Source organism: Microvirga sp. 2MCAF35 (assembly GCF_052115545.1).
Classification (GTDB): domain Bacteria; phylum Pseudomonadota; class Alphaproteobacteria; order Rhizobiales; family Beijerinckiaceae; genus Microvirga.
The window spans coordinates 1-57,671 of the sequence record NZ_JBFRGW010000025.1; the positions used below are offsets into that span (position 1 = coordinate 1).

Consider the following 57,671-nt stretch of genomic DNA (forward strand, 5'->3'; position numbering starts at 1 on the left):
GAGACCTGCGGCGGGACCGCCTCCCGCCCCACACTGGCTGACGCCTCGCGAGCGCGCCCCTCGGTGGGCGGGAGTACCCAACGATATAGCCGAGCTTAACAGCCCTGTCAAGAACAAAGACAGAACATAACGTTGCTCTCACCGCCTCCTCCACATCACCCTCGACGTCATCACCGGCCTTGTGCCGGCCATCCCTGTTGTTTGGAGCGCCGCGTCCTTCCGATCGGGATGGCCGGGACAAGCCCGGCCATGACGGAGAGGGGATGAGGGTGATGTTTGCAGAAACGAGGATGGCTTGGAAAACTACTCCGCATCCGGCTGAACGGACGGATGCGCCTTCCTGAAGGCCTCGTGCTCGCCGGCAAGTTTCTCCACGCGCAGAATGCGCGGATAGGCTTCCAGCGGCACGTTGAACCGGCGCGCTGCATAGAGCTGCGGCACCAGATAGATGTCGGCCATGCCGGGCTCGGATCCGAAGCAGAAGCCTTCGTCACCGATCAAGGCCTCAACGGCGGCAAGTCCCTGCCCTACCCATGTGGCGATCCAGGCTGCAACGTCCTGCTCCGAGCTGTCGAAGGTCTTTCTCAGATGATTGAGCGGGCCGACATTGTGCAGGGGATGAATGTCGCAGCCGATGATCGAGGCGACGGCGCGCACCTTCGCACGCTGGACGTGATCGGTAGGGAGCAGAGCGGGGTTCGGATAAGCCTCCTCCAGATATTCCAGAATGGCCGGGGATTGGGTGACGACGTTCTGTGCATCGAGCGCCAGAGCCGGCACGCGGCCTTGCGGATTGATGGCGCGAAAGGCGGGTGCGTTCTGCTCGCCTCCGTTGCGGACGAGATGAACGAAGGCCTGCTCGGCCTCGATGTTCTTCAAGGCCAAGGCAATGCGCACGCGATAGGAGGAGGTGGACCTCCAATAGGTATAAAGCTTCATGAGGGAGACCTTAGAGAGCAGGCAAAATCACGGCGCGGCATTCGCCGAAACCGATGGGAGCGTAACCCTCGCGGCGGCCGCGGGCGCGCAGGATCACCTCGTCCCTATCCTCCAGGAAACGCCGCTCCTCGCCGGAGGCGAGCACAACGGGATTCTTGCCGCCGAGCGTCGTCTCCATGATGCTGCCGCAACTCTCCCGGTCAGGCCCCGAGATCGTTCCCGTGCCGATGAGATCGCCCGGCTGAAGATTGCAGCCGTTGCTGGTGTGGTGCGTGATCATCTGCGCCACGGTCCAGTACATATGACGCGCATTGGACAAGGCGAGACGATGCGGCGGCAGGCCCTTCTCCCGCATGCCCGGCGTGAGGAGCAGAACTTCGAGTTCCAGGTCGAACGCGCCCTCGCGCTGATCTGTCTCATCGAGCAGGTAATGCAATGGCGCGGGGTCGCCCTCCGGTCGGCTCGGCTGAGCGATTCGGAACGGCGCCATCGCCTCCGGCGTGACGATCCAGGCCGAGATCGTGCTGGCGAAGTTCTTCGCCAGGAAAGGCCCGAGCGGCTGGTACTCCCAAGCCTGGATGTCCCGGGCCGACCAGTCGTTCAGCAGGCAGTATCCGCCGACATAGCCGGATGCCTCATCGATACGGATCGGCGCGCCGAGATCGTTGCCGCGACCGACCCAGACACCGAGCTCCAATTCGTAATCGAGCCGCTGAACTGGCCCGAAGCTGGGCTCTGTTGCATCCGGCGGCTTCGCCTGACCGCGCGGGCGGCGCACTGGCACTCCGGACGGGCGAATGGACGACGCTCGCCCGTGATAGCCGATGGGCACGTATTTGTAGTTCGGCAGCAGGGGATTGTCGGGACGGAACTGCTTGCCGACATTGGTGGCGTGGTGAATGCCGACGTAGAAGTCGGTGTAGTCGCCTATGCGTGCCGGCAGGTGCATCGCGCACTCGGACGCGGCATGCAGGCAGGCCTCGACCTTGTGCTGTTCGGGGCTGTCCTGTGCGAGAAGCTCCGACAGGCGGGCCCGCAGCGCCTGACGGGGGGGCGCTCCCAATGCCAGAAACGCGTTGAGCGCTGAGCCGGATGCGGCTTCCGCAGCCTTGGCGGCCTCTCCGGTGAAGAGGCCGGCCGCCAGAGCCGCCGGCAGATCGAGAATGCAGTCGCCGATGGCCGCGCCTCCCCGCGGAGCCTCGCCGCCGGGACTGAAGACCCCGAGCGGCAGGTTCTGGATCGGGAAGTCCGGGTGGCCGTTGGCCGAGAGCACGAAGCTTTGGCGCTTCGGGTCATGCGTATGATCGAGCACTATCCCTGTCCTCATCAACGCTGGTTCGGATTGAAGTGCTTCTTCAGCTTGTGGCCGTAGGCACCATAGTCTTTCTGCAGCGACTCGGTGCCTGCCGCGAATGCCGTCACCTTCTGCGGGAAGCGCGTCTCGAACATGAAGGCGAGCGTGCCTTCGAGCCGGTGGGGCTTCAGCTCCACGTTGCTCGCCTTCTCGAACGCGTCCACATCGGGCCCATGCGGCAGCATGGTGTTGTGCAGCGACATGCCGCCCGGCACGAAGCCGCCGCCGGTCTTGGCGTCGTAGACGCCGTAGATCAGCCCCATGAATTCGCTCATCACGTTCATGTGGTACCACGGCGGCCGGAAGGTGTTCTCCGCCACGAGCCAGCGGTCCGGGAAGATCACGAAGTCGATGTTGGCGGTGCCGGGCGTCTCCGACGGCGAGGTCAGCACGGTGAAGATCGACGGGTCGGCATGATCGTAGAGGATCGGCCCGACGGGCGAGTAGCGCCGCAGATCGTACTTGTAGGGTGCGTAATTGCCGTGCCACGCCACCACGTCCAGCGGCGAGTGATCCATGTCGGCGACCCACAGGGACCCGCCCCACTTCACGTACATCTTCGAGGGCGCGTCCTTGTCCTCGTAGGCCGCCACGGGCGTGAGGAAGTCACGCGGATTGGCCAGGCAATTGGCCCCGATGGGTCCGCGCTCGGGCACCGTGAAGGCACCGCCGTAATTCTCGCAGAAATACCCGCGTGCCGGTCCGTTCGGGAGCTCGACCCGGATCTTCACGCCGCGCGGAATGACGGCGATCTCGCCCGGCTCGATGTCGATGATGCCGAACTCCGTCCATAGGCGGACATTGCCCTGCTGCGGCACGAACAGCATCTCGCCGTCGGCATTGTAGAAGTACTCGTCCACCATCGACCGGGTGATGAGATACACATGGGCGCCCATGCCGGCCTGGCTGCCGGCATCGCCCGCGGTGGTGATGGTGCGCACGCCTTCGAGGAACGAGACGCTCTCTTCGGGCAGTGGGATCGGGCTCCAGCGCATGGGTGCGATCGGCACCTCCACCTCGGCGGCAGGCGCCGTGCGCCAGAGGCCGATATCGGCCTTCTGGAACTCGCCCCAATGGGTCACGGTCGGACGGATGCGGTAGAGCCAGGAGCGCTCGTTGGTGGTGCGCGGCGCCGTGAAGGGCGAGCCCGACAGCTGCTCGGCGTAGAGCCCGTAAGAGCATTTCTGGGGCGAGTTGCGGCCGATGGGAAGCGCACCGGGCAGAGCCTCGGTCTCGAAGCCGTTGCCGAAACCGGACATGTAGCCGGGCTGGATGGCGCTCTCCAGCCGCTCGGCGGCTTGGCCTTTCAGGGATGGATTCTGGACATTCATGGTCGTGACCTCCACAATTGGTCACAACTGTAACTGTCTATTTTGTAACCAACAACGTCATGGCCAAACTCCAGCTCGAACAGTTCCTGCCCTACCGGCTCAACCGGATCGCCTCGGCGGTCTCGCAGGATTTCCGCTCCGTCTACGGCCCTCACCACGACCTGACGATCCCGGAATGGCGGGTCTTGGCCACGCTGGGCCAGTTCGAGGAAATGAGCGCCAAGGCCATCGGCGGGCACTCGGCCATGCACAAGACCAAGGTGAGCCGGGCCGTGCGGGCCCTGGAGGAGAGGCGCTGGCTCAAGCGCCGCGAGAGCGAGGAGGACAGGCGGGAGGAAATCCTCACCCTCACGGCGCTTGGCCGAAAGGTCTATCTCGATATCATCCCGAAAGCGGTGGCGTTCGAGCGTCGCATCCTGGACGAACTCGGCCCTGAGGCCAAGCCGCTCCTGAAGGTGCTGGAGCGGCTCGAGACCATTTTCAGCGCACGCTGATTCGAACCGGCGCCGGCATCGCTTAAGGACGCCGGCACCAGGGTCTCGGAAAGGCCTCAGCGAGGCGTGACGTCGAAGCCGAAATACTTCATCGAGAGCTTCTCGATCGTCCCGTCGGCCTTCGCTTCCGTGATAGCCTTGTCGAACAGGGCCTTCAGCTCCGGATCGCTCTTCCGCAGGCCGACCGAGCTCCCGCGTCCGAGCATGCCGCCCTGGAACCGCGGCCCGACCAGCATCATCTCCTCGTTACCGGCCTTTGCGGCGGCGCCGGACAGGTAGGCCGTCGAGGCCATGATCGCGTCGACGCGTCCGGCCGTGAGATCGAGGTCGTGCTGCTCCGTGGTCTTGTATTCCCGGATCTCGGCCGTCCCTTTCAGATACTTGTCGAGGAAGTTGGCGGCGATCGACGAGCCCTGCACGCCGATGGTCTTGCCCTTCAGGATCGGCTTCAGCTCCTCGATCGCGGCAGCGGCACCTGCCTCGTTGGTGGTCAGGGAGAAGATCTTGCCGTTCAGGGGCATGGTTGCGAGAGGGCTCGACTTCAGGATCGCGAAGGTCTGGCCGGTCGTGCCGTAGGGCTGGGTGAAGGCCATCACTTCTTCACGCTTGGCGGTCGCCGACATGCCGGCCATGATGGCATCGAACTTGCCGGCATTGAGCGCCGGGATGATGCCGTCGAAGGATTGCGCCTCCATGGTGCACTCGACCTTCATGCGCTTGCACAGATCCTTGTAGAGATCGATCTCGAAGCCATCGAGGGTCCCGTCCGGCTTGGTGAAATTCCACGGCGCGAAGGCGCCTTCCGTCGCGATGCGGACCTTCGTCCAGGTCTTCTCCTGCGCCATCGCGCCCGTCCCGAGCGCGAGCGCCGCGCCCGTGAGCGCGAATGCCAGAATTCTGCCGATGGTCTTCATGATGATTCCTTCTGTCGATGATGGGCGAGCGTGACACGCCCGGTTTATCCTGGTTGGAAGAATGGTTGATGGTCCGTCACGCCTGGCTCGTGGTCTCCTGCGCCATGACGGGCGGATCGACGTCGTCCGGTATCGGATTGACGAAAGGCGTGCCGTCGAGCCGTTCGCGAAAATCGGCCTTGGCCGCGTCGATCAATGCGAGATCGAGAAGGAGATCGATCGCCGTACCGGCCATCACCTTCGCGGCATGTTCCATGCCCTTGTGAGCGGCAGGCGCCTTGCCCTGCGCGACGAGCTGCCAGGAATGGCCGGGCGTGCCCACGGCATAGGTGGCGCCGCGCATCTGAACGGTCGGGACCACCCAGCTGACTGTACCGACATCGGTGGATCCCACGAGCGTTCCGTCGCCGCTTTCAGGTGGGAAGATCACGTCGCCTAGGGGGACGCCCATGCGCGGCTTCAGCCCGAAGCGCGCAAAGGACGACTTGATGTCCTCCGCTGTGAGCGTCTTCTGGATCTCGGCCGCGAAGGCCTTGTCCTGCTCGTCGAAGACCGGCGGGCCGAGCCGCTCTAGGTTCTGGTGCATCAGCTGCTCCAGAGGCGTGTTGCCGACCAGGTTCGCATCGCCGCTGACGATCTCGCTGCGAACCGACGTCTCCGTCATGAGCGCCGCTCCCTCGGCGATCTTCTTCACCCGATGGAGCAATCCCTGCATTTCGGGCAGGTCGCGCGCGCGGATCAGATAGCGCACCGTCGCCTTGGCCTGCACCACGTTCGGTGCAATGCCGCCGGTATCGGTGACGGCATAATGAATGCGTGCGGTGCTCGGCATATGCTCGCGCATGTAATTGACGCCGACATTCATGAGCTCGACCGCATCCAGCGCGCTTCGGCCCAGATGGGGCGAGGCCGCCGCATGGGAGGCCCGTCCGCTGAAATGGAAGTTGATCTCGTTGCAGGCCAGCGAGATCGGATTGTTGACGCCGGCGAAAGGGGCGGGATGCCAGGAGATGGCGATGTCGACGTCGTCGAAGACGCCGGCCCGCACCATGAACCCCTTGGCGGAGCCCCCCTCCTCAGCCGGGCAGCCGTAATAGCGGACGCGCCCCTTGATGCCATGAGCTTCGAGATAATCCTTCACGGCCGTCGCGGCCATGAGCGAACCGCTACCGAGCAGATTATGGCCGCAGCCGTGACCGTTGCCGCCTGCGATAAGCGGCTTCTGCTCTGCAACACCTGCGGCCTGACTGAGGCCCGGCAAAGCGTCGTACTCGCCCAGGATGGCAATGACCGGCCCATCTTCGCCCGCCTCGCCCATGACGGCCGTGGATATTCCGGCAACGTTACGGGTGATCCGAAAGCCCTGCTGCTCGAGAACCGCGACATGCTCGGCGCAGGAGCGGTGTTCCTCGAAATTGAGTTCGGGCATGTCCCAGATGCGATCGCTGAGGGCATAGAAGACCTCGCGCTTGGCCTCGATCAGATCCCAGATTTCCGAGGCATTTTTTCCCGACACGCTCCGCCCTTCCCTTGCATCATTCGACAGCCCCTCTGAGAGGGGCTCACCGTCAGAGGCATTGAATATTCACCAAAATTGGTACCAATATGATGCACGCCTTTGGATGTGACGCAAGAGGAAGCTTGGCGAATGATTTTGCGGTCCCGTTGCTTTCTGCCTAAAGGAAGAACAGCGCCATCCCGCCGGAGGTGACGACATTACATGACCGTGACGGATGCCCCCTTGAAGGCCTGGATGAATGTCGCCGATCTGATCGCGCGGGATGTCCGATCCGGCACCTTCTCCCCAGGCAGTTGGCTGAAGCAGATCGATCTCGAACAGCGTTATGGGTTCGGCCGCTCTGACGTCCGCCGCGCGCTCGACTATCTCGTCCAGAAGCGCCTGGTGCAGCATGTGCCCAATCGCGGCTATCATGTCGTTCTGCCGGACGGCGACCAGACAGCCCACATTCTCGAGCTCCGGGTCATTCTCGAAACGGCCGCCGTCGACAGCATCGTGGCCAATGCGACGCCCACCGCCATCGCGCGGATCGATGCTCTTGCGCGCAAGTTCGACGAGATGATCCTCCATGGTACGGTCTTGGAGCAATACGAGGCGAACCTCGCCTTTCACCGGGAACTTCTCGGCCTGTGCCCCAACCCGGAGCTATCCTCTCTCGTGACGGATCTGCGGAGCAGGACGTCCTCCGCATTGGCCGGCCAGTGGAGCACACGGGCGCGCGTCGAGCAGTCGAGCCGCGAACATCATGCCATGGTCCAGGCGCTTGAAGCCCGGGATGCGCAACAGCTCAAGGACATCATCGCACTGCATATCCGCCAGCCGAAGGGTTAGAGCATCGGACGTGAGTTCGGACGCACGTCCGATGCTCAAGGTTTTGGCTTTTCGTATCTTTTCACGCAAAGCCGCTTCCCACTTTTGCGTTCGATACTCGAGACCATCGGCGCCGGATCACATACCGGCAATAATCCCCCGAATGTCCCGGCCTTCGACAAAGGCTTCGAGGGTTGCCCCGAGTTTTTCGACGTCCTTCAAGTACGGAAACGTGTTGTGCCCCGTTTCCAACTCGATCACATCGGTATGTGGGAACGCGCCCAGTCGGCTTGCAACCTCCAGGTCGAAGGCATTCTGCCGGCCGACCAGGATGGAGATGGAACTTCCGGCATTGGCGGACAGAACGGGCGTCAGGTCTGCGCATTCCATACGCGTCTGCTTCAGATGCCGGACGCTCAGGCTGTTCGGCAGGTTCAGGACATATTCCGGGGCAGAAGCCAGGATGCGGTCGGCCCCGATCGCGACACCAATGCCCAGGGCTGGGAAACCTCCCATCGAATGCCCCAGGCACAGGATCTCGTGGTCGGCGAAGTCCAACCGCACATCCCGAAGGAAGGCGAGAAGACCGGTATAGGACGAGGCAACTCCCGGTACCCCGGTCTGGTACCACTCGTTCCGGCCGGGGTTCAGAAAAAGCTTCTTGCAGTCCACATGACGCAGGAAGCTCGAATGCGACCGCGTTCCGAGTTTCTGGTCGATATACGCGAAAACGATCAGAAGCGTCTTACGTTCGGATTCCGGTTCGAAAATGACATGGTCCGAATTTCGGATGGAAATAGATTCAGTTCCAATCATCTCTTGCAACATGACAGGGTCGATCCTCTGCAATACGTATCGCCTGTTGGCCGCACCCGTTTCATACCTGTGACCGGAACGCCCGGATCGAGCGGGATGAGAGCCCGCTTGATGCAGGGGACGTAGATGGTATCCGCTTCGGTTCAGGAGGAAGCATGGATGCGGTGAGGTCGGACTAATCGTCCGAGCCCATGTCGCGATAGCGGACTGCGTTGCTCCATGTCTGCTCGATGCGCTTCAAAGTCCGGAATGTCGTTTCCAGATCGCGCCTCTCCGCATCATTGCGTGCCATGAGCTGCTGATAGGTCTTGTCGTTTCGCCTGATCATGTCGCACAGAGCGCGCCCCTTCTCCGACAAGCGGATACGGGCGGATCGGCGATCCCGTTCCGAGGCCGTACGAACGACATACTCGGCCTCGACGAGGCGCTTGAGACTGTAGGATGCGTTCGATCCGAGATAGTAGCCGCGTTCGATCAAATCACGGACCGACAACTCGCTCGACCCGATGGTGAACAGCATCATCACCTGGGATGGACTCAAATCGTCAATCCCGGCTTCGATCAGATCCGCCCGCACGAGATCGAGCGAACGCCGATGCAGTCGCTCGATCACGCGAACGATCTCGATGTGACTGATGCCTGCCGGCTCCGCCTGAGACACCTCGGGACCTTCTGCGCGGCTCACGGGTGCATCGCTCCTTCGGTACAGGGCCTGCAGAGCTGCGGGCAATTGAGGCTCGAGTTCGTCCTGCGCGACGATCCAAGGCAAGGAGTTTGATATATTTTGCACATTATACCCCATTATCGACTAATTAAATTAGTTCGAAATTCGAACTAATTTAATATTTCTCTTGGCGTCGGCGACTTACCCAAGAAATAAACTAAACAAACTTGGACAGCCCTTACTGTTGTTTCCTCTGCCAGAGCCTTTTATTGTTATGCGAATCATACTTTATGGGTAGACGTTCTACCATCAGTGATTCATAAATCTCTTCGAATAACTTTTAGGCAAAATTTAGATCTGCCGCATCATTGCCTCTTTTGGAGCCACTCCTGCATGAGCAAAACGGCCAATTCGGAAGCCGCCGATATCCTCCACCAGGGGCGCAAGGCATTTGCGACCGGAGTGGCCTATGCGGCCGCCCTCAGCGCCGTCATCAACGTGCTTCAGTTGATCGTTCCTCTCTTTATGCTGCAGGTCCATGACCGTGTCGTGAACAGCCAGAGCACGGATACCCTGATCATGCTGATCATCGTCTCCGCTATCGGCCTCGCCATCTATTGCATCCTCGATTACGTGCGCGCCCTCACCTACCAAGTGATGGCGAGCAAGCTGGTCAGGAAACTGAACCTCCCGGTCCTGGAAGCCGCGATATCCGCCTCCGTGACCAAGGGCATTTCAAAGTCGGGGCAAGCGATCCGCGACCTCAACGACATTCGGTCTTTCATCGTCGGAAACGCGATCAGCGTGCCGCTGGAAGCCTTCTGGGCCCCCATCTTCCTCGGCGTCCTGTTCGCCCTCCATTGGCTCTACGGCCTCGTGGCCCTGGTCTCGGCCACCATCATCATCTCCTTGAGTCTGCTGTCCGATTTTCTGACGCGCAGGGCTATGAAACGCGCCAACGAGTCGTCATTGCAGAACATCAGCGACATCGGCGGCACCCTTCGGCATGCCGAAGCGATCGAAGCCATGGGAATGCTCCCGGCCCTCTCGGAGCGGTGGCGACATTCCCAATTGCACGCGCAGGATCTTCTGGACGTCGTGACGCGCCGGAGCCGCGCCATGGCGTCGTTCACGCGGACCTGCCGATATGCCATGCAGATTGCCGTTCTGTCGACCGGAGCCATTCTGGTCATTCGGCAGGAGGTCAGCCCGGGCTCCATGGTGGCGTCGAGCATCATCATGGGCCGCATGCTCCTGCCCTTCGACTCGATGGTCGACGGCTGGCGGCAATGGGTGCTGGCGCTTTCGGCCTGGAAGAATGTGACCGACCTCATCGAGCACCAGGCCCCCAAGCGCGAGACCAAGCCGACGCCGAGAACCCAGGGCGATCTCACAGTCGACCGGCTGGTCTACGCTCCTCCCGGAGCCGATGTTCCCGTGCTCAAGGGGATCTCGTTCAGCCTGTCGCCCGGCGAAGTGCTCGGCATCGCCGGCCCCTCGGCGGCCGGCAAGTCCACCCTCGCCCGCGCGCTGATCGGCGTGACGAAACCGACTTCCGGCGGGGTCTATCTCGACGGCAACAACGTCTATCTCTGGGAGCGCGGTTCGTTCGGCGACATGGTCGGCTACCTGCCGCAGAGCGTGTCGCTCCTCGATGGGACCATCCGAGACAACATCGCCCGCATGCGCGACAGCGACCCGCGACTGGTTCTGGAGGCTGCCCGCCTCGCCGATGTCCATGAAATGATCGGCCGCCTGCCGCTCGGATACGATACGCCCTTAGGCGACGGCGGCCTTGCCTTGTCCGGCGGCCAGCGTCAGCGGATGGGGTTGGCGCGGGCCATCTACGGCAAGCCGCGCCTGATCGTTCTGGACGAGCCCAATTCCAATCTCGACACGGACGGCGAAAGGGCTCTCGTGCGCACCATCGAGGCCCTGCGCGCCGACGGCGCCATCATCATCCTGATCGCGCACCGCCCCTCCGTCATGCAGGCGGCCGACAAGCTCATGGTCCTCCAGGAGGGCAGGATCAGCCAGTTCGGCCCGCGAACCTCCGTCGTGAGCGCAATCACCCCCGGCGAGAAGCCGATTGCCGCCGTGAAAGGAAGCACATGAGACAGCGTTCGGACCTCATGAAACGGAAGCCTTGCGTGCCCGCGGCATACATGTCCGTGAATGTCGAAGCGATGAAGGACCGTCTCCCGCCGCGCGATCCGGGCGAGCCGTCCTATCGCGGGCCGGTGATCGCCGGTCTGGCGACGATCTTCCTCGGTCTCGGCGGTCTCACCACATGGGCCTTCTCGGCGCATCTGGACAGCGCCGCGATCGCAGCGGCCACCGTCGTGGTCGATTCCAAGCGCAAGACCATCAGCCATCTCGAAGGCGGCATCCTCAAGACCCTGCTCGCCCATGAAGGAGAGGTCGTGAAGGCCGGGCAGCCTCTTCTGCGTCTCGACGACACGCGGGCGAAGGCCGAACTCGAACAGCTTCGCTCCAGACGGCTCGGTCTCGAGGCGCGGCTCGTGCGCCTGCGCGCCGAGCAGGCCGGTCTGGACGACCTCGCCTTCCCCGACACCCTGCTTCAGGCAGGAGGACCGACGGCAGAAGAGATCCTGAACGCCGAGCGCAAGTTCTTCATGGCACGGCGCGAGATGTTCGACCGGCGCGTCGACATTCAGCGCAAGACCATCGCCCAGCAGGCGGCGGAACTCGAGGCCGTGAAGTCTCAGACCGAGGCGAATACCCGGCAATCGGAACTGCTCGACCGGGAGCTCAAGGCCATCGCGAGCCTCGTCGAGAAAGGCTACGCGCCGCGTCCGCGCCTCACGGAAATGCAGACGCGCGAAAGCCAGCTTCAGGGCAACGCCGGCGAACTGATGTCCCGCAAGGCGAAGGCGGAGCAGGCCAAGGCCGCGGCGGAACTGGAGATCCTTTCCCTCGGCAACGACTTCCAGCAGCAGGTCGCATCGGATATTCAAACCGCGCAACTCGAACTGGCTGATACGATGGGGCGGATAGACGCCGCCACCGACATTCTGCGACGCGTCGAGATCGTCTCCCCGGAGCGGGGCATCGTGACGAATATCCGCTCCCATACCCTGGGCAGCGTCATCGGCGCCGGACAGCCTATCCTCGACATCGTGCCGGAGAACGAGCCCTTGATCGTCGAGGCCAAGATCGGCCTGCGCGACGTCGATTCCGTTCGCGTCGGCGCACCGGTCCAGATCCGCCTGACCGCCTACAACAGCCGCAGCACGCCACCGCTTGCGGGAAAGTTGACCTACCTTTCCGCCGACCAGCAGGTGGACGACCGGAACAATTACGCCTACTTCGTCGCGCGCGCCGAGATCGCACCGGAAAGCCTCAAGGCGGATTCCAAAATCACTCTCTATCCCGGAATGCCCGCCGAAGTCCTGATCGTCAACAAACCCAGGCGCGCCGTCGACTACCTGCTGGCCCCGATCACCGAAAGCTTCGACCGCGCATTCCGCGAGGAATGATCCGAGGCCTTTCAGCAGCACGCATCAACGACAGCGCCCCACCGCGAGACGCGGCGCGAGCACGTTTGTACGACAGTTTGAATTTCGAACCAAATCGCGTTTATTCATGAAGTACATTTGAATAAATAAAATACAATATTGACTTATATATACTAGTACTTTGAATCTTCACGAAAATACTACTTTAGGATTTACAAGTAATACTTATTGTCTTACTTAACATGCACCGGGACATTCTCGACACGATCACCTCCCGGAAATCTCCTTGCGCAAATAGCGCTTCATTTTGGCTCGAACATGCAACCGGGCGCGTCGCGGCTTGCCCGGTGCTGACAACAAGGATGAGAGATATGGCGACTATTGGTGGTGGAGCCTCAAGCGACGTCCTGCACGGCACCCACGGGCCGGATGTGATCTTCGGAAACGGTGGCGACGATCTGATCTTCGGCGGCGCCGACAGCGATGCCCTCTCCGGCGGCACCGGAGCCGACACGCTCTTCGGCGGCAACGGGGACGACTGGCTCTCCGGCAGCGCCGATGACGATGTTCTGTTCGGCGGCAACGGGGCCGACGTGGTTCAGGGCGATGCCGGAAACGACATCCTGTTCGGCGGCAACGGCGATGACATCCTGCTCGGCGGCGCCGGAGACGACTATCTTCGCGGCGGCAACGGCAACGACATCCTGAACGGTGGCGATGGGGCCGATGTTCTCGAAGGCGGTTCGGGCGACGACATCCTTCAGGGCGGTGCCGGCGACGACATCCTGCGCGGCGGATCCGGCGACGACTTCGTCGATGGCGGCGCGGGCGACGACATCCTTCAAGGCGGCGCCGGCCGCGACACGTTCGTGTTCAGCGGCGGCGGCGGCAACGACGTCATCCTCGACTTCAAGGCCGGCCAGGACATCCTGCAGATCTCCAAGGGGATCAACGGCACCGATATCGCCTCGGCGGAAGACCTTGCCGGCCGCGTTCATCAGGTGGGTCACAACACGATCGTCGATCTCGGGAACGGCGACACGGTCACCCTCGTGAACGTGAGTGCCGACGACATCAACAACAACCCGAGCGACTACTTCTCGGTTCACTGATCTGCGTTCGGTAAAAAGCGGATGTCGCGGACGCTTCTGCGGCATCCCACAGGGACAGATGGAGACAAAAAGCGATGGCGGAGCTTGCCGTGCTCACATCACCAATCGATGGCCTTGCCTCTCCGAAGGTGTCCTCTCTCGGACGCGACGTTGTCCTGCTCACCTGGGACGTGCCGCATGCCGAACGCAGTTCTCCGTCAAGTCTCAAGGGCGACGGCAAGGACATCTGGCCTTCCGCATCGCTGCGCCTCTCCCTGCCCGGCGGCGGAGCACGCCTCTTCTGGGTCTTCCAGCGTCCGGGCGACGAACAGATAGATCTCGATCTTCGCCTCGAGATGCGCAGCCTTGGAACGAGCGTTGCCATCGATCACGATGCGGCGCTTGCCCGGGCGAACGCCGAAGACCTGATCGACGGCGTCGACAGTCATGGCCGCGTGGCTCTCGTATCCGCCCTGTTCAACGTGTGGGGCGCGATGTTCCACCTTCAGCGGGATAGAGCCTTCATCGAACTTCTCGGCAATCTTCTGTCGCGGATGGCCCCGACGCCCGGACAGGCCGTTGCCGTCGCGCGGATTGCCGATGATTTCGTCCTGGTGCAGACATCGCTCGTCACGGGCTTCGGCAAGATCGACGCGATCTATACATTCGGCGGGAATGGACCGACGCGCATTCGTGCCCTCCCCCACAGGATAAGGAACGGGAAGGATGGACGGGATGTCATCCATCTTCTGGTCGATCGTGCGCGGCTCCCCGCCGACGATGCATTCCTCATTCTGATCGGCCCCGGAGGCCTGTCCGTCCGGCGCCTGCTCAAAACGGCTGCACGCCTTCCCTCCATCGAACGTTGGTTCCGCGAGCAGGCGCACGCGGCGCCCGGCTTGCGCGAGCACGTGCTGAGCGAGATCGCCGAACGTTCCGCGTCGGGCCCTGCTTACGCGCTCGAGCTGCAACTGCGGTCTCCCCTGCGCCCGCGCCGGCTTTCGAGCAGCCTCACGGCCCCATCGGCCGAGATCGTCTCTGCGCTTGCGACCTCTGCAGGAACCCTGGTGACAGGATGGTACCGCGACCCGGTCAGCCTCTTCGCAGGGATCGAAATCGGCAGTTCAGAGGGTGAACCGCTGGATCTCACGAGAGACCTGTTCACGTTTCCCGTTGAAGTCGCAGGGCCGACGAAAGAATCCCGTCTCGGCGCCACAGGCTTCGCCGTCCTGGCGCCCACTGACATGGGCGCGGCGCAGAACCTGCAACCACGCTTTCACCTTCGCCTGAAATCCGGCGCCCGACATTCTCTCGTGCCGCGTCCTCAACCGGCCGATCCGGCCGAGGCTCGCGCCATGGCTTTGCGGGCCATCCCGGCGCAACACGTGGATCAATCCGTCCTGGCGCAGGTCCTCCGCCCGGCCATCGCCAACCTCCACGCTCAAGTCCGCAACCGGATCGGTCGCCCCACGATCCGGAGGATAGGCGTTGCTCATCAACGTCCGAAAGCCTCGGTGGTCATTCCGCTTTACCGGAACCTGGAGTTTATCCGCTTCCAGATCGCTGCCTTCGCGGCCGATCCGTGGATTCGCGGGAATGCGGAACTCATCTATGTGCTCGATTCGCCCGAACAGGCTCAGGAGGTCGAGCATCTCCTGGGCGGTCTCCATCTGATCTACGGCCTTCCGGTTGTTCTCGTCGTCATGGAGAGAAACGGCGGATACGCGCGCGCCAACAATGTCGGCGTGTCCTTTGCCCAAGGCGATATTCTGGCATTGGTCAATTCCGACATCATACCGGTTTCTCCCGGATGGCTGGAAGCGATGGCCGCGCGCCTGAACGGTCGCCGCCGGATCGGCGCCGTCGGACCGAAGCTTCTGTTCGAAGACGGATCGATCCAGCATGCCGGCATGTATTTCTCTCAGGACCATCGCGGCTACTGGCTCAACCAGCATTTTCACAAAGGCATGCCGCGTGATTACGCTCCCGCCTGCGAAGAGCGCATCGTCCCAGCCGTCACCGGCGCCTGCCTCGTCACAACGAAATCATTGTTCGAATCTGTTGACGGTTTCACGGAAGATTATGTCGTCGGAGATTACGAAGACAGCGATCTCTGCCTCAAAATAACCATGACGGAGCGCAAGATCGCCTACGTCCCCGACATCGAACTTTACCACCTCGAACGGAAGTCGATGTCTCTCAACGCCGAGTACATGCGCGGGATTGCCTGGCAGTACAATTGCGCTCTCCATACCGAGCGCTGGCGCGATGTCATGATTGCAGCAATGCAGACCGGGCGTCCTCGCAAAGGAAGGAATGTCGCCATATGAATGCGCAGTTCGATCTCACGAACGCCTCACGTGCACCGAACCTCGATCCGGATGCCGACGCGATCCTTACGCATTTGATGGAACGGATCACGCAGGACAGTTCCTTGCCGGCTCCGCCACCGGAGAACGTTTTCGTCGGCGATGGCGACTATCGTGCGATCGGCGCAGAATATCTCGGTCACTTCGTCCGGATCGGTGAGCTTCAACCATCCGAGTCAGTCCTCGACATCGGATGCGGCATAGGACGGATGGCCGTCCCGCTGACGCAATATCTCGATCCCGAGAACGCCTCATACGAAGGCATCGATCCCGTGAACGCCGGCATCGAGTGGTGCGTGCAGAACATCACATCGTCCTATCCGAACTTCCGGTTCTGCCGAGTCGATGTGGCGCACGAATTGTACAACCCCGGCGGAGCGATTGCAGGCCATGAGATCGTCCTGCCTTTCTCCGATGCGAAGTTCGACTTCGTCACGATGGTGTCCGTTGCAACTCATCTGCCAGAAGCGGAGATTTCCGCTTACGCACGAGAGATCATGCGCCTCTTGAAACCCGGCGGCCGCCTGTTCATGACCGCCTTCGTGATCGCGGCCGGAGATCCGGACAGGCAGACAGCCCGCCCGCGCTTCACCCGGGGAACGAAGCCGGGAACATGGTACGGCGATCCTTTGGCGCCACTCGGCGCCATCGGCTTCGATGCGGGAATCATCGAGCACGTTCTCAAGAAAGCCGGTCTCCAGATCCGTCGCCTGAGCCTCGGCCATTGGCGGGGGATCGAGAGCAATCACTACCAGGATGTCATCATCGCCGTGAAGCCGGAGTAGACCACGTGACAACCCGCGTTCTGGTCGTTGCCCATAATCATCCGGATTTTCATCCCGGCGGGACGGAAATCCTCGCCCACGATCTCTTCCGGGAGTACCGGTCGCGTCCCGATGTCGAGGCCCTGTTCCTTGCGGCAACGAACAATCTCCATCGCGGTCAAAGGCCGGGAACGAGCTTCCAATCGCCCAGTGGAGCACCGGACGAGGTCGTCATGTGGTGCGGGCATTTCGACCAGTTCAACCTGAGCCAGATCGATGCTTACGGAGTCGTTCCCCATCTCGTCAGCCTGCTCGAGGATTTCCGGCCCGATATCGTCCACATCCACCATGTCCTGCTCATGGGCGTGGAGTTCATCGCGCTGGTGCGTCGCATCCTGCCGAACGCGCGCATCGTCATGACGCTTCACGACTACTTCCCCATCTGCGCTCACGACGGACTGATGATGCGGACGGCCGGGAAGGAGCGATGCGACCGCGCAACGCCCCATCGCTGCAATGGATGCTTCCCAGACATCCCTGCCGACCGATTTCTCCTTCGCGAGACATACATTCGGACCCATCTCGATCAGGTTCACCAGTTCATTGCTCCCAGCCGCTTCCTCAAGGAGCGTTTCGTGAGCTGGGGCCTTCCCTCCGGTTCGATTGAGATCGTCTCGAACGGTCGCCCTGCCGTCGTGCCGTCCGTCCATCGGTCGGCTCCCTCGGGCAGGCGATCCGTGTTCGGGTATTTCGGGAACCTCAATCCCTGGAAGGGCATTCCCGTTCTCCTCAAAGCGGCTCAGCGCCTCGTCACGGACGGCGTCGAGGATTTCGAGCTTCGCCTGCATGGCGGCGCGCCGTTTCAGTCGAAGGAGTTTGTCGATAAGATCGACAACCTTCTGAACGAGACGGAGCCTCAGGTCGTGAGGCTCGGGCCCTACGGGCGTGAGGATATTCCAAGCCTCATGGCAGCCGTCGACTGGGTGGTGGTGCCGTCGGTCTGGTGGGAGAACGCTCCCTTGGTGATCCAGGAGGCTTTCGCCCATCGACGCCCCGTCATCGCCAGTGGGATCGGGGGAATGGCGGAAGCCGTCCGGGACGGGATCGACGGTCTGCATGTCCGTCCCGACGACCCATCGCTGCTCGCACGCACCATGCGGCGGGCCATCGAGACACCCGACCTCTGGGAGACGCTGGTCGCGGGGATCGCTCCGCCGGCCGACATGACCGCCGTCGCCGAGCGTCACCTCTCTCTCTATCGCAGCCTCCTCAAAGGCGCCGACATCATCGAATTGAAGGCGAACGCCGCATGAGCACAGCACAATCGAAGAATGCAGTCGCCGTTCCGGTGGGTGCGCAGCTTCAGGGCCGCGTCGATGCCATCGAAGGGCGACGCCTGTTCGGATGGGTCTGGGATCGCGCCCGCCCGACGGAGCGTCTCCTCGTTCGGATCACCCTGAACGGAGAGAACCTCGCATCGACCACGGCCGACATGCCGCGCGTCGATCTGCGTCGAAACGGGATCGGCGACGGCGGGTATGCGTTCGAGATCGAGCTTCCGGAGCACGCCGGCCAAGGCACGGCCGGCCTTTCAGTGGTGGCCGTTTCCCCATCGACCGGCGAGGAACTCGTTCTGCAGGCTCCGAGCCAGGACGAGCGCGCGGCCGAGGCGGCGCTCAATGCGCCGCTGAACCGGGTCTTCGACCGTCTCGAACTGCTCATCGAAGCACAACGACGGTCGCAGATCCTGCAGCGCGAGGCCGTCGAGAGCCTCAGGGGAACTTCGACCCAGATCAACGAGATCGTTACCGAGGAGAACGGCATCGCGGCGGCCCTCGAGACTATCCGGGTCAACCAGGCCGACCTCGCCAAGAAGATATCCGACATCGAGGTCTTCCATATGCGCTTCGACAGGGTCCTGGCGGATTTCGGAAAGCAGATCGATGACCTCGGATCGTCCGTCGACCGCCCGATGCGAAGAGCCGTCGCGCTCCTGATGGCGTTCGGAGGAATCTCCGCCGTCAGTGCCATCGCGGCGCTCATCGTCCTTCTACGCCATCCTCCCTGGTAGCCGGCTCCCTCGAAGCACAAGCAGCAGACGGTCATCGAACGGAACTTCAGGTCTCCCATGCAGTACACTACGCAACCTCTAGAAATGCGCGAACTGCCTCTTGACGGCGAGAGCGCCCTCGTGACGCCGATCGGCGACGACCTTGCGCTGATCGCCGGCGTCGCCGATTCCATGACCGACCATGTCGAGACATTGCTCAACGGCGATCCCTCCATGGCCATGAAGGCCGATACCGTCTGCTGGGTCCGCAAGGATGCATCTGCCGATGCTGCAATCGGGTTTGTCGCCATCGTGCCGATCCGTCTTGCCGCCAAGGTCCGCCTGCGGTCGGTCGTCATGCGGCGCAGCGGGCCGCCGATCCGCTATACCCTGATCAAGCCCGCAATCCCTCTCGCAACGCTGATCCGGATCGTCTCCGCCGACGCGGGAGATCGGTCGCCGATCATCGTCGACCGCATCGTTCATGCGCTGATCGGCGGCAAGACCAGTCAGAAGCGATTAGAGGCCGCCGTTTCCGTGCTCGGCGCGGCTGGTCCAACGGACGGCTGGATCGAGGTCATCGGCTCGATCGACACGGGCCAGGTGTTTCTTCAGGGCTGGGCCAGCGATCTGCCTTGCGACAGGGTGCGCGTCCTTGCGGCTCACGAGGGGCTCATGGCCGGCGAGTTCAAGTCGGCGTCGGTTCTCCGCAACGATCTGGGGGAGCAGGGCAAGGGTTTCGTGGGCCTGCTCGACACGGGAGCATCCGCAATCGATCCCGGCAAGCTCAAGAACCTGTTCTTTCGCGGGCGGGACGGATGGCGGAGCCTCGAAGTCTATGAGCGCCGCGTTCTCCTGGCCCCGACCGACGTTCCGGCCCACATTCGCGACGGCCTTGTCCGCGCGAATGCAAACCCGGACACGATGCTGACGCTCCGGCGGGCGGGAGAGCGGTTCGACGGTCGCGACACCGTGTCGGACCTCAAGGTTCCGGTCCGCATCGGCATGGACATGGTCGCAGAAATTCCCGGCGGCGGAATTCTGGTGGCCGGCTGGATGCTCGATCCGGAAGGCCACGTGGATTCGCTCACCTTGCGGTCCGGTGCGACCCAGCAGCGGATCGACGAGACCTGGACCCGTCTCCCGCGCTCGGACGTCTCATCGGCGTTCCAGCACAACAGCCTCTTCGCCGGACGGCTCGACCCGACCCGCAACGATCACGGCTTCCTGGCTTTTATTCCGGGTCCGCCTTCTGGGATGGACGTGCCGGTCTATTTCGAGATGGCGGTCGGCGATAACATCGCGTTCTATCCTCTCACGCCTCTTCGCGGCATGTCGCGCCGATCTCTCGAGCGACTCATCTCGCCTCTCGACCCGCGGACGGCGGCTGCCGGCGCCGCAATCGAGCGTCATATCGGCCCCATGATGCAGGCCATGGCCGCGCCCGCGCCGGCCGTCACGGAAATCTGCGACTTCGATTTCGACGATTCCGAGGCCAGCCGCGTCCTGGTAATCGGAGCCGGAATCGATGTGGAGGAAGCGGCCGTGACCTTGTGCCTGCTCGCGCTGGACGCCGAGACAAAGGACATGCCGATCATCGTCGCCGCGCCCCTGGAGGCCTTCGACAGCATTGCACCGGAAGCGGAACGGCTCTCCCGCTTCTACGGCATCAAGGTCCGCGTGATCGGCGCAACGGGCGTGCAGGACCCCTGCGATGCTTTCGAGGCTGCCATTCAGGCGACGAAGGCGGAAACGCTGATCTTTCTCGCCGCAGGCGTTCTGCCCCGGCAGGCCGGATGGGTCTCGTCCCTGGAACGCGCGTACCGCAATCGCGGCGGCAAGGCGCTGATCAGTCCGACGATCCTCTATGAGGACAATTCCATCCGCTTTGCGGGAACCTGGCTCGACCAGGAGGAGCAGAAGCTCGTCGACCGCTACATCGGATATCCGCGCGACGTGGTGCGCGGATCCCAGCCGACGGAGGTCATCGCCGGATCGCTCTCGTGCTGCATCGTCTCTCGTGAATCCATCGCGTCGGTCGGCGGCTTCACCCGCTCCTATCTGGGCGCGGGCGAGAAGGGGCGTGATCTCTGCCTCAAGATGAGGCTCGGAGGAACGCCCGCCATCTGGCTCCCGGATGTCGAGATGATCTCAGCCGACAACGATGTCGGCCCCTCAGCCTTTCCGGCGCACCGCCTGGCCCAGAAAGTCGATCGCTGGAGCTTCGACCGCAAGTGGTCGCTCCTCATCAACAACATGAGGTAGTAAAAGCATGTCCAACCCCTCTCCTAGCGTCCTCATCGTCTCCCATGGCCATCCGAGCTTCTCCCTCGGAGGTGCCGAGATCGCCGCGTATAATCTGCACAAGGGCCTCAACCGCATCGGCAACGTCGAATCCCGTTTCCTCGCCCGCGTCGGCCACCCGGTCGCGCGGCACAGCCGGACGGCCCTAATGAGCCTTCGGCAGACCGAAGGCGAGTTTCTCTACCATGCCGACGAGTACGATCACTTCCTCATCTCGAACCGGAACACCGAGGAAATCGAGCGCGACTTTCTTCGAGTTTTGAAGGATCTGAAGCCCGACGTCGTTCATTTCCATCACTTCATCGGCCTGGGTCTCGAAATGATCTACGCCGTCCGCCGGGCGCTTCCCGATTGCGTGATCGTCATCACGTTCCACGAATTCCTGTCGATCTGCAGCCATCATGGGCAGATGGTGAAGACCGGCGGCACGAAGCTCTGCCACAGGGCGTCCCCATCGGATTGCAACGCCTGCTTTCCGGAGATCTCGCCGGCGCGTTTCCTGCGCCGGGAGCATTTCATCCGCGGACTTCTCGACGTAGCCGACTTCTTCGTGTCGCCCAGCCAGTTCCTCGTCGACCGCTATGTGGATTGGGGCCTGGATCGATCCCGCTTCATCGTCATCGAGAACGGCCTGGACATTGCCGAGACCGCTCCGCCGCGCAGCCTGCCTCTACGGGGTGGCCGACGCTCCCGGTTCGGCTATTTCGGACAGATCACGCAGTTCAAGGGGGTCGACGTCCTGCTCGACGCTGTCACCTGCATTCCGGATTCGGTCTGGGGCGACGACGCCCAGCTGATGATCTTCGGCGGCAATCTGGAGCGGCAGCCGGAGGCGTTCCAGGAGAAGATCAGGAAGCTGGTGGAGCGCGCTGGATCGCGCGTCCGCTTCTACGGCTCCTACCAGAACAGCGAGATGCCGCGCCTCATGCGCTCCATCGACTGGACGATCATTCCCTCGATCTGGTGGGAAAACTCCCCGATCGTGATTCAGGAATCCTTCCATCACGGGCGCCCCATGATCTGCAGCAATATCGGCGGTATGGCCGAGAAGATCGTCGACGGCGTCAACGGCCTGCACTTCCGCGTCGGCTCGTCCCAGGATCTCGTCGATCGCATGACCGAGGCGCTGACGACGCCGAAGCTCTGGAGCGACCTGCGGGCGGGAATCGGACAGCCGATCACCTACGAGGAATGCGCCCAACTTCACCTCGATCTCTATCGGGACCTCGCCGCGAAAAAGGCGACAAGCCCATCAGCGGTCGCGCTCACGGCTTAGTCGATCGACTGAAAAATCATCTGGAGGCATCATCATGAAGCGTATTCTCGTCATCAGCCCTTCGGGCGAAGTCTACAACCACGACAATGTCCGCTGGTACCGGCACAAGGATATCCAGCGCAGCATCAACCATTACCACAACATCGGCGACGCCTTCGTCTTCGACTCGTCGTTGAAGCTTTTGAACTACGACAAGCTCGATGCCCTGGAAATCTCGAATCCCGACCTGACACAGATCGACCGGATCAATGCCGAGTACGATTACGTGTTCCTGCGCGGGTCGAACTATGTCCATAAGGACATGGTCTGGGATCAGGCGATCGACGTCCTCAAGAAGCTCAAGATTCCGGTGATTGCCTGGGGCATCGGCGCTCAGGCTCCGGTCAAGGGCAAGATCGAGCTGTCGGATGAAACCAAAACCGTCCTGCGCATGATGGCCGATTCCACCACCTCCATCGGCGTGCGTGGGGCCTACTCGGCGCAGGTCCTCTGGGATCTCGGAATCAAGAACATCCGCATCGTCGGCTGCCCGACCGCGTTCCGCCGGAACAATCCCGACCTGAACATTCAGCTGCCGCCCCTGGAAAAGATTCGGACGGCCGGCATCACGGTTCGCCGCGAGGTGTCGTCCACCTATGCCCGCGACATCAAGCAGTACCTGACGTTTCATCGCGACCTCGTGAAAAGCCTGGCGACGCGGTTCGACGTGGTGCTGATGGCGCAGGGCGAAGTCGAGGAAAAGAAGATCGTCCTCGGCACGGCGGAGCAGCGGGAAGAGGCGTTCGCCGCCTTGCGCGCCGACAAGCAGGTCAACGATTGGTATCTCGACGACGCCATGGAGAAGCTCCACAGGGAGAGGTTGTTCTATTCCGACGTGGTCGCCGATTACGAAGATCTCGTCCAACAGAAGGACATGGTCCTCGGATACCGGCTCCACGGCAACCTGATGGCGCTCGCGAACGGCGTTCCGTCGATCTACTTCACCTATGACAGCCGAACGGTCGAGTTCGCCGAGACCTATCAGATCCCGAGCTTCGACGTCTTCTCTGGCAAGGAGTTCAGGCTCGAGGATTACTGGGACCAATCGCTCTTCGACAAGTTCAACCGCGCCTACCATCACACCTACCGCGAGATGCATCAGTTCCTGGTCGAGAACGGGGCGGACACGAAGATGCATCCGGTGATGAGGCAAAGTGAGTTCAGGCAGCTGCAGGCCGCCTGATTATCCCATCGGAGATGCCGGGCGTCTTCCAGCATCCCGTCCATTTCTCACCACGTCAAAGCAAGAAACGAGGGGAAGACATGACTGTGTTGGTAACGGGCGGCGCCGGCTATATCGGAAGCCATATGGTTCTGGCCTTGGCCGATGCCGGAAGGGACGTGGTGGTCCTGGACGATCTCAGCACCGGCTTCGACTGGATGGTCCACCCGGACGCGACCTTCATCGAAGGCGATGTGGGTGACGAGAGCCTCGTTGCGGAGATCATCCGCAAGCATTCCGTCAAGGCGATTGCCCACTTTGCGGGGTCGATCGTGGTTCCGGAATCCGTCACGGATCCGCTGAAGTACTACCTGAACAACACGGTCAGGTCGCGCTCGCTCATCAGCGCGGCGGTGCAGAACGGCGTCCAGCAGTTTCTCTTCTCTTCGACCGCGGCCGTCTATGGCGATGCCAGGGAGAGCCCGATTTCCGAGGGCGCGCCCCTCAACCCCGTCTCACCCTATGGCACATCGAAGCTCATGACCGAGATGATGCTGAGGGATGTGACCCGGGCACATCCTTTCCGCTTCGTGGCCCTCCGGTACTTCAATGTCGCGGGCGCCGACCCACAGGGCCGCAGCGGGCAAAGCACGCGCCAGGCGACGCATCTCATCAAGGTCGCGACACAGGCGGCTCTCGGCGAAAGACCCCACATCGACATCTTCGGAACCGATTATCCCACGCCCGACGGCACATGCCTGCGTGACTACATTCACGTCTCCGACCTGGCCCAGGCCCACATGCTGGCGCTCGATTACCTCGATGCGGGCGGCACCAGCACCGTCTTCAATTGCGGCTATGGTCGCGGATATTCGGTGCACGAAGTCGTCGAGGCGGTGAAGAGGGTCTCAGGCGTCGATTTCCCCGTGAACTTTTCCCCAAGGCGGGCCGGTGATCCCGCCACCCTGATCGCAAGTGCCGACCGGATTTGCGAAACCTTGAACTGGTCCCCTCGGCTCGACGATCTCGAGGAGATTATCCGCAACGCATTGTCGTGGGAGAACAGCCTGAAGCTGCGCCGCGCGGAAGCGGCATAATCCCCGACGGCACTCGATTTCAGAATGGATTTCACATGCTCGATGCAATGACCATGGACAAGCCGCTCGATCAGCCGGCTCTCAAGCCGAGATCTCCCGCCAAGCCTCTACGGGTTGCGATCCTGTGGAAGTATCCGTCCCTCGGGCTCTACTCGAACGCCGCATTCGAGGATCTTTACAACGGGATCGGCCACAACAACGGCAATCTGGCCTTCGTCTATGCCATCGCCAGCCACATTGCCAATCCGGTCAAGTTCTTCGGCTGGAGCGCATCGGCTGAGAGCCTGAAAGAGAATGCCGACATCATCGTCATTCCGTGCGCCAACCAGCTGGGGCGCCACACGGATTACGGCAACATGGCCGACAACCTGGAGAAATCCGGCCTGCCCATCGTGGCCATCGGGCTTGGCGCTCAGGCGGATAGCTACGATCAGGACATCCAGCTGACCGACGGTACCCGCCGGTGGGCAGAGGTCATCGCGCGGTCCAATCCGTCTTCGGCCGGCTCCAATATCTATACGCGCGGGGCGTTCACCAGCGCGCAGCTCGACAAGCTGGGCATCCACGGCTCTGTGGCCGGCGGGTGTCCTTCGTATTTCACGAACCCGAATCCGGGCCTCGGCCAGAAGATCCACAAGCAGTGGTCAAGCCTCTCCCTGCCACGCTCCATCTCGGTCGCCGCAGGTCATCAGGCGTGGCTGAAGACCCGGGACATTGAGCATCAGCTGATCGGCCTCATGATGGATCCGGTATATCCGGGTCAATATGTGGTTCAATCAATGGGAGAGATGATCCGGGTCTCCCGAGAGATCTTCGACGGGATCGATCCGCACGCCCTCAAGGAGATTCACAACCACACCGTTCCCCATTATTCGGTTGAGGAATTCAAGGGCTGGTGCCGAAACTACGTTCGCTCCTTCTATGACGTTCCGGCTTGGATGGACACGCTGCGCCGGCATGACCTCACGATCGGATCCCGGTATCATGGCGTTGCCCTGGCCCTTCAGGCGGAGCGCATGGGCTTGACCGTCACGATCGATTCCCGAACCCAGGAACTCTGCGAGAATACAGGCGTCCCGCACGTTGCCGCGGCCGACCTGACCGCGCCGCTCACTCGTTCGAGCCTGAAGAAGATGATCCGTTTCGATCCCGATGCCTATGACCGGCATCGCAGCGCGTCGGCGTCGCGGTATCTGGACTTCCTCACCGCGAACAGGCTCCAGCCGGCATCCTTTCTGAGCCGTATCGCAGCCGGCACCTGAGATGAAGATCTCATGATGAGGATGGGACGTTGGAACGCCCTCGCATGGCCGGCACTTCTGCTTCTCATGATGAGCAGAGCCGTGATCGCGGGCGAACCGCTTCACTTCTCGGTCTCTCCCGAGCCTGAAGTGGTCTACAGCTATGAGCATCAGCGCTGCGACTGGCGCACGATCCCCGATTCGCCCGCGAGGGCCTATCGCCGTCAGGATGGTTCCGTTGTCCTGATCGCCGCGCATTTCCGGAACAGGGTTCTGGACGGTTCAAGCTTCGCCGATCTGCGCCCCGGCTGCTCCGTCGTCTCACAGGGAGAGGAATCGGCGGATCCCGAAGCGCTCGATGACCGGTTCTGGGTCCAGAGCCTCATCCCACTCGATGACGGCCGTGTTCTCGGATTGGCGAGCCAGGAGTTCTCCGGGCTCCGCCATGAAGGGCTTTGCGCCAAGGGTCCCGGCAAGCCGGAATGCTGGTATCTTTCGCTTGTCGCCCTGGAGGCGAATGAGCGGGACTTCTCCTTCAAGCTGCTGCCCCGGGACCGGCGTCTCATCGCCGGATCGAACAAGCGCTTCGACACGAACACCAAGGCCGCTGGCTTCCTCACGCTCTCGAATACCGTGTTCGACGGAGAGCACGCCTATTTCATCGCCTGGACGGAGGATGCCGCAGAACCGGGCAGGCGCGGGAACTGCCTGTTCCGCGCCCCACGCTCCGATCTCGTGACCGGTTGGCGGATGATGAGCAGAGGCCGCTTCATTCAACCCCCGAATCCCTACCCGGTCGATGGACAGAAACCCGTTCAGGCCACCTGCGACTGTCTCGGGAATGGCGACATGACCAGCAAGGTGCGGTCCCTGATCCGGCTGGAATCCAAGAGCCTCTGGATGGTCGTCTGGTCCACGCGGGTGAACGACACCGGGGGCGTCTATTATGCGACCTCGCCCGACCTGCGGAACTGGTCGCCGGCCTCCCTGCTCGCCCCGTTCGATCCGCCCTGGGGCACCACGGAGAAGAAGGCCTATTACGACTATCCCTCGATCATCGATCACGACAGCCCGTCGCCCGTTTTCCAGACGGCCGGAAGCACGTTCTACCTGTACATGACCCGTTTCAATTGGCAGTCGAAGCGACCGACCATGAACAGGGACCTCGTCCGCTTCAAGATCACCTTGGATTGATGGAGGCCCGGGATCGCGGGAAGCCATCACCGGCCGTGGCGCCGGATCGCCCTCCTGAGAACCTCTCCAGCCCTCACGCGTTGGTCGGGAGCGAGAGGGAAACCCTGCCCCCTGCCTGCCGGCAGCGGAAGAACCATAGGGCGGATGGGCCATGACCGAGACGATCGCTCCAGCCGACCTCCATCCCAGTCCGCAACTGCGCCGGGAACGCTGGATCGACCTATGCGGTCCATGGGGCTTCGCGTTCGATGACGCAGACGAGGGGCTTGCCGAACGCTGGTTCGAACGGACGGACATCTTCGACCGTGAGATCGTGGTCCCCTTCGCGCCCGAGAGCAGATTGTCCGGTGTGCATGAGACCGGCTTTCATCCCGTGATCTGGTACCGCCGCGAGGTGCAGATGGCCGAGGCGGACCGTCGGGATCGGCTCGTGATCCATTTCGGAGCCGTCGACTACAAGGCCACGGTCTGGGTCAACGGCCGCATGGCGGTCGATCACGCGGGCGGGCAGACGCCGTTTTCGGCCGACATCGGCCCCCTGCTCGTTCCCGGCGAAACCCAGGCGATCGTGGTTCGCGCCGAGGACGAACCTCGGGATCTTCAGCAGCCGCGTGGCAAGCAGTACTGGGAAGAGCAGCCCGGCTACATCTGGTATCACCGCACCACGGGTATCTGGCAGCCCGTCTGGCTGGAGCCGATCCCCAAGGTCGCCATTGCCGAGCTGCGCTGGACACCCGATGTGGATCGTTTCGGTACCGGCCTTGTCCTCCGGCTCGACCGCACGCCCCCTTCGGGCTGGAGGGTGCGCGTGCAGTTGAGGGGAGACAGGCCGAGGCGCGTTCTCATCGATGACACCTGTTTGCTCGCTGGGCGCGAGCTGCGGCGCGACCTCCTTCTTGACATCAACGATGCGGCGATCCGACGGCGGCGCACCCTGCTCTGGGCACCGGAACACCCCAACCTCATCGATGCATTGATCGAACTGATCGATGAGAGCGGCACCGTTGTCGACCGTATCGAAAGCTATTTCGGTCTTCGCCGCATCGAGGCCCGCGACGGACGGTTCATCATCAACGGGATTCCGACGTTCCTGCGCCTCGTCCTGGCACAGAACTACTGGCCCGATTCTCTCCTGACCGCTCCGGATGCGGGCGCTCTCAAGCGCGAGGTGGAGCTGGCGCAGTCATTGGGGTTCAATGGAGTCCGCATTCACCAGAAAGTCGAGGACCCACGCTTCCTGTATTGGTGCGACCGGCTCGGGATGCTCGTCTGGAGCGAGGCCGCCAATGCCTATGTCTACTCGGACCGCGCCGCTGAAATGCTCGCCCGCGAATGGCTGGAGGCCGTCCGCCGCGACTACAATCATCCTTGCATCATCACTTGGGTTCCTCTCAACGAAAGCTGGGGCGTGCCGGACCTGGACCGTTCCCGGCAGCAGCGTGATTTCGTAAGCGCCCTCTATCACCTCACACGGGCGGTTGATGCGACGCGACCGGTGATCGCCAACGATGGCTGGCAGCACGCCGTCGGCGACATCTTCGGCGTGCACGATTATGCGCCGACCGGAGAGGTGCTGCGGGAACGCTACAGCGACCGGCAGGCCGTCGCGCGCACATTCCGCGAAGTCCGCCCTCATCATCATCCTCTCCTGGGTGAAGGGGTCGCGATCGAAGACGAGCCCATCGTGATCAGCGAATTCGGCGGGCTCAGCTTCGTGCCGCAGGCCACCGAGGATTGGTACGGCTATGGACAGTTCGCCAGCCCCGACGAGTTGCTGGCCCGTTATGAGGAACTCGTCGACGCGCTGCTCGCCTCAACCGCGCTCGCCGGCTTCTGCTACACGCAGCTGACCGATACCGCGCAGGAGACCAACGGCCTCCTCACCGTCGACCGCGAGCCGAAGCTCGACCTCGAACGCCTGCGCGCCATCAACAGCCGCCCGTCGAAGGCGGTGCCGAGCGAGATCCTCGACATGCTGATCAAGCAGGAGGTCGAGTTGCGCCGACGCGAGCGTGGGCAGGAATAGGGTTTCGTTCAAGATGCGGCACTCCGAGCCCCCGGTAGGCTCCGATGCAGTCGGACCGGTGGGGTAGTCCGGCGCCTAGTCCCCTTCCTTGACCGGAACCTAGCGCTCTATCGATGATTGCCCATACGGACCCCGATCGATGCCTCAACAGCGGAGCGCCACCTGCATGCCCATTCCCCTGCCGAATCAGCCCTATCCGGAGCCGACACCCGCGGACCCCAATCCGGCACCGGTGAGCCCGCCTACGCCGCCCGAAGGCCCCCAGCCGGAGCCGATCGGCGTCCCCCCGACAACACCTGGAGACATTCCGCCCCCGGGCGAACCGATCGGCGTGCCACCCACGTCGCCCCCCGAGATCCCCGTGACACCGACGACGACGCAACCGACGGCATAAGCTCAGGGTCGGAATGCGTCAGAAGCGCTGGGCCGAATAGGGCTTGAGATCGACTTCGCTGGTCATTCCATCGATCAGATCTGCGACCAATCGCGATGTGACGGCAGCCTGGGTCAGTCCGTGGTGACCGTGACCGAATGCGTAGACGACACGATCGTCACGTCTGGAAGGACCTATCACAGGAAGCGAGTCCGGAATGGAGGGGCGAAAGCCCATCCAGCGCCTTGCATCCTGGCCGGCATCGAAGTCGGGAAGGAAGCGCTTGAGCCGCGCAATCATGGCAGAGGTGCGAGCATGATTGGGCTTGGCCTCCAACCCTGCGAACTCCACGGCACCTCCGACTCTGTCGCCCGTATCGAGCGGCGTCGTCACAAAGCCCTCGCCTTCGAACATGATGGGCCGATCGAGGCCGAATGATCCCTTGGGGTAGGTGGCATTATAGCCGCGTTCGGTATCGAGAGGAATCGGATCTCCCAGCATCTTCGCAAGCGGTCGTGACCATATGCCCGCCGCGATGACGACCTTGTCGGCGATCAAGGCTTTATCATCACCGTCCATCCGGATGCGGATCACTTCCTCTGTCGGCTCCACCGCCAGGACGCGAGCCGGCACATGCTGCGCGCCTCGTTCGAGAGCAAGCCTTCTCAGGTCGGACGCCAGATTGGCGGGATCGGAGATATGACAGGCGTCCGGATAGAGCACACCGGCTTCGACATTGTGGAGCGCCGGCTCCAGGCTTGCGAGTTCCCTTCGGTCGAGAACCTCGACCCCGATGCCGAGGTCGCGCTGCCGATCGAGAACATCCTTGCCCCGCAGAAAGGCCTCATGCTGCCTCCAGACGGAGAGAATGCCCTTCTCGCGCAGATGCGTATTCAGGTCCAACGAGGAAAGCAGCGCATTCCACGAGGGCAACGCTTCGGCGTTAATGGCGCGGATGGCGGCCATGCTGGCCTTGATCCGCAGGGGCGACGACGCCAGCACGAAGCGCATCAGCCACGGCATCAGAACGGGAAGATAGGCGGGCCTGATCGTGAGAGGACCCAGCGGGTCCATCAGCCAGTTCGGAAGATTCCGCCAGACCTTGGGAGAGGCCAGCGGCATGATGTCGGTATGGGCGATCCAGCCGGCATTGCCGTCCGTGGGCCGGGCGGCTTGATCGCCTGGATCGACCAAGGTTACTTCATGCCCCCGATCCAGCAGGGAATGAGCGGCCGTGAGGCCGATGATTCCAGCTCCGACAATCGCGATCTGCATCGTGCATCCATTCAGGGTGAAGATCAGGCTGTCGTCGATGCTCCGGCGTCAAGCCTGTGAGGCACGGTCCACGACCTGGAAGCCTTTCGCGAAGGGATCGCGGTCATCGATGATGATCGTGTTGAAGCCTGTGACCCGCGCCCATCCTTCGATGGACGGAATGATGGCCTCCCGGCCCCCGACCGTCGCCCGCCCCTCGATACGTCCGACGAAGGTGGACCCGATGATGCTCTCGTGGACGAATGCGTCGCCCTCCTTCAGTGCACCACGCGCCGCGAGATGGGCCATCCGGGCCGATGTTCCCGTCCCACAGGGCGAACGATCGATGGCCTTGTCGCCGTAGAACACGGCATTGCGGGCGGTGCCCCCTTCAGTCTGCGCCCGTCCGGTCCACAGGACATGGGTCAGGCGGTTGATGTCCGGGTTCTCCGGATGAGCGATCCGATAGCGCGCATTGAAGGCGTCCCGCAGCTTGGGGCTCCACCGCAGGACATCCGACGGATTGATGTCGGCCAAGTCGGAATAGAGCGGCTGCGGCTCGACGATGGCGTAGAAATTGCCGCCATAGGCGACGTCCACCGTCAGGTGCCCGAGCCCTTCCACCTCGACCTCGTAGCCGACCCCGTAGAGGAAGGACGGGATGTTGGTGATGCGCACCCGCTCGATGAAAGGACCATTCTGCTCGTAGCGGGCTTCGACCACGCCGGCCGGCGTATCGAGACGCAGGAGCCCCGGTGTCTTGGGATGGATCAGGCCATTCTCGAGCGCGATGGTCACGGTACCGATCGTCCCGTGTCCGCACATGGGAAGACAGCCGGAGGTTTCGATAAACAGAATTCCGACATCGCAATCAGGACGCGTCGGCGGGTAAAGAATCGAGCCGGACATCATGTCATGTCCGCGAGGTTCGAACATCAGGCCGGTGCGGATCCAGTCGTACTCCGCCAGAAAGTGCTGACGGCGCTCGAACATCGTGCCGCCCTTCAACTGCGGAATGCTGCCGCCGGAAACCACGCGGACCGGATTTCCGCAAGTGTGGCCGTCGATACAAAAGAAGGTGTGCCGTGCCATCGCTGCACTCGCTGATCGTGAGATAGATAACAACAACAGAACGGGCGAAGGGCTTCAAGACCCTTCGCCGCGTCCTCAATCAGGCGGCGGATCTCAACCCGACATCCGGAAGCTTCGGACGGCTTTTCAGCGCCTTGTCCATGACCGCCTCGACCTCGGCGCGCTCCTGAACGCTCAGAGGAAGACGCGGGGGCCGCGTCAGCTCCGAACCACGGCCCATGATCGCCTCGCACAGCTTGATGCATTGCACGAGATCGGGACGGGCATCGAGGTGGAGGAGTGGCATGAACCACTCGTAGAGAGCCCTCGCCTCCTCATAACGCCCGGCCTTGGCCAGACGGAACAGGGTCTCGCCTTCCTGAGGGAAGGCATTCGACATGCCGGACACCCATCCGGCCGCGCCCAGCATGACGCTTTCGACGACGACATCGTCAAGGCCCGCGAACAGGACGAAGCGGTCTCCGACCATGTTCTTCGTATCGGTGAAGCGGCGCGTATCGCCCGACGAATCCTTGAAGCAGACGATCGTCTCGCAATCCGCCAGAGAGGCCAGAATGTCGGGCGTCACGTCGTTCTTGTAGATGGGAGGATTGTTGTAGACCATCACCGGCAGGTCGGTGGCCTTGGCGACACCCCGGAAATGCGCGGCTGTCTCGTGCGGCTTCGAGGAATAGACCAGGGCGGGCATGACCATGACGCCGTCGAGCCCCACCCGCTCCGCCTCCCTGGCGACCTCGGACGCGAAGGCCGTCGTGAACTCGGCGATACCGGCGATTACCGGTACGCGGCCACGGGAAACATCCTTCGCGGCTTCCATGACGGCTACTTTTTCCGAACGGCTGAGCGACGTGTTCTCGCCCACCGTTCCGCAGACGATCAATCCGGAGACGCCGTCCCGGATAAGGCTGTCGATCACCTTGGCCGTCGCCTCGATATCCAAGTCGTAGTTCGACTTGAACTGGGTAGTCACCGCGGGGAAGACCCCCTCCCAACCGATTCTGGCCATTCCGCCCTCTCCCAATCTGGACATTGAACGGAAGTATTGTAGATTGTATAAAATCTACCTTGTCAAGCCAAACTCTCGGGGCGCTGCTATGGAAGCGTGCTTTGAAAGTTCAATGATTGTCCAATCTATGAAGCTCGAAACCAAATCGCCGCCTAAGCCCGCGCAAAAGTCCCTTCAGCACCGGACGATTGCCGCTGCTGTGGCTGAAAGCCTGCGGGAGCGGATTCTCGATGGTGAGTTCCAGGCGGGTTTCCCGCTGCGGCAGGATGCTCTCGCGAGCGAGTTCGGCGTGAGCCGCATTCCGGTTCGGGAAGCCCTGATGCAGCTCGAAGCAGAGGGGCTGGTCAAGATTCACCCTCACCGGGGCGCCATCGTGTCCGAGCTTTCCATGGAGGAGGTCCAGGAGCTTTTCTCGCTTCGGGCTCTGCTCGAGCCCCGGCTTCTGGAGGCTTCTGCCCGACAGCTGACCTCGGACGACTATGCGAAGCTCAACCGGATCCTCCAGGAATACAGCGCGGAGCTTCGGGCGAACCATGTCCGCCGCTGGGGAGAACTGAATACGCAATTCCATATGCTTCTGTATCGCCACGCCGGGCAGCCACGGACATTGGCGATCGTGGCCAACCTCCTGCAGGAATGTGACAGGCACACCCGGCTACAGCTCTCCCTCACGGACGGCATGAAGCGCGCGGAGACCGAGCACGCCGAGCTCGTGCGTCTCTGCGAGAACGGGCAGATCGCAGAAGCCTGTTCGCTTCTCAGAACGCATATCGAGGATGTGGCGAGATCCCTGCAGGCCTATATCGAAAGTCATCAGAGGATCAATGGCAGTCGCTGAAGCATTCTGCGAAGGCATGGATCCGGTTCGCCGTCGAAAGTCCGGTCCCACAGGGCAGTCGAACCGGAGCCGCGAGACCCCGGTTCGAGTAGCCTTCATTCCTCGCGGAATGCCTTGGCCATGTTATCCGCGATGGGCTTCGTGAGATATGAGAAGACCGTGCGGTAACCCGTCTGGATGAATCCTTCCACCGGCATGCCGGGCATGAGCTTGAGAGCGCCCAGGCGATCCCTCTCCCCGTCCGCGAAGGCCACGCGCACCGGGTAATACTGGATGCCCGAGCGTTGATCCGTCACCAGATCGGCCGCGATCAGGCTCACCCTGCCCTTGATCTCCGGCGTGGTCCGCTGGTTGAAGGCCGAGAGCCGCAGGACCGTATCGAGCCCAGGCCGCAATTGATCGATGTCCTGCGGCGACACCTTGACCTCAATCGAGAGCTCGTCGGACTCGGGAACGATCATCATCAGAGGTTCCCCGGCGTTGATGACGCCGCCAACCGTATGAACAATGGATTGATGGACGAACCCATCCTGCGGCGCCCGGATGTCGATCCGCTTCAACTGATCCTCGGCCGCCACCCGGCGTTCGACCAATTCCGCGATCTTGGCCTGTACCTCCCGCAGCTCCTTCGACACCTCGCTCTTGAGATCCTGTTCGATCTGCATGATCTGAAGCGCCGTTTCGCTGATCCGGCCTTTCGACTGCGCGATGTTCGAAATGAGCTGCCCGCGCTCACCCCGCAGGCGCGTCTCTTCCCGTTTGAGAGCCGTCACACGGGTGATCGGTACGAGGTTCTTGCGCCAGAGCTGCTCGACGCCGCTCAGCTCGCTTTGGATCAGCTGGATTTCGTCGGCCTTCGCGGCCGCCTGAAGATCGAGCCCGTCGATCTGTTCCTGCAACTGCGCGATCCGCTCCTTGAACTGTGCCTTCTGACCTTCCCGCGCTTCGCGGCGGGACTCGAAGACACGGATCTCGCTTCGGGTCAGTTCGACGATATCTGCTTCCTCAAGACGGCTTCTGAGTGCAACAGGGAAAGTTACTTCCTTCTCTCCGTCACGCTCGGTTTCGAGGCGTCCCTGGCGGGCCGCAAGTTCGTCCAGGCTTTTGGACACCATGGCCAGGTTGGCTCGCGCGACCGTCTCGTCGAGCCGGATCACGATGTCCCCTGCTCGAACGCGGTCGCCGTCACGGGCATGGATCTCGCCCACGACGCCGCCTGTCGGGTGCTGGACCTTCTTGACGTGGCTGTCCACCACCACGGCTCCCGGCGCCACGACGGCTCCGGACAGCTCGGTCACCACGGCCCAGCCGCCAAGTCCGCCGACCAGGAAGAGGGCCGCCGACAAGCCGAGCATGGTGTGACGGCGGATGGAAATGCGGGCACTTGCCTTCTGTGCGGCGCTCATGATGCGACTCCCAGATCTTCGACGACCTTCAGCGGTGTGACGGGCGTGACCCGCGGCTCGGACTGCTGTGTTGCCGGCACGGGACGCAGGACCTTGCTCAGCACCTCGTCCTTGGGGCCGAAGGACTGCACATGCCCCTCGCCCATCACGAGGACCATGTCGACTCCTGCAAGGGCGCTGGGACGGTGAGCAATCACGATCACCACCCCTCCTCGTGCCCTGATGCTCATGATGGCCGCCGTGAGTGCCTGCTCCCCCTCGTTGTCGAGGTTGGAGTTCGGCTCGTCGAGCACCACGAGAAAAGGATTGCCATAAAGAGCGCGGGCAAGCGCAATGCGCTGCCGCTGTCCGCCGGACAGAGCAGCCCCGGCCTCGCCGACCTGCGTCTCATAGCCGTCCGGGAGCTGCAGGATCATGTCGTGCACATTGGCGGACTTGGCGGCCTCGATGATCGTCTCGGGCTTCGGATCGGGATCGAAACGCGCGATGTTCTGCGCGACGGTTCCGGCGAAGAGTTCGACATCCTGCGGCAGGTAGCCGATGTGGCGCCCCAGATCTTCCGGCAACCACTGTTCGATCGCGGCACCATCGAGGCGGACCTTACCCCGCCAAGTCGGCCAGACACCGACGATCATGCGGGCAAGAGAAGACTTTCCGGATGCACTCGGTCCAATGATGCCCAGTCCGCTTCCCGCATTCAGCTGAAACGCCACGTCCTGGACGGCAAATCGTTGTCCGCCCGGTGCCCCGGTTCCCGCATTCTCCACGGAGAGAACGGATCGTGGCGCCGGCAATTTCAAAGGTGCCTCGGCGCGCACATTGGCTTCGAGAAGAGTTTTGAGCCGACGCCAGCCCTGGCGAGCGCTCACGAAGCCCTTCCAGTTGGCGATGGCGAGTTCCACAGGCGCCAAGGCCCGCGACGTCAGGATCGAGCTGGCAATCATGATGCCGCCCGTCGCCTGCCCGTCGATGACGAGATAGGCGCCGAGCGCAAGGACGGCGGACTGCAGCAGCATTCTCAGAACCTTCGACATGGCGCCGAAGCCGCCGGCCACGTCGGATGTCTTCTGCTGATAGGCCAGATAGGTGGCGTTGGCTTGGCCCCAGCGGGTCCCGATCCGCTGCGCCATTCCCATGGCGTGGACGACCTCGGCATTTCGGCGTGCACCCTCGGATATTCCATTCCGGACCAGCGCGGCACCGACCGCTGCCTTCGAGGCCTCCCGCGTGAAGAACTCGGTCAGAAGAGTGATGGCGACAAGGACGACCGCACCTCCCAGGGCGACGGCTCCGAGCCAGGGGTGGAATGCGAAGCATATGAACAGATAAAGCGGCATCCACGGCAGATCGAACAGCGCCGACGGCCCGCCTCCGGCGAGGAAGGCCCGAAGCTGATCGAGATCGCGGAGCGGCTGCTGCCCGTCACCTTCGGCCTTGCCGTTGATGGGGGCCGCAAGCTGGCCTTGAAACACTTTCTGGCTCAGATCCTCGTCGAGCGCAGCACCGACCCGGGCGAGGATTCGGCCCCGCACCATGTCGAACAGGCCCTGGAAGAGATAGAGCACGATGATGATGATGGAGAGCCCGACCAGCGTCGGGATGCTGCGACTGGGCAGGACCCGGTCGTAGACCTCCATCATGAAGATGGAACCGGAAAGGTAGAGCAGGTTGATCAAGCCGCTCAGCACCGCGACGCCAAGGAAGGCGCCACGACAGGAAGCGACGATACTGAGACGGCCCTTAAGCGGATTGGTCATCGGCGTTGCCTCGGAAGAGTGCACCGGCTTCGGTGCTCAGCTTCGATATCGGGAAGTTTGCAGCAATACGTTGGTGTGGAATCCCGCCGGGAGAATTTGGGGGGGCTAACGCTCCCGGCGGGACCATCACGATCTCAGACCAACCGCATCAGAAGATGAAGTCGCTGTTGTCGAGATCGGATGCGTTGACGCCTTTGAGGACGAGGACGTCGGAACCGTGTGCGATCATCACGTCCTGGCCGAGTTGCGCCACAGTCAAGTCAGACATCTTGTCCACGCCGACGAGGCCTCTTGCGTCGATCCTGTCCTGACCGTTTCGGAAGTCGGCGACCGTATCCCAGCCGCCGTTCCTCTCGAAGACGAAGGTGTCCTGCCCTGAGCCACCGGTCAGCCGGTCGTTGCCGGATCCGCCTGCCAGCAGGTCGTTGCCCGAACCGCCGTTGAGGTTATCGTGCCCGGCTCCGCCATAGAGCCGGTCATCGCCGGCCATGCCTTTGAGAACATCGTTGCCCGAGTCGCCCTTGAGGACGTTGCTCCCGGCATTGCCCGTAAGGGAGTTGTCCATGTGGTTGCCTGTGGCGTTGATGTTGCCCGATCCGGTGAGGACGAGTTTCTCCACGTGAGTGCCGGCAAGCGAGTAGGACACGCTGCTCCGGACAGTATCGATGCCCTGACCGCTGCGCTCGATGACCCGGTCGCCGGTACTGTCGACGACATAGACGTCGTTGCCCTTGCCGCCTTCCATCCGGTCGTTGCCGGTGCCGCCCTCGAGACGATCGTTGCCGTCTCCACCGATCAGCCGGTCGTTGCCCGCACCACCATAGAGCTTGTCGTGGCCACGCCCGCCATCCAGCCGATCGTTGCCGTCATCACCCCTGAGAGTCTCGCTCCGCGAGGTGCCCTTCAGAGCGACGCTCACAGGTGCCGCCGGCTGGATCGGGGAAATCGGGATCGGATTGCTCGGATTATCCGGCGTCGTCGGCGTGACAGGATCCGTCGGCGGGTTGGAGTCCGTCGGAGTTCCCGGGTTGTTCGGGACTTCCGGCTGCGTCGGGGTCTCAGGTTGGGTCGTCAGCGGGACTTCGCAGAGGTTCGGCCTGCGTCCTCCCTCGCACCGGAAGGTCACCCGATGGACGCCGGAGGTGATCGTCGTCGTCCCGTCCTCATTGTCCTCCCACTCGTACTCGTCCGCCCTACGGCCGGGTTCGAGTTCGACCACGTCCTGCTCCCGCAACGTCCCGATGATGGTATCGTTGCCGCCGTTGGAGCGGAACACGATCCGGTGTGCCGAAGTGAGCTGCGAGATGTCGACCGTATCGGCATCGCCGGTTCCGTTCACCGTGATGGTGTTCAGAGCCAGGCTCGTTCCCGTGAAGTCGCCGATGATCTGGACGGTGTCGTTCCCGCCGGCATTGCCTCCGACCGGACCGCCCGGCACCGTCACCTCGCGGGTTCCGATGACGATCTCCTCGATGTTGTCGAGTTCGGCGATGACGGAGGTATTGCCGTTCACCGTACGGGTGATGACGATCTCCGTCGCCGCGACGAGGTTGGTGATGCCCGCTGCTATCGCGGCATCGCGGGAATACACCCGGAACGTCTCGGACAGGCCGCTTCCGTTCACATCGAAGGTATCGACACCATCCCCGCCGTCCACGAAGTCGCGTCCATCCTGAGACGTCTCGAACGTGATGCCGAAGATGGTGGTCGAAGTCGCATTCCAAACGATGGTGTCGTTTCCGCCGCCGGCCAGGATCGTGTCGTTTCCGGTATGACCATCGAAGGTGCTGCCGGATCCGTCACCGATCAGGATGTTGTTTCCTGCCGTCCCATCGATCGGGTTCGTGTCGCGTGTCACCGTGACATTGGCCGTGTCGGTGCGGACCGGGCTTCCGCCATCGCTGACCGTATAGGTGAAGGAGCCACCTGCGGTGCCCGTATCCGTGAAGGTCACGGAGCCCGGATTAGCCGTCAGCGAGAGGTTTCCGAGACCGTTCGGATTGCTGACGGACGTAATGTCGAGTGCCGGCCCGTCCGGATCGGTGTCGTTCGACACCAGCACCCATTCCGGAACCACGATGGGGCCGTTCACGATGTTCGTAATGATGGTGTCGTTGTTCGCGTTGACCGGGTCGTTGACCGCGACCACGTTGACCGTGGACGTCGCGACATTGCTGTCCATGATCCCGTCATTCACCGTCACCTGGATGACGCGGCTTCCCGCGGCCGGGTTATCCGAGTCGTTGTCGAACGTCACCGCCTGGATTGCCCTTTGATAGGCAGCCAGGGATGCCGCGCCCGTCAGGTTCACGATGATCCTGCCCGCCACGGAGGTGTCGATGGTTGCGGAGATTCCCGCCGGCAGTGTGCCAACGTTCAGTTCGTCAGCCGCTTGGGCGTTGGTCAGAACGATCCGGGCGGACACCATCTGCGCGGCATCGTCGACGATCCCGGGATTGCTCGAGATCGCGACAGCCGCACCGCCCTCGGTGAAAGAGGTCGCATAGTTGACGGTTGGCGCAGCTGCCGGGAGCAGGACGCTGACCGACAGGTTGTCGATGTTCACGAACTCATTGAACGCGTTGATGCCCGAGGCCACGAAGCGGATCGCCGCACCTGCCGTAAAGGGGCCTGAGAGGTCGAAGCCCCGGTTTCCGCCATTGGCGTTCCCATTGACGGTTTCGATCAACGTCCAAGCTGATCCGTCCCTAGAGAACCAGACTTCGACCTGCTCGCCGTTATCCAGGCCCTGCTCGGCGACCGAATAGGTCAGCCGGGCCGTGGCGACGCCCGCGAGGTTGAGGCCACGCTGGATGCTGGCGCCGTCACCCTGATCGAACCGCAGGGCGCCACCCGTGATCTGGATCTGCCCGTTGGTCGACGTCGCGCTGCCGTCATCACCAGACTCGATCCAGTTGGTTGCCCAGGGACGGGAGCCGTCCGATCGGCTGTAGGATGCAGTGGTGAAGTTGTCCGCGTGATTGCCGCCGGCATCGAAAGCGTGGAGAGACAGCTTCGGCGGGGTCACGCTCACTTCACCGTCGACGAAGCGCAGCTTCTCGATGTTGAACAGGCGGTCAGTCCCGTCGGAAACCCGGTTGTTGCCGGTGGTCGGATCGGTCTCGACCGTCACCGTCACGTGCTGGACGGTGATGCTGCCGTCGGCATTGCTCGTGATGGTGTAGTTCGCCCGAACATCGCCATAGACCGCGACGTCGACAGCGCTGTTGCCCAGATCGCCGTCGACGATCTCACGGACGATGCTGAGCTGGCCCGGGTTGAGGGTCGCGCTGAGCATCAGCGCGTCGAGGGTCTTGCCGCCGAACTGGGCGACGGCACCCGGCTTCGGAGCGCCATATGCGTAATCGGTCTCGAGGTAGACCTTTTCGGTCATCCCATCGGCCGTGTAAGTGACGCCATCCTTGATGATACGGATGCGTACGTTGAGCCACTTGTCGCCGTCGATGATATCGTCGCCGGCAAAGCCCTTGATGGTGTCGCTGCCACCGCCGCCGAGGATGACATCCGCGGCCTGCGTAGTATCGAGCACGATCAGCTCGGGATTTCCGTCTTTGTCGAGGACTGGATTGCCTTGCGCATCCACCACCGGGATCCGGGTGCGGTGTGCCACCAGTTCATCGAGACCAGCGATCAGGTGAACGTTCTTCTGCAGCAGATCGTTGGAGAAGGATTCGAGCGGTGAGCTCGGGCCGGGGATCGCGGCCGTTCCCGTCGCCTCTGCCCTCGTATTCACCGCCGCGACACGGCCGGTGAGAATGTCGTTGTGCTTCCAGCCCGACAGACCCTCGACCAAGTCGAAGCGATCGCGAAGGATGAACGCCTCCTGGTTGTCAAAGATCGGGATGCCGAGGTCGGAGTTCGCCGCGACAGAATCACCCTTGTGGATCGCCCAGTCGAAGCCGGCCATGCCGTTGTTGCGCTGGATGCCTTCGCCCTGGAACATGATGTCGTCGCCAGATTCCGCATCGTAGTCCGTATCGCTGGCGCCTCCATTGAGTACATCGTGTCCGATGATGGTGGAGTTGAAGAACAGTTCCGAGTTCTCGCCGGCAATGACATCGAACCTGGCGCCACCTTCGATCCAGTCGTCGCCCTCGTTCCCGAGCAGGAAGTCGCCGCCGTCGCCGCCGAGGATGAAGTCGTTGTCCGTTCCGCCAAAGACCTGCTTTCCATCCGGTCCGGCAATCAGGAAGTCCTGCCCTTGGTTACCGAAGAGCAGTGCCAGGCCGCTGCCGCCCTGGATGACGTCATTGCCCTCCTCGCCATGCAGCTTGTCGGTCATGCCGATGTCGGTACCGGCATTGGTGATGATGTCGTCGCCCTTGCCGCCATGGATGATGTCGACGCCGTAACCGGCCTCGATGGTGTCGTTGCCCTCATAGCCCCAGACGGTGTCGTCGCCCTCGCCGGCCACGATATAATCGTCCTCGGCCGAGCCGCCCATGACCACATGGTCGGTGCCGTTGTAGATGAGGACATCGTCGTCGCCGTCACCGTCGATGTCCTTGCGCACCACGAGCGGCGTCAGCGCCTGGAGGATGGGGTTGTCCCAGACCGGGTCTGCCCCGATCTGCTTCGATCGGATGATCTCGAGCGTGTAAGCAGGCGTGGCGAAGATGTCCCCCGGAAGCGCTGTCCGGCCCTCGTCACCGAGGTCGGTGTTGCGCACGATGATGTCCGTCATCGAGTTGTTTTCGAGCTCGTTGAGGAGGTTCAGTCCCTGGACACGCGAGAGGTAGTAGAACCGGTCGGCATCCTGGAGGCTTTCCAGCTGGGCCTCGAAGACGAAGGAGAAGGTCGACCCGAGCATGCCGCCGAAATCCATCTTCTTCTCGGCGAGACCGCCGATCCAGAGATCGATATCGTTGAGTCCCGAATTCTGGGCGGTCCATGCGCCCGTCGCATTGAGGAAGTCGAGCCGATCCGCCGGAGCGCCGGTTCCGCCGAGCACGAGCAGCGTCGCCGCGGCCCGCTTGGCCTCGAGGGTGGTCGCGGCCTCAAGCAGCGGGTGCTTTCCGTAAGCCGCAATGAAGTTGATGATCGACAGCGAGTTCTGCAGGTTGAGGGCGAAGTCGGTCCAGCTCACATAGGGCTTGAGCTGAGAATCCTGCCCGGACATCTGGTAGAATTGCGCACGCGCCTCGTTTAGCGACGGCAGGCCGAGATCGCGGCCGCGAGCGATGTTCAAGGCGGCGAGATCGAGCGGGATACCGACGAGCTGGTTGCGCAGCACGTGCGTGACGAATTCATCGATCTCGTTGCCGTGCTGACGGGACATACCCCGCATGATCGCACCGGCTGCCTGTTCGTGGTCGAGGGTCACATTGCCGTTGGCGTCGGTCGCTCCGAAGGCCAGAGGGTTGAGGAACCCGTCGAACAGTTTCATCGAGAACGGGTTGCCGTTGGCGTCGATGGTGTCGATGTTCTCATTGAGCATCGAGTGACCGAAGCGATATACGGCCTGGGCGAACTCCGCGAAGATCGCCGGATTGATGTCGACCGACGGCTCGAACACGAACGCGTCCACGTCAGGCTGCATCTTGCGGGCAAATTCCTCGAAAACGAGGTGCTGATACTCCATTTCATTGGTGAAGCGGGCGGCCTGGAACAGGCGCTCACCATCCCATTGCAGGCTATTGATGGCTGCGGGATCCGTGGGGATCGCGGAGACGGGGATGCGCAGCCACTCGTTCAGGAAGGCAAGGTCACCGCTGGAGAGAACCACCGACTTGACTTGGTCGACGAGGTGATTGTGCTCGGAATGGAAAATGTGGTGGATCGCCGTCAGGCCGACATTCTCGTTTCCGCGCCCGTCACCCGTGATGTAGTGCGCATCGAGCAACTCATTGTCATAGGCCGTGTTCGATCCGCGAGAGTTCGCGAGCCCGGTCGTGCTCCCGTCCGCGTTTGCGTATCCAACGGCACTATCACCGTCTTTCTGGAGAACTCCCCCCACAAGAACCGGCACAGCCGCGTGAGCAATGTCATCGAGGAAGGCGTGTCCGGTCAGGACGGCATTCACGAGACTCACCGGTGCGCCGGGGGTGCCTGAGACCACGAGGTCGTCAGCCGTGTTGGGAATACCGTCAGGGCCAAGGCCGATAATGACCTGCGCAAAGCCTGTCTGAGGATGAGGAATAAAATTGCCGTAAGGGTCCGTACGCAGCAGCGGCACTTTGCCGACACTGGCATCGGTCAGATCGATGCCGAGCATGGTGCGCGCCTGCTCCTTGACGTCGGCCCAGGTGGCGAGGCCCCTGTCACCGTCGAGCAGCCTGCCGGTGGCAACCGTCTTACCGCTTGCATCGGTCATGTATTCGCGCAGGAAGACCTGGTGCGAGGCGTGGGAGGTATAGGTCTGGTTCTGGTCGACCCACGGCGTGGTCACGTTGACGGTATCCCCGTCCGCGTCGCGGCTGGCCCGTGTCATCACCATGAAATTCGTGTGAGGCGTCGCCGGGTTGTAGAGCGGGTCATCCGGCGACAACGGGATATAGACCGTGCCGCTGCCGCCTTTGGAAATCAGGTCGAGACCGTGATCGAAGAACTGGCCGAACAGGGTGAACAGAGAATTATAGGGCGCGGAGTCGCCGATATCGGGCGAGACGTTCGGGATGAGAACGGTATTGCCGTCCATCACGATGCCTTTTTCGGCCAGAAGATTGGCCAGGGCGGTCCTCGCAGAATCAATGGCTGCCGTCGCGGTCTGCGCATTAGTCTGACCGGCTGCCAAACTGTCCTGAGCTGTCGTGAGCTCGGAGTTCTTTGTCGCCAGGGAGGTCTGCGCCGTTGCGATGGCGCCTGCCGAGGCATCGGCAATCGTCTGCGCTTCGTTCTTGTCCTGCTGCTTCTCGTTCAATGTCTGCTGGACAACGAGCAGGTTAGCATTTGCCTCGTTGAAGGCCGCGAGCTCATCAAGAGTGACACCCTCTGCGATGATGCCATCGAAAATGGCCTTCGTCTCGTCGAATGCTGTCTGCGCGGCGGCGAGTTCGACCTGTGCCGCCGCGAGAACACCTTGATTCGTCTGGTTCAGTTCCTGGGCTGCCGCGAGAGTAGTATCGGCCGTGGTCACGGCCGTCGTTGCTACCGTCACCGCAGCCTGGAGGCTCGCAATGGCGCCGGAAGCTGCCCCGGCATCGGCGATGGCGTCAGTAACGATGGCACGTGCTGCCTGGATCTGCTGAATGGCAGCCATCTGGGCTGCGCCCGTAATGCCGGCATAAGTGAGGGCCGCGCCGATGGCGGCGGGGTTGTCCAGCGTCTGATCGGCGACAAGATTTGAGATGAGGCGCGGATCGGCATCGACGACGGTGCCTGGCTCCAGCATAGGCGATCCCGTGGCCGATCCAGGCGTATAATTGTTGTTCGTCAGCCATACCGGGTTGGTAGGCGTACCGAACATCATCGAGTCGTCACCTTCGTTCAGGTAGTCGGGGTTCGACATGTCGGGGAACGGCTGGTCGGCCGCGCCCCAGGTCTCCCGCCCCTCGACGAGATTGTTGTAGGTACCGTCGACCGTGCGAAGTCCGTAGGGCAGCAGGTGAGCTTGAGTGGGCGTGGTGGCGGCGGTGGGGTCGAAACCTCCCGCTTCCGCCACAAGTGCACTCAGATCCTCACCGGCAGCGTGCCGCTCTGCAATCTTGATCTGTTTCAGGATGTACTCGAGATCGTGCTTGACCAGATTCACCATTGTCGTCCCCTCCAAGTCGTCGCCGCAATGTTGACGGCACCTGGACACATTCTGGGCAAATTAAGGGATGTTTAACTATACGGTCTGAGGTCCGACTCTGCGGTCTGGTCCATCAGTCCGATCATGGTCTCAGGCACACCTTGGACCATGGTCGGGGAGCCGACTATGGTCCGATGTCGACCTGGTATCGCTCACAGGAAGCGGGACAAAATCTTTGACATTGCGCCCCTTCGCCTGAGCGCGGATCCGGCATTCACAGCCAGTTTGCCTGACGGATCTACCTCTTAGGGATAGTATTTACCCACGAGGAGGCTCAGCTCTACATTAATAGGATCTCTCGATCCTGACCCTATGTGAGAAGGCAACGGTCCAGGGCCCAGGGGATCGTCGCCGTGTATGTTTTCAAGAATATCAGGTCTGGCAAACCGTTAGGGGCAAGACGTCGGAAGAGGAGAAGCCTTGCCCGACAATTCCTCCTGGTGGCATTTGGAGTTATGCTAACTGGAATGTTTGCCATGGGCACTCTTGTCTCATGGCAGATCGAGAAGAGTGTCGCCGAGGTCAAGGGCGCATCCACCGCACTCTATATCAACACCTTCATCGCTCCGCATCTTCAGGATCTTCCAGGCAGCGCTCTCTCACCCGTCAGCATCCAGGGCCTCAACCAGGCGATGGAAAGACCCGACTTTCTGGCGAGCATAACCTCGGTCAGAGTCTGGAATCGCAACGGATTGATTGTTCACAGCGGCGAGCCTGACCTCATCGGCAAAAAATTTACTCCACCTCCCGCATCTCGAAGGGCCTGGGCCGGGGCAATTGCTGCAGAGTTCGACGATGTTCCCGGAGACGAGGAGATTGCCGAACGCTTCGCCGGCCTTCCTCTTCTCAAGGTCTTTGCTCCCATTCGGAACCTCGAGACGGGCGATATCATCGCCGTCGTTGAATTTCACGAGCGCGCAGAGAGGTTGAACTCCGAGTTGGTCGCATCGGAGTGGAAGACTTGGCTCGCAACGGCATTGATTACTCTGAACATGATGGGATGCCTGTTCATCATCGTCGCCAATGGGAGCAAAACTATCGACCGGCAGCGTGTGGCCCTGAAGGAGCGGGTTACAGAGCTCTCGGAGCTGCTGCGTCAGAACCGGATCCTTCAATCGCGGATCGAGCGCGCGGCTCAGAATGCCACGGAAGACAATGAGCGTCTGATGCGGCAAATGGGATACGATCTTCACGATGGGGTTGCACAATTGATCAGTCTCGCACTCCTGCGCCTGGATCGTGTCCAGGGAGGCGAGAGCGATCGCGGCAATCTGCAGAAAATTCAAAAAGCTCTTGCTGATGCGCTCACCGATACGCGCAATATCTGCAAGGGCCTGCTTCTTCCGGAAATTCAAACCTTGACGCTCAGAGACGCATTGACGTTCATGATACGCCAACATGAACGCAGAACAGGAACGACGATCTGCTATAGAATAGCGGATCTGCCGGATACCACACCGCAATTCGTCAAGATCGCGCTCTGCCGCTATGTTCAGGAAAGTCTCAACAATGCCTTCAAACATGCAGATGGCCAGGAGCAGCAGGTTGAAGTCGGATGGGATGGGGCGACCGTGACCGTCGAGGTGGCTGATAAGGGACCGGGCATGTCCGATGAGAACATCCTTGTGAGCGAGCCACGCTTGGGGCTGGCCAGTCTCAGGGACAGGATTGAAAGTATTGGAGGAGCATTGAGCATCAAGAGCATCCCTGGCGACGGAACGCGCATCAAGGCATCCTTGCCTTTGGCCGACACAAGGAATGCAAATGCAGCCTAGAATTCGCGTTGGTATTGTCGACGACCATCCTCTTTATAGAGACGGAGTCGTGTTCGCCTTGGAGTCGGAGCCCGACATCGAGGTTATCGGGCAAGGGGGAAGTGCCCACGATGCACTTCATATGGCCCAGGCACACTCACCGGACGTTCTTCTTCTGGACATGAACATGCCGGGAGGAGGCATCAATGCCGTGTTGAAGATTGCGCAGCGTTGTCCAGCAACCAAGACCCTGATGCTGACCGTTGTCGATGATGAGGACGAAGTTCGAAGTGCTTTGAGGAAGGGGGCCAAAGGTTACCTCCTGAAAGGCACGGGGAGTTCAGAACTCGTGAACGCCGTCAGATCGATCCATCGCGGCCAGAACTACGTCTCACCGAGTTTTGCGGCGCAACTCATCATGTCGAGAGGAGTTGGAGAAAGCACCTCTTCCGATCCACTGCGACGTTTTCCCGAGCTTTCCGATCGTGAAGAGCAGATCTTGATGCTTATCGTTCAAGGGCTCAGCAACAGATTGATAGGTGATGAACTCGGACTGACCGAGAAGACCGTTAAGGGATACGTGACCTCTGTTATGGACAAACTTCAGGTTCGCAATCGCGTAGAAGCGGCGATTCTGGCGTCAGAACGCGTCTCTGGGAAGCGGTGACCCAATGGTGTCTTTTTCCTGAGCCGACCGCGGATTATCCATCTCTGCACCAGCTTCCAAAGAGGCAATTCATACCTCTTTGGAACTAACACGTAAGGGACCTGTAAGGTCTTATTCCTGTCACTTCATAGATGTTGCTGCATGCAACCTAGAGTCAGTAATCTGACAACATGATGTGGCCCTTTGGCATCATCATCAAGCACATGAGAGTTGGCTGCGTGAGTTGTTCGCAGCGCACCATATTGGATCTGGGGGGCTCCAATGACAGAGAGTGTTCGTGTCGGCGTTATAGACAGGCACCCGCTTTTCCGCGATGGGGTAACCCTCGCCCTGAACTCGCAACCGGACATTAAGGTTGTCGCCCAAGGCGACTCCGTCTGGGATGCGATCGACATCGCCCAAGTCAATGCTCCTGACGTGATTGTCCTTGACGCCGGCGTATTGGATTGCGGCATGGGAGCGGTGGAATCGATCCTCCAGCATCACCCTGCAATTGGTATCGTCATTCTTGCCGACACAGCAGACGAGGAGCATGTCTATGGGGCCCTCAAGCGCGGCGTGCGCGGCTATCTGCTGAAAGGCGCTTGCGGCACGGAACTGGTACAGACGGTGCGGGCGCTGTATCAGGGACAGAATTTCATCTCGCCCGGGCTTGCGGCAAAGCTCCTGATGAGATCAGGCCCGAGCGGATTCAGCGAACCGAAAGAATCAGGTCCCCTTCCACCTCTGACTCCCCGCGAGCAGCAGATCCTGTCGATCCTGGTTCAGGGGCGGAGCAATAAAGAGATCGGCAACAAGCTTGAACTGAGCGAGAAGACGATCAAGCATCACCTGACCAACATTCTGCAGAAGTTGCGCGTCCGCAATCGGGTGGAGGCGGCCCTTCTGGCCTCCAACCACCTCCCGCAAAGCATGCTGGCCTCTTAGAGCATTGGGACCGAAAGCGAACCTACATTGCAACCGATGCTTTAGCGGCCCTTGTTCCTGCGCCAAGCAGCAAAATCCGCATGGGTCCGCTCGTCCGTTGGCGGATAGAGCCCCAGGATGGAGCGTCCGTTCATCACTTCTTCCTGAACGAAATCCTCGAATGCGGTCATCTCCACGGCCTCGCCGGCGATCTCATCCGCCAAGTGCGCCGGAATGACCACGACACCTTCGCCATCACCGACGACGACATCGCCGGGCCATACGGGCACATCACCACAACCAATCGGAACGTTGATGTCGAGAGCCTGATGATGGGTGAGATTGGTCGGAGCGGATGGACGGTTGTGGTAGGCTGGAATGCCGAGCCGCGCGATTTCGGGCGTGTCCCGGAAGCCGCCGTCGGTCACGACCCCGGCGACACCGCGCTTCATCAGGCGAGATACCAGGATCCCGCCGGCCGAGGCTGCACGGGCGTCTTTGCGGCTGTCGATCACCATGACGGCGCCCGGTGGGCACTCCTCCACGGCCTTACGCTGAGGGTGAGAGCGATCCTGAAACACGCTGATCGGGTTCAGGTCCTCGCGAGCCGGAATATAGCGAAGAGTGAAAGCCTCACCCACCATGTTCCCGAGATCGGGATTGAGCGGGTGGACATCCTGAATGAACTGGTTGCGCAGGCCACGCTTGTAAAGGGCGGTACACAGCGTTGCGGTGCTGACGGTCTTGAGCTTCTCGCGGGTTTCCGGCTTCAGCGTGGTCATGATCTCTCCAAATGTCAGTAGATGGCAGACTCGCCAGCGGGCGCTAACCGGCAATCACAGGCCAGTGCGGCCCTCTTAGCGGGGGCCTTGATGGCGTAGGTCGGCCGATAAGCTTATGGCACAAACGCTAATGCATTAGTGCACTTGGCACTAGTGCGGGATAGGAGCTGAAGGGAAAGCCGACAAGCCTCGAGAGCACCTGCGGCACCCTTGCGCATGTGGATGAGATCAGGGCGAGATCCCCGTTTATGTGAGAGGCTAAAGGCAAGGTGTCGTCAAGCAGGATCCAGAGAGCGCAATCCTGGCCGACTACAACGCCTTCGGCTCTGTCGTGGCATGCCTCGTGGCCCACAGGGCAGCCTGGGTGCGGTTGCAGACGCCGATCTTCTTCAAGATGGTCTTGACATGAACCTTCACCGTCGCCTCGGACAGACTCAGCTTACGGGCGATGACTTTATTGGGCGCACCGTCCCTCAGACACGCTAAGACCTCGACTTCTCGGTTGGACAAGGTCGGGCTGTCGACCTGGGCACGATGAGTGTCGCCCATCGGTTCGCGACAGGTATTGGGAGAATCCATCCTGGGGCTCGGCAGGACAATGATGGCCGGGAGGACTGCCTCTCCCAGCATGACCAGTTCAAGCGATTTGATGAACACATCCGGTCCATGGCTTGAGAGGCAGAACCCATGAACGCCTGCATTCCAGGCCCTGGGAACGATGTGCGGATCGAAAGCGTCTGCCACGATTACGATTCGCGCAGCAGGAGCATGAGCCTTCAATCGTCTCACAAGGTCGATGGCTCCGCTGGTGAAACTGTCTGCATCGATGATGAAGAGCGCAGGAAAGTCGTCATGAACGGCAGGCAGGCGAGAGAAGCCATCGACGATCTCATGCCACACGGCAAAGCCTGTCTCAGAGAGGATGCTTTCCAGTCCGAGGCGGAGGACATGATTTCTACAGACAGGGAATACGACAGCAGCAGAGAAGTCTCTACTATCGAACGTGAAGCATCTTCCGTCAACGCTATGCGATGGCATGGCCCAGCCACCCTTTCCTTGAACAGACACTTATTCTTCTTCGTTCTGTAGGATCTCGAACCTTACTGTATGACGTAGACGATCTTGCGAGATACCGCGTCGACAATGAGACGGCGGTCGCCGACGACGGCATAACGATACGTTTCATGCTTCGGAATCGGGTGCAGCTCGACGGAATCGGAGAGGCTTTCCCCAATCGAGATCTGCTGCTTGGGTCTGTCCGCCGCAGAACCGTCGTGATCGGCACCCAGCCGTGTGGACAGTTCGGCCGCCACATTACGCACGGCGTCCGGGATGATATGCGCCTGAAAAACTGATGCCGTTACCGGATCTGTCGCGTTCGGTGCCGTCGTGGGGGCCGCAACGGCTCCTACGGAGAAAACAGCCAGCGTCAGATGATAGACGACTTTCATCCTCACACTCTTCCACATGCCTTGTCTTGGACTGAGAACGGAGAGGCGTGCGGGATTATTCCATCCTTTCGAGAAAAATCTCAAAATTGCAGGCGGAAGTCATCAAGACCTCGGCTCAGCGGTTCGCCTTGGCAAGTGCACGGGATTCCGCTTCATCGACCAGGGGCGCGCCTGCATCGATGCTCTGCAAGTAAGTCGACATCAGATCATCGCCTCCGCTCGGCCTATACCCGACGTCGTTCACGGCACCTGCCATCGCGAAGGTCGTGTTCCATTCACCGCTGCGGCAGGCGACGGCCTCCACTGCTTCGCTGGAAGAATGCAGCCTGAACTCACGGCACAGGGCTCCATCGCCACGGTAATACGTCGAGATTACCCGCAGGCTTCCAAATGGCAACGCCATGTCCTGCCCCGAAGCGCTCCCGCTCAGTGCGTTGTGGACGGCCGGACTTTCCAGCTGAGCCATGAGCCTGCCTCCTCGGGTTCTCTCCCAGGCACCAGCGAAGTATCCCAAGACGAGCGTGGCAGCTGCAATCGATGCGGCGAGAGCCATTTGCATGAACGGCGGATTACGCTTGAACCACTTGCTTCTCGGCGACGTGACATCCGAACCGGCACCCATCTTATCGGAGGCTTCATACGCCTTGACCTGAGCGGACACGGCAGCGAGCAATTGGGGTGGGACATCGGGCATGGAGGCGGTAGAGAAAGCGGAGCGCGTCAAGCGGCGACTTTGCTGAAAATCCATAACTCGTTTGGCCACCGCGGAATCCCCTGCCATCGCCTTGGCAATGGCGGCTGCAGTGCGCTCGTCTAGCTCGCCATCGGCAAAAGCCATCAAGATCTCATCGCTGAGATGTAGCTGAGACATTCTATCGGCTCCCCTCTTGCATGCTTCCAGCGCCTAGGCAGCCGCCGTCATCTCCATCAACCGCTTGCGCGCCCGCGCCAGACGGCTCATGACTGTCCCGATGGGGACCCCGAGGATGTCGGCGGTCTCCCGGTAGCTAAGATCCTCCGCGCAGACGAGGAGGAGAACTTCCCGCTGCTCCTGAGGCAGGTTATCGATGGCACGCTGGACCTCGGACAGAACCAGTCTGCTCAGGATCGGCCCTTCCCCGGGATCTCCGATGAGCTGCGTTTGCTGCGATAGATCTTCCGCCATGCCTTCAGTTCTCATCCGTCTCAGGTGGTCGATCCAGTAATTGCGGAGGATCCGGAACATCCATGCGTCGAACTTGGTCCCTGGGGTCCAGCTGTCCGCGTTGACAAGCGCGCGCTCGCAAGCTCCTTGGACGAGATCGTCCGCAAGGGGCTGCGAGCGGCAAAGCACGAACGCAAAGCGCCTCAGCCGTGGCAGAAGCGCCACCAGTTCCTGTCCTATGGCTGCCGGCATTCCTGTTCCGCATGGCCTCTTTGCATCATAACGGAGAACCTAGTCGCTTTATTCCAATCTCAAGGGGAAGAGCTTCAGCCGTTCGCATACGAAAACGGGCGGCCGATAGGCCGCCCGTCATCGAGGTGAAAAAAACGATGCGTTTTAGCGAATGACCTGCACGATCTTGTGGGAGCTCGGCTCGACCAGAACAGGGGTGTTATTTACGACGGTGTACTTGTAGCCCTTCACTTTGTACTGGGCCGGCACCTCGTGATAGGTCACGCCGGACTCGGGCAGAACCGCGCCCACACGCACCTCTTCCTTATAGGTGTAAGAGGGGACCGACTGAGTCGTTACATACTGACGGAATTCCGGCTGCTGCTGGTCGGCGATACCGCCGACGATGGCACCCGTCACACCACCAACGGCCGCACCAACCGGGCCACCGACGATCGCGCCGCCCACAGCACCCGTGGCTGCCCCGGCGGCCGCGCCGCCCGACTGCGCGAAGGCAGCGGCAGGCGCAAGGGCGGCGAGAACGGTGGCAGCGAGAAGGAACTTCTTCGACATGATCTTACTCCTGATTGAACGTTCGGGCTTTGCACCCGGCAACCGACAACGCGTCATCCGCCAAGTAGTTTCACAACAACTAGCAGCTTACTACGTTGAAATTTCGCCCTAGCTCAGGAGCAGATATGAGAGAAGCCTGGGCGCACTCCGATCAGACCTTGCTCTTATTCATCTTATGTTCATCAAAGGTTGGAATTTGACATCATTTCAAGAATACTTTTCACTGGCAGCTTGATGAGTTCTAGCTGCAACCAGAAATCATGGAGTCTGCATCACCGACTGAAACCAACCCGATACCTTGGCCGTTATCGCCTGTTGGATCCCATTGTCCAAATCCGTTCCTGAATGTCACGACGGATTCCCTTTTTCAAAGGTGAGCGTTTCGATGAAACCAAGACGACGCCATCTTCTGATCGCCGTATCGTGCTTTGCTCTCGTGTGCCCGCTAAAGATTCAGAGCGAGTTCGCCAAGACCGGCACCTTCGCCCTAGGAAGCACGCCCGCGATTGCCAAAGGCGGCAACAACGGGGGCGGAAATGGGAACGGTGGGGATAACGGGAATGGCGGCGGAAACGGGAACGGAAATGGCAACTCGGGCGGCAAAGGCAATTCCGGGAATAATGGGAACTCCGGGAACAACGGGAACGCAGGAAACAACGGTGCTTCGGGTAGGAGCGGAGCTGCAGGCAACGCCGGGAACAATGGCAATAGCAATGGCAACGGAGCGGGGAACAGCAACGGAGGCGGAGCAAGCAATGGAAATGGCCGCGGCGGCGGCGGAAATGCCAACGCCGGACGAGGCAATTCCGGCACTGGCAGCAATGCATCCGGCCAAGGAGTAACCCCAAGCTCCGGCAATGCATCGGGCCAGGGAAACTCCTCCGGCCAAGGCAATTCAGCCGGGCAAGGAAAGGGGGCCGACAACGGAAAAGCCGTGGGCCAAACGACTGGCAATCCCTCTGGCAGAAACCAATCGCCACCTGCCATCACCGGAGGGATATCTGCCCTCTTTGGAGCGATCGCAGACAGCCTTCGTCCGCTGACAGCTCCAGCAGTCCCCCTCGAAAGAGCGAAAGCCCGCAGAAACCTCACCAGCGCCAAATCCCCATCACCTGGAGCGCCCTCGCAATCCTCATCTGCGCGTGCGGGTCAGAAGAACAAGGAACAGGCCGCTCTCAGAAACAAGAACGCGCCGGCAACAAGCCGGGCGCAGGCCGCCGCTTTCCCACCGTCTGAGGAAACGGTCAATCGAACTCTTCCCAAGCCTCTTCGTGCCAATCGTTCGATTGTCGCGTCCGGGCTGAGCTCGACCAGCCTGGCGCGATTGAGCTCACAGGGCTTTCGGACACAAAAGCAGGCGATCGGAAGTCTCGCGAGCGTCGTTCAGCTGATCCCGCCGCGTGGAGTTTCTCTCAGCGAGGCACAGCGAAGAATCCACGTAGTTGATACAAAAGCCACGGTCGATTTCGATCATTATTATTACACCGATGAGGGACCAGCGAATTGTACTGGCCCGAACTGCGAAGCTGTTTCGCTCATCGGCTGGAACGCATCCGCTTCCCAGCAATGCGGCCCGACACCTCCAATCGGCCTGATCGATACGGGGATCAATCGCGACCATGAATCATTGAAAGGCCAGTCGATCGAGATCCTGTCCGGTCTCAAGCTTCGCGGCAAACCGTCTCAGCAGGATCATGGCACAGCTATCGCGACCATCCTTGCTGGCAGGAGCGGCAGCAGTGTTCCGGGCCTCCTTCCTGATGCACATCTTCTGGCTGTTGATGCGTTTTACCACGATGGAGGAACGGCGGATCGGACAGACGTGGTCACGCTCGTCCAGGCTCTGGAGGTCTTGGCGGAGCGCAATGTGCGAATCGTCAACATGAGCCTGTCCGGTCCGACCAATGAAGTTCTGAAGCGAGCGATTGCCTCCGCCCAGGAGAAAGGCATGATCATCATTGCGGCGGCAGGCAACAACGGCGCAGGTGCTGAGCCGTCCTATCCGGCCGCCTATCCGGGCGTGATCGCCGTCACTGCCGTGGACAAGAAGCTCGCCGTCTATTCACGGGCAACACAGGGCGAATACATCGACATCGCAGCACCCGGAGTGGACTTACGGGTTGCCTCATCGGACGGCAGCACCCTCAGAAGCGGCACGTCCTATGCCGTGCCGTTCGTAACGGCCGCAGCAGCAATCCTCAGCGCGTCAAGCGATCCATCGGACACCGCAGATCTTCAGGCCGCTCTGGAGAGAAGCGCCCTCGATCTCGGCGCACCAGGTCGCGACAAGACCTATGGATACGGACTGCTGCAAGCCACATATCTCTGCACGCCTCACCAGGAGAAGTTGCCCGTCGCCCATTCGGAAACGGGGCCGAACGCTGACCTCCCCTGATTGCCATCGTGCGCTCGTTTGCGCTCTCCGGTTCCGCCAAGAAGCCCTATGCACCTTCGGCAGGTTCGGGCAGAATAGGTTTCCGTAGAGGAGAGTGAGTCATGGAAGCTCTGGTACTGGAGCGCAAGGACGAGCTCAGCTTGCGCGATATATCCATCGAGGAAATTGTGGGCCCCCGCGATGTCAGGATCGCCCTTCGAACGGTCGGCGTCTGCGGCAGCGATGTTCACTATTACACCCATGGAGCCATCGGGCCTTTCGTGGTCAAGGAGCCGATGATCCTCGGACACGAGGCCGCCGGACAGGTTGTCGAGGTTGGTTCGGCCGTGACGGAACTCAAGCCCGGAGACCGCGTCTGTATGGAGCCCGGCATTCCAGATCCGGCAAGCCGCGCAACGCGCCTGGGCAAGTACAATCTCGATCCGGCTGTGCGGTTCTGGGCCACGCCGCCCGTGCATGGCGTGTTGCGGCCAACCGTCGTTCATCCGGCGGATTTCACATTCAAACTGCCAGACCACATTTCCTATGCCGAGGGCGCCATGGTTGAGCCCTTGGCCGTCGGTGTCCATGCCGCCACCAAGGTGCAGGTGCAGCCTGGCGATCTCGCTGTCGTCATCGGCGCTGGGCCGATCGGGATGGTGACCATCCTGGCGGCTTTGGCCGCGGGCTGCTCACGTGTGATCGTAAGCGACGTGCACGAGCCGAAACTCGCATTGGCGCGCACACTCGGCCCTGTCCTGCCGGTCAATGTCAAAAGCCATAACCTTCTGGAAATCGTCAAACGCGAGAGCGACAATTGGGGCGCGGACGTGATTTTCGAGTGCTCGGGCTACCCGCCCGCCATGGCGGAGATCTTCGACCTCGTCTGCCCTGGAGGGAAAGTAGCCTTGGTCGGAATCCCCCTCGAGCCTTTCCCGTTTGATGTCAGCAAGGCGCAGGTGAAAGAGGCGCGTGTCGAAAGCATCTTTCGCTACGCCCATGTGTACCCTCGGGCGATTGCCATGATCGCTTCAGGCAAGATCGACGTGAAGCCCCTGATCACCGACCGCTTCGCGTTCGAGGACAGCGTCGAAGCCTTCGACTTCGCCAAGGCCATGCCGCGGGCCTCCGTAAAGGTGCAGATCGACATGCCTGCGTGAAGGCTTAGACGCCTCCGCCCAAGTAGCGCTGCAAAGTGGCACGGGTCCCGTCGCGCCAGAGGCTGCTCAACGATGTCTCGAAATGAGACCGGAATTGCGGTGCATCAGCAACATCACCGAAGATCTCCCGCAGATCGAGGAAAGACGCTGGATCGTTCTTCGCGGCCAAGGCGGCGGGTGTCAGGCGGCTCGCATTGGGATCGTCGAGCTTGAAGGGCTCGCCGGCATCGGTCGTTCCTGCGCAATAACGGCACCACAGGGCGGATTCGAGCGCAAGGCCCGTTACATCGGCACCCGCTTTCAGGCGATCTCGCGTCGAGGGCAGAATGAACTTGGGCTGTCGGTTGGAACCATCCTGAGCGAGTCGCGGGATCGTGTCGCCCACATCCGGGTTGGCGAAGCGGCGGGCGATCAACTGGTAATACGCGCGAAGATCGACACCAGGCACGGCCGGCACGCAAGGGATGATCTCTTCGACCTCCAGCTTATCGAGGAATCCTCGCACCAAGGGATCCGCCATGGCATCATGGACGAAATGAATGCCTAGGAGCCCAGCCGGATAGGCAATGGTGGCATGTCCCCCATTCAGGATCCGAAGCTTCATCAATTCGAAGGCCGCTACATGCGGCGTGAAGGTGACGCCGACGCCCTCCAGCGCCGGTCGGCCTGCCGGGAAATTATCTTCCAGAACCCATTGGCGGAAGGGCTCGCAGAAGACCGGCCAATTGTCCTTGACGCCGAAGCGCTCGGCCAAGATGGTGCGCTCGCGGTCGGTCGTCGCCGGCGTGATGCGGTCGACCATGCTGTTGGGAAAGGCGACTTGCTCCCGCACATAGGCGGCCAAGGCAGGGTCAACGAGATCGGCAAGGCCCGCCACTGCATCTCTCGCGACCTGCCCATTATGGGGGATGTTATCGCACGACATTACGGTAAAAGGCACCTGCCCATTATCGCGACGCCGCTCCAAGGCCGCCAGAAGAACCCCGAACACGCCTTTGGGAGCCCCCATATGCGCGGCATCGTAGACGATATCCGGATGCTCCGGATTGAACGATCCCGTCGCCGGATCGATGCAATACCCGCCCTCCGTGACGGTCAGTGACACAATGCGCAACGCGGGGTCGTCAAGGGCATCTACTATGGAGGTTCCGTCGTCATTGACCGGCACGAAGCCCACCATGGCGCCGGTTACCCGCGCAATGTTGGCACCGGGCTCGAGTTCCACCACTGTGGTGAGCCAGCCCTGAGGCTCCAGCGCGGTTCGCATCGCCCGATCGCCGGCACGGATGCCGGCACCGATCAGCGCCCAGTCGAGATCTTTTCCCGCATTGAAGAGGTCATCCAGATACACGGCCTGATGCGCGCGATGAAAATTGCCGACCCCGATGTGCAGAATGCCCGCTTGCAGCTCCTCGCGACGATAGCGAGGCTTAGCGACACCAGACGGCAGGTTTGCGAGATTGGCGAGGTTCAAGCTCTGGCTCATGACGGATGGACCTGATCGGGCATGGAAGGAACACGGTTCGACGGAGCATCTGCGGTTTCGCGGATCATGCGCCTATGACCGGTGATGATGTCAACCGCCCTGTCGGCGATTGCAAGCACCGGCGCATTCGTGTTGCCGCTGGGGATAGTCGGCATGATGGATGCATCGACGATCCTTAAGTTCTCGAAACTTCGGACGACGAGCTCCGGCGTGACGACGGCAAGAGGGTCGCTCTCTCTGCCCATGCGGCACGTGCCGACCGGATGATAATTGGTTTTCACCGTTCTGCGGCAGTGCTCAGCAAGTGCCTCGTCCGAAGCGACCTCCTGCCCCGGAAAGATCTCCCGCTCGATCAAGTCTCGAACCGGAGCTGTCGCGAGCACCTCGCGGGCATATCGCAAGGCTCGGATCGTCAGCCGTAGATCGCCCGGATCTCCAAAGAATTGCGGATCCACAACCGGCAGCGCGGCCGGGTCGGCAGACGCCAGCCGCACGGAACCACGCGCCTTCGGGCGCAGCAGGCAGGGATTCAGCGTGACACCGTGAGTAGGCTCAACGCCCGAGACGTCGCGGTCGAGATAGACGGTGGGAACGCAATAGAGCTGGATCGTCGGCCGCTCGCCTCCGTCTGGATCGATGAAAGCGCAGGCTTCGACGCCGGTGGTGGTGACAGATCCCGATTTGAAGAGCATGTACTGCAACCCGTTTCTGAGCATTGCGAGGCCACGATC

43 protein-coding genes (1 of these 43 running past the window's edge) are annotated in these 57,671 nt (G+C 61.5%); 22 read left to right on the top strand and 21 right to left on the bottom strand.

The genetic code is table 11. The annotated features are described in order from the left end of the window. Positions 1 to 303: 303 nt before the first annotated feature. The 3 genes from maiA to hmgA are packed head-to-tail and all read right to left on the bottom strand — an operon-like array spanning position 304 to position 3,624. Positions 304 to 939: a maleylacetoacetate isomerase gene (maiA, locus tag AB4097_RS13785; protein ID WP_442040432.1), complete on the bottom strand. Its 636-nt coding sequence runs from the start codon at positions 937 to 939 to the stop codon at positions 304 to 306. 10 nt (positions 940 to 949) lie between these two features. Beyond that, a complete protein-coding gene (gene fahA, locus AB4097_RS13790; RefSeq protein WP_442040434.1) occupies positions 950 to 2,266 on the bottom strand; it encodes a fumarylacetoacetase in 1,317 nt (438 codons plus the stop codon). Then, positions 2,266 to 3,624, bottom strand: coding sequence for a homogentisate 1,2-dioxygenase (hmgA, locus tag AB4097_RS13795; RefSeq protein WP_442040436.1), 1,359 nt, complete (start codon positions 3,622 to 3,624; stop codon positions 2,266 to 2,268). Before hmgA ends, fahA begins: the two co-directional genes overlap by 1 nt. A gap of 59 nt (positions 3,625 to 3,683) precedes the next feature. On the opposite strand from hmgA, the gene AB4097_RS13800 reads away from it, so the two are divergent. Continuing rightward, on the top strand, positions 3,684 to 4,118 hold the full coding sequence (locus tag AB4097_RS13800; RefSeq protein WP_442040438.1) for a MarR family winged helix-turn-helix transcriptional regulator: 435 nt from the start codon (positions 3,684 to 3,686) through the stop codon (positions 4,116 to 4,118). A gap of 56 nt (positions 4,119 to 4,174) precedes the next feature. On the opposite strand, the gene AB4097_RS13805 is transcribed toward AB4097_RS13800, so the two are convergent. Both AB4097_RS13805 and AB4097_RS13810 read right to left on the bottom strand, forming a co-directional pair. Continuing rightward, entirely contained in the window at positions 4,175 to 5,032 is an 858-nt protein-coding gene (locus AB4097_RS13805) for a transporter substrate-binding domain-containing protein (RefSeq protein ID WP_442040440.1), read from the bottom strand. A 76-nt stretch (positions 5,033 to 5,108) separates the two neighbouring features. Then, entirely contained in the window at positions 5,109 to 6,548 is a 1,440-nt protein-coding gene (locus AB4097_RS13810; protein ID WP_442040442.1) for a M20 family metallopeptidase, read from the bottom strand. A gap of 204 nt (positions 6,549 to 6,752) precedes the next feature. On the opposite strand from AB4097_RS13810, the gene AB4097_RS13815 reads away from it, so the two are divergent. Continuing rightward, positions 6,753 to 7,382, top strand: a complete 630-nt coding sequence (locus tag AB4097_RS13815) for a GntR family transcriptional regulator (protein ID WP_442040444.1) — start codon at positions 6,753 to 6,755, stop codon at positions 7,380 to 7,382. 117 nt (positions 7,383 to 7,499) lie between these two features. Here AB4097_RS13815 and AB4097_RS13820 read toward each other — a convergent pair whose 3' ends face one another. Together AB4097_RS13820 and AB4097_RS13825 are read right to left on the bottom strand one after the other, a co-directional pair. Continuing rightward, positions 7,500 to 8,189 (bottom strand): hypothetical protein, encoded by a 690-nt coding sequence (locus AB4097_RS13820; protein WP_442040446.1) that lies wholly within the window; start codon positions 8,187 to 8,189, stop codon positions 7,500 to 7,502. A gap of 163 nt (positions 8,190 to 8,352) precedes the next feature. Continuing rightward, positions 8,353 to 8,862 carry a winged helix DNA-binding protein gene (locus AB4097_RS13825; protein ID WP_442040447.1) on the bottom strand — a complete coding sequence of 170 codons (510 nt, stop codon included), beginning with the start codon at positions 8,860 to 8,862 and terminating at the stop codon, positions 8,353 to 8,355. A 372-nt stretch (positions 8,863 to 9,234) separates the two neighbouring features. On the opposite strand from AB4097_RS13825, the gene AB4097_RS13830 reads away from it, so the two are divergent. The 14 genes from AB4097_RS13830 (at position 9,235) to AB4097_RS13895 (ending at position 28,933) form a co-directional block, all read left to right on the top strand. Next, positions 9,235 to 10,956, top strand: a complete 1,722-nt coding sequence (locus AB4097_RS13830) for a type I secretion system permease/ATPase (protein WP_442040449.1) — start codon at positions 9,235 to 9,237, stop codon at positions 10,954 to 10,956. A gap of 35 nt (positions 10,957 to 10,991) precedes the next feature. Further along, a complete protein-coding gene (locus AB4097_RS13835) occupies positions 10,992 to 12,341 on the top strand; it encodes an HlyD family type I secretion periplasmic adaptor subunit (RefSeq protein WP_442040451.1) in 1,350 nt (449 codons plus the stop codon). 350 nt (positions 12,342 to 12,691) lie between these two features. Further along, the gene (locus AB4097_RS13840; RefSeq protein WP_442040453.1) at positions 12,692 to 13,432 is read left to right on the top strand and encodes a calcium-binding protein; all 741 of its coding nucleotides are present in this window, start codon (positions 12,692 to 12,694) and stop codon (positions 13,430 to 13,432) included. Positions 13,433 to 13,506: 74 nt separating this feature from the next. After that, entirely contained in the window at positions 13,507 to 15,741 is a 2,235-nt protein-coding gene (locus tag AB4097_RS13845; protein WP_442040455.1) for a glycosyltransferase, read from the top strand. Continuing rightward, the gene (locus AB4097_RS13850; protein ID WP_442040457.1) at positions 15,738 to 16,565 is read left to right on the top strand and encodes a methyltransferase domain-containing protein; all 828 of its coding nucleotides are present in this window, start codon (positions 15,738 to 15,740) and stop codon (positions 16,563 to 16,565) included. The genes AB4097_RS13845 and AB4097_RS13850 overlap by 4 nt, the downstream gene beginning before the upstream one ends. A gap of 5 nt (positions 16,566 to 16,570) precedes the next feature. Beyond that, the gene (locus AB4097_RS13855) at positions 16,571 to 17,857 is read left to right on the top strand and encodes a glycosyltransferase family 4 protein (RefSeq protein WP_442040459.1); all 1,287 of its coding nucleotides are present in this window, start codon (positions 16,571 to 16,573) and stop codon (positions 17,855 to 17,857) included. Continuing rightward, positions 17,854 to 18,615: a hypothetical protein gene (locus tag AB4097_RS13860; RefSeq protein WP_442040461.1), complete on the top strand. Its 762-nt coding sequence runs from the start codon at positions 17,854 to 17,856 to the stop codon at positions 18,613 to 18,615. Before AB4097_RS13855 ends, AB4097_RS13860 begins: the two co-directional genes overlap by 4 nt. An 84-nt stretch (positions 18,616 to 18,699) precedes the next feature. After that, the gene (locus AB4097_RS13865) at positions 18,700 to 20,859 is read left to right on the top strand and encodes a glycosyltransferase family 2 protein (RefSeq protein WP_442040463.1); all 2,160 of its coding nucleotides are present in this window, start codon (positions 18,700 to 18,702) and stop codon (positions 20,857 to 20,859) included. A 7-nt stretch (positions 20,860 to 20,866) separates the two neighbouring features. Beyond that, entirely contained in the window at positions 20,867 to 22,174 is a 1,308-nt protein-coding gene (locus AB4097_RS13870) for a glycosyltransferase family 4 protein (RefSeq protein WP_442040465.1), read from the top strand. 34 nt (positions 22,175 to 22,208) lie between these two features. Beyond that, entirely contained in the window at positions 22,209 to 23,396 is a 1,188-nt protein-coding gene (locus AB4097_RS13875; protein WP_442040467.1) for a polysaccharide pyruvyl transferase family protein, read from the top strand. An 80-nt stretch (positions 23,397 to 23,476) separates the two neighbouring features. Then, on the top strand, positions 23,477 to 24,472 hold the full coding sequence (galE, locus tag AB4097_RS13880) for a UDP-glucose 4-epimerase GalE (RefSeq protein WP_442040469.1): 996 nt from the start codon (positions 23,477 to 23,479) through the stop codon (positions 24,470 to 24,472). A gap of 35 nt (positions 24,473 to 24,507) precedes the next feature. Beyond that, positions 24,508 to 25,734 (top strand): polysaccharide pyruvyl transferase family protein, encoded by a 1,227-nt coding sequence (locus tag AB4097_RS13885; RefSeq protein ID WP_442040471.1) that lies wholly within the window; start codon positions 24,508 to 24,510, stop codon positions 25,732 to 25,734. A 21-nt stretch (positions 25,735 to 25,755) separates the two neighbouring features. Then, complete coding sequence (locus tag AB4097_RS13890) at positions 25,756 to 26,907, top strand: hypothetical protein (protein ID WP_442040473.1); 1,152 nt, start codon at positions 25,756 to 25,758, stop codon at positions 26,905 to 26,907. Between the two features lie 151 nt (positions 26,908 to 27,058). Beyond that, positions 27,059 to 28,933, top strand: coding sequence for a glycoside hydrolase family 2 protein (locus tag AB4097_RS13895; RefSeq protein WP_442040475.1), 1,875 nt, complete (start codon positions 27,059 to 27,061; stop codon positions 28,931 to 28,933). 412 nt (positions 28,934 to 29,345) lie between these two features. On the opposite strand, the gene AB4097_RS13900 is transcribed toward AB4097_RS13895, so the two are convergent. The 3 genes from AB4097_RS13900 to AB4097_RS13910 form a co-directional block, all read right to left on the bottom strand. After that, entirely contained in the window at positions 29,346 to 30,581 is a 1,236-nt protein-coding gene (locus tag AB4097_RS13900) for an NAD(P)/FAD-dependent oxidoreductase (RefSeq protein ID WP_442040477.1), read from the bottom strand. Between the two features lie 48 nt (positions 30,582 to 30,629). Beyond that, positions 30,630 to 31,652 carry a 4-hydroxyproline epimerase gene (locus tag AB4097_RS13905; RefSeq protein ID WP_442040479.1) on the bottom strand — a complete coding sequence of 341 codons (1,023 nt, stop codon included), beginning with the start codon at positions 31,650 to 31,652 and terminating at the stop codon, positions 30,630 to 30,632. Positions 31,653 to 31,731: 79 nt separating this feature from the next. Further along, positions 31,732 to 32,658 carry a dihydrodipicolinate synthase family protein gene (locus AB4097_RS13910; RefSeq protein WP_442040481.1) on the bottom strand — a complete coding sequence of 309 codons (927 nt, stop codon included), beginning with the start codon at positions 32,656 to 32,658 and terminating at the stop codon, positions 31,732 to 31,734. A 127-nt stretch (positions 32,659 to 32,785) separates the two neighbouring features. On the opposite strand from AB4097_RS13910, the gene AB4097_RS13915 reads away from it, so the two are divergent. Continuing rightward, complete coding sequence (locus tag AB4097_RS13915) at positions 32,786 to 33,496, top strand: GntR family transcriptional regulator (protein ID WP_442040483.1); 711 nt, start codon at positions 32,786 to 32,788, stop codon at positions 33,494 to 33,496. A 95-nt stretch (positions 33,497 to 33,591) separates the two neighbouring features. On the opposite strand, the gene AB4097_RS13920 is transcribed toward AB4097_RS13915, so the two are convergent. The 3 genes from AB4097_RS13920 to AB4097_RS13930 all read right to left on the bottom strand — a co-directional run bounded on the left by AB4097_RS13920 (position 33,592) and on the right by AB4097_RS13930 (position 44,373). Beyond that, positions 33,592 to 34,902, bottom strand: a complete 1,311-nt coding sequence (locus AB4097_RS13920; protein ID WP_442040485.1) for an HlyD family type I secretion periplasmic adaptor subunit — start codon at positions 34,900 to 34,902, stop codon at positions 33,592 to 33,594. After that, positions 34,899 to 36,659: a type I secretion system permease/ATPase gene (locus tag AB4097_RS13925; protein ID WP_442040487.1), complete on the bottom strand. Its 1,761-nt coding sequence runs from the start codon at positions 36,657 to 36,659 to the stop codon at positions 34,899 to 34,901. Before AB4097_RS13925 ends, AB4097_RS13920 begins: the two co-directional genes overlap by 4 nt. A 148-nt stretch (positions 36,660 to 36,807) precedes the next feature. Beyond that, positions 36,808 to 44,373: a peroxidase family protein gene (locus AB4097_RS13930; protein ID WP_442040489.1), complete on the bottom strand. Its 7,566-nt coding sequence runs from the start codon at positions 44,371 to 44,373 to the stop codon at positions 36,808 to 36,810. 515 nt (positions 44,374 to 44,888) lie between these two features. Between AB4097_RS13930 and AB4097_RS13935 the strand changes: the two genes are divergently transcribed. The 3 genes from AB4097_RS13935 (at position 44,889) to AB4097_RS13945 (ending at position 47,760) form a co-directional block, all read left to right on the top strand. Beyond that, a complete protein-coding gene (locus AB4097_RS13935; protein WP_442040491.1) occupies positions 44,889 to 46,187 on the top strand; it encodes a sensor histidine kinase in 1,299 nt (432 codons plus the stop codon). Continuing rightward, a complete protein-coding gene (locus AB4097_RS13940; RefSeq protein WP_442040493.1) occupies positions 46,177 to 46,833 on the top strand; it encodes a response regulator in 657 nt (218 codons plus the stop codon). Before AB4097_RS13935 ends, AB4097_RS13940 begins: the two co-directional genes overlap by 11 nt. Positions 46,834 to 47,094: 261 nt before the next feature. After that, positions 47,095 to 47,760, top strand: a complete 666-nt coding sequence (locus tag AB4097_RS13945) for a LuxR C-terminal-related transcriptional regulator (RefSeq protein ID WP_442040495.1) — start codon at positions 47,095 to 47,097, stop codon at positions 47,758 to 47,760. 41 nt (positions 47,761 to 47,801) lie between these two features. Here the strand turns inward: AB4097_RS13945 and AB4097_RS13950 are convergent, their stop codons facing one another. The 6 genes from AB4097_RS13950 to AB4097_RS13975 form a co-directional block, all read right to left on the bottom strand. Then, entirely contained in the window at positions 47,802 to 48,521 is a 720-nt protein-coding gene (locus tag AB4097_RS13950; protein WP_442040497.1) for a ribonuclease activity regulator RraA, read from the bottom strand. 309 nt (positions 48,522 to 48,830) lie between these two features. Continuing rightward, positions 48,831 to 49,589 (bottom strand): LuxR C-terminal-related transcriptional regulator, encoded by a 759-nt coding sequence (locus AB4097_RS13955; RefSeq protein ID WP_442040499.1) that lies wholly within the window; start codon positions 49,587 to 49,589, stop codon positions 48,831 to 48,833. Between the two features lie 32 nt (positions 49,590 to 49,621). Continuing rightward, a complete protein-coding gene (locus AB4097_RS13960) occupies positions 49,622 to 49,972 on the bottom strand; it encodes a DUF1236 domain-containing protein (RefSeq protein WP_442040501.1) in 351 nt (116 codons plus the stop codon). Between the two features lie 115 nt (positions 49,973 to 50,087). Beyond that, positions 50,088 to 50,843, bottom strand: a complete 756-nt coding sequence (locus tag AB4097_RS13965; protein ID WP_442040503.1) for a hypothetical protein — start codon at positions 50,841 to 50,843, stop codon at positions 50,088 to 50,090. Between the two features lie 33 nt (positions 50,844 to 50,876). After that, a complete protein-coding gene (locus AB4097_RS13970) occupies positions 50,877 to 51,368 on the bottom strand; it encodes an RNA polymerase sigma factor (RefSeq protein WP_442040505.1) in 492 nt (163 codons plus the stop codon). Positions 51,369 to 51,512: 144 nt separating this feature from the next. Further along, positions 51,513 to 51,920, bottom strand: coding sequence for a DUF1236 domain-containing protein (locus tag AB4097_RS13975; RefSeq protein ID WP_442040507.1), 408 nt, complete (start codon positions 51,918 to 51,920; stop codon positions 51,513 to 51,515). A gap of 385 nt (positions 51,921 to 52,305) precedes the next feature. On the opposite strand from AB4097_RS13975, the gene AB4097_RS13980 reads away from it, so the two are divergent. Next, positions 52,306 to 54,315: a S8 family serine peptidase gene (locus tag AB4097_RS13980; protein ID WP_442040509.1), complete on the top strand. Its 2,010-nt coding sequence runs from the start codon at positions 52,306 to 52,308 to the stop codon at positions 54,313 to 54,315. A gap of 101 nt (positions 54,316 to 54,416) precedes the next feature. Then, positions 54,417 to 55,454 carry an NAD(P)-dependent alcohol dehydrogenase gene (locus AB4097_RS13985; RefSeq protein WP_442040511.1) on the top strand — a complete coding sequence of 346 codons (1,038 nt, stop codon included), beginning with the start codon at positions 54,417 to 54,419 and terminating at the stop codon, positions 55,452 to 55,454. Positions 55,455 to 55,458: 4 nt separating this feature from the next. On the opposite strand, the gene AB4097_RS13990 is transcribed toward AB4097_RS13985, so the two are convergent. Both AB4097_RS13990 and AB4097_RS13995 read right to left on the bottom strand, forming a co-directional pair. Further along, positions 55,459 to 56,940, bottom strand: coding sequence for a mannitol dehydrogenase family protein (locus tag AB4097_RS13990; RefSeq protein ID WP_442040513.1), 1,482 nt, complete (start codon positions 56,938 to 56,940; stop codon positions 55,459 to 55,461). Beyond that, positions 56,937 to 57,671: the 3' end of a GMC family oxidoreductase gene (locus tag AB4097_RS13995; RefSeq protein ID WP_442040515.1), read on the bottom strand. Its footprint extends 948 nt past the window's final position; the window shows 735 of its 1,683 coding nt (coding positions 949-1,683); its start codon lies off the right edge, out of view; its stop codon occupies positions 56,937 to 56,939. Before AB4097_RS13995 ends, AB4097_RS13990 begins: the two co-directional genes overlap by 4 nt.

What these genes read in the sequence shown, in the direction of transcription:
- maiA (WP_442040432.1), bottom strand. Translation starts at nt 939, where the DNA reads ATGAAGCTTTATACCTATTGGAGGTCCACCTCCTCCTATCGCGTGCGC.
- fahA (WP_442040434.1), bottom strand. Translation starts at nt 2,266, where the DNA reads ATGAGGACAGGGATAGTGCTCGATCATACGCATGACCCGAAGCGCCAA.
- hmgA (WP_442040436.1), bottom strand. Translation starts at nt 3,624, where the DNA reads ATGAATGTCCAGAATCCATCCCTGAAAGGCCAAGCCGCCGAGCGGCTG.
- AB4097_RS13800 (WP_442040438.1), top strand. Translation starts at nt 3,684, where the DNA reads ATGGCCAAACTCCAGCTCGAACAGTTCCTGCCCTACCGGCTCAACCGG.
- AB4097_RS13805 (WP_442040440.1), bottom strand. Translation starts at nt 5,032, where the DNA reads ATGAAGACCATCGGCAGAATTCTGGCATTCGCGCTCACGGGCGCGGCG.
- AB4097_RS13815 (WP_442040444.1), top strand. Translation starts at nt 6,753, where the DNA reads ATGACCGTGACGGATGCCCCCTTGAAGGCCTGGATGAATGTCGCCGAT.
- AB4097_RS13820 (WP_442040446.1), bottom strand. Translation starts at nt 8,189, where the DNA reads ATGTTGCAAGAGATGATTGGAACTGAATCTATTTCCATCCGAAATTCG.
- AB4097_RS13830 (WP_442040449.1), top strand. Translation starts at nt 9,235, where the DNA reads ATGAGCAAAACGGCCAATTCGGAAGCCGCCGATATCCTCCACCAGGGG.
- AB4097_RS13840 (WP_442040453.1), top strand. Translation starts at nt 12,692, where the DNA reads ATGGCGACTATTGGTGGTGGAGCCTCAAGCGACGTCCTGCACGGCACC.
- AB4097_RS13845 (WP_442040455.1), top strand. Translation starts at nt 13,507, where the DNA reads ATGGCGGAGCTTGCCGTGCTCACATCACCAATCGATGGCCTTGCCTCT.
- AB4097_RS13850 (WP_442040457.1), top strand. Translation starts at nt 15,738, where the DNA reads ATGAATGCGCAGTTCGATCTCACGAACGCCTCACGTGCACCGAACCTC.
- AB4097_RS13860 (WP_442040461.1), top strand. Translation starts at nt 17,854, where the DNA reads ATGAGCACAGCACAATCGAAGAATGCAGTCGCCGTTCCGGTGGGTGCG.
- AB4097_RS13865 (WP_442040463.1), top strand. Translation starts at nt 18,700, where the DNA reads ATGCGCGAACTGCCTCTTGACGGCGAGAGCGCCCTCGTGACGCCGATC.
- AB4097_RS13870 (WP_442040465.1), top strand. Translation starts at nt 20,867, where the DNA reads ATGTCCAACCCCTCTCCTAGCGTCCTCATCGTCTCCCATGGCCATCCG.
- AB4097_RS13875 (WP_442040467.1), top strand. Translation starts at nt 22,209, where the DNA reads ATGAAGCGTATTCTCGTCATCAGCCCTTCGGGCGAAGTCTACAACCAC.
- galE (WP_442040469.1), top strand. Translation starts at nt 23,477, where the DNA reads ATGACTGTGTTGGTAACGGGCGGCGCCGGCTATATCGGAAGCCATATG.
- AB4097_RS13885 (WP_442040471.1), top strand. Translation starts at nt 24,508, where the DNA reads ATGCTCGATGCAATGACCATGGACAAGCCGCTCGATCAGCCGGCTCTC.
- AB4097_RS13890 (WP_442040473.1), top strand. Translation starts at nt 25,756, where the DNA reads ATGGGACGTTGGAACGCCCTCGCATGGCCGGCACTTCTGCTTCTCATG.
- AB4097_RS13895 (WP_442040475.1), top strand. Translation starts at nt 27,059, where the DNA reads ATGACCGAGACGATCGCTCCAGCCGACCTCCATCCCAGTCCGCAACTG.
- AB4097_RS13900 (WP_442040477.1), bottom strand. Translation starts at nt 30,581, where the DNA reads ATGCAGATCGCGATTGTCGGAGCTGGAATCATCGGCCTCACGGCCGCT.
- AB4097_RS13905 (WP_442040479.1), bottom strand. Translation starts at nt 31,652, where the DNA reads ATGGCACGGCACACCTTCTTTTGTATCGACGGCCACACTTGCGGAAAT.
- AB4097_RS13910 (WP_442040481.1), bottom strand. Translation starts at nt 32,658, where the DNA reads ATGGCCAGAATCGGTTGGGAGGGGGTCTTCCCCGCGGTGACTACCCAG.
- AB4097_RS13915 (WP_442040483.1), top strand. Translation starts at nt 32,786, where the DNA reads ATGAAGCTCGAAACCAAATCGCCGCCTAAGCCCGCGCAAAAGTCCCTT.
- AB4097_RS13920 (WP_442040485.1), bottom strand. Translation starts at nt 34,902, where the DNA reads ATGAGCGCCGCACAGAAGGCAAGTGCCCGCATTTCCATCCGCCGTCAC.
- AB4097_RS13925 (WP_442040487.1), bottom strand. Translation starts at nt 36,659, where the DNA reads ATGACCAATCCGCTTAAGGGCCGTCTCAGTATCGTCGCTTCCTGTCGT.
- AB4097_RS13930 (WP_442040489.1), bottom strand. Translation starts at nt 44,373, where the DNA reads ATGGTGAATCTGGTCAAGCACGATCTCGAGTACATCCTGAAACAGATC.
- AB4097_RS13935 (WP_442040491.1), top strand. Translation starts at nt 44,889, where the DNA reads ATGGGCACTCTTGTCTCATGGCAGATCGAGAAGAGTGTCGCCGAGGTC.
- AB4097_RS13940 (WP_442040493.1), top strand. Translation starts at nt 46,177, where the DNA reads ATGCAGCCTAGAATTCGCGTTGGTATTGTCGACGACCATCCTCTTTAT.
- AB4097_RS13945 (WP_442040495.1), top strand. Translation starts at nt 47,095, where the DNA reads ATGACAGAGAGTGTTCGTGTCGGCGTTATAGACAGGCACCCGCTTTTC.
- AB4097_RS13950 (WP_442040497.1), bottom strand. Translation starts at nt 48,521, where the DNA reads ATGACCACGCTGAAGCCGGAAACCCGCGAGAAGCTCAAGACCGTCAGC.
- AB4097_RS13960 (WP_442040501.1), bottom strand. Translation starts at nt 49,972, where the DNA reads ATGAAAGTCGTCTATCATCTGACGCTGGCTGTTTTCTCCGTAGGAGCC.
- AB4097_RS13965 (WP_442040503.1), bottom strand. Translation starts at nt 50,843, where the DNA reads ATGTCTCAGCTACATCTCAGCGATGAGATCTTGATGGCTTTTGCCGAT.
- AB4097_RS13970 (WP_442040505.1), bottom strand. Translation starts at nt 51,368, where the DNA reads ATGCCGGCAGCCATAGGACAGGAACTGGTGGCGCTTCTGCCACGGCTG.
- AB4097_RS13975 (WP_442040507.1), bottom strand. Translation starts at nt 51,920, where the DNA reads ATGTCGAAGAAGTTCCTTCTCGCTGCCACCGTTCTCGCCGCCCTTGCG.
- AB4097_RS13980 (WP_442040509.1), top strand. Translation starts at nt 52,306, where the DNA reads ATGAAACCAAGACGACGCCATCTTCTGATCGCCGTATCGTGCTTTGCT.
- AB4097_RS13985 (WP_442040511.1), top strand. Translation starts at nt 54,417, where the DNA reads ATGGAAGCTCTGGTACTGGAGCGCAAGGACGAGCTCAGCTTGCGCGAT.
- AB4097_RS13990 (WP_442040513.1), bottom strand. Translation starts at nt 56,940, where the DNA reads ATGAGCCAGAGCTTGAACCTCGCCAATCTCGCAAACCTGCCGTCTGGT.